Consider the following 57,671-nt stretch of genomic DNA (forward strand, 5'->3'; position numbering starts at 1 on the left):
GTCCGGCGATACCGCCACCCCCTCCGGGTTGTCGCCGACGGGGATGGGTTTGCCCACCGTGCGGTCCGTGGTGGCGTCGATCACCGACACCGAGTGCGAGCCGAAGTTGGTCACGTAGACGCGGCGCCCGTCCGGCGATACCGCTACCCCCTTCGGGAAACTGCCGACGTGGATGGGGCTGCCCACCGTGCGGTTCTTCGCGGTGTCGATCACCGACACCGAGGCCGAGATCCCGTTGACCACGTACAGCCGGCGCCCGTCCGGCGATACCGCCACCCCCTCCGGGTTGTCGCCGACGGGGATGGGTTTGCCCACCGTGCGGTCCGTGGTGGCGTCGATCACCGACACCGAGTCCGAGCTGTAGCTGGTCACGTAGACCCGACGCCCATCCGGCGACACCGTCATCTTTTCCGGGTTGTCGCCGACAGGGATGGGTTTGCCCACCGTGCGGTCCGTGTTGGGGTCGATCACCGACACCGAGCCCGAGCTGTAGCTGGTCACGTAGACCCGGCGCCCATTCGGGGACGCTGCCACTCCCTGCGGGGACTTGTCGACCGGCATCGAGAGCACGGAGGTAGATGCGCGGAGTTCAGGACTCGGGGAACGGCACTGTGTTACGTAGATGCCACCGCCCCCTGCGACCAAGGCCACTAGCACCGCTCCCGCAACGCGCCTGGCCCTTCGGTGCATGGATCGCGGCGGGTGGGGTGGCCGCCGGGCCTCGGTACCTTCATTTTTGTGCAGCAAAGCCCCCAGGGGCGTGTTGGTCGGTTCCTCCCGCTCGGCCTGCGGCGGGATCTCGGTCGGCGGGGGCGATTCCTGAGGGCGCGGCGGCTTCGAGGCGGGGGGCCCGGGCCGCTCGGGAGGTGGCATCTTCGGCGGGAGATCCGGTTGTTGCGAAGAGGACGGGTGAGGCTGGGCGGCGATGGCGGTGAGTTGCTGGGCTGCCTCGGCGCCGTCCGATCGGTCCGCGGGGTCCTTGGCCAGCAGCCCGAGGAGGACCGGGGTGAGCTCCGCTGCCCGGAGCGACAGGGTGGCAGGCTCGAACAGCAGGGCGCTCAGCGTGGTGACGGCGGTTTCGCGGTCGAAGGGTCCGGTCCCTTCGACCGCGAAGTACAGGGTGGCGCCGAGTGAAAACAGGTCGGAGGCTGGGGTGGGTGCTTCGCTGCGGGCCCGTTCCGGGGCCATGTATCGCGGAGTTCCGAGGATTTCCATGGGGCCGGTAAGACGCGTCTCTCCGGTATTCGGCTCTAGCGCTATGCCGTAGTCGGTCAGCAGCACCTGGCCGTCCCCCGGTGGATGGGAGAGCTGCGGGTCGTGGTGGGTCAGCAGGATGTTGGCCGGTTTGACGTCCCGGTGCAGGATGCCAAGCCGGTGGCCCTCCAGGAGGGCGTCCAGGACCGCCAGCCCGATCCGGGCGGCCTGGGCGGGCGGCAGCGGCCCCTGCTCGCGCACCACCGCCTCCAGGTCCATGGCGCCGGGGATGAACTCCATGACGATCCACGGCAGGCCGCCCGCCTCCACGATGTCGTACACGGTGACAACATTGGGGTGGTTGCGCAGCCGGGCGGCGTGCTGCGCTTCGCTGCGGGCCCTCGCGACTCGGGCGCCCACCTCCTGTTCGGGAAGGTCCGGCGGCAGGACGACCTCCTTGAGCGCGACCTCGCACTCCAGGTCCTGGTCGTAGGCCAGCCACACCCGTCCCATGCCGCCAGTGCCGAGTCGACGCAGGAGCCGGTAGCGCCCGGCGATCAATGGATCGGCGGCCTCGTGCGCTCCTGTCATGGCGCTCCCTTCCCAGACGGGCCACCAGGATCCTCGGCGCGCGTCGAAGGGCTCCTCTCCACGTATCGCACATCGCCCGAAGGTCAGCAAGTCGCCCGGAACGAGCGTGTTCCGACCATGAGGTGAGCACTCTCGGCTCGCGATCGATCACGGTACTGCTCTGCCCCACAGCCTGCTCGTACTTCCGCGCCGTCCCCGACGCCACGATCACAGACATCCAAAAAAGCGCTACGCGTCAACAAGGCTTCCAGCAGCTGCTCGACGCGGGGAGCCGACCGTCGCAAGCACCAACAACGCACTTGCCCCAGCGGGCCGCGCGCTTAGCGACGCCGGAGGCGCGGGCAACCCGCTGCTAATTGAGGTAGAGCGATTCAGCGACAGCGCTCCACCCCCTGGCGCGACGGTGTTCGCGGATCTCCTGCCAGGCCGCGACGACGATCACGAACCGGGACGCCACGCTTTGCCAATTCCTATTTTACAGGCGTTGAGGGTGACACAGCAGGGCAATATTCATGCTGAAGCCGTACTGGTCTCGATGAAGTCCATCGAGAGGATCGCCTGGGCCTGGGCCTGGGCCTGGGCCTGGGAGCGCAGGAAGTCGGCCCAGGTGACGGTGGTCCGTTGCGGGGCTGGGGCGATGCCCTCGTCTTGAGGATTTCCCGGACGGTGGAAGGCGTGACTTGGATGCCGAGGAGGGCGAGTTCGCCGTGGATGCGGCGGTATCCCCAGCCGGGGTTGTCGTTGGCGAAGCGGAGTACGAGGCGTGGATGCAGGGGCGGCCGGGGCGCTGGCCGGCGCTCGTAGGCGGGTGACGGAGTTTCAGCAGGCGCGGTGCCGGCGCAGCACGGTGTCTGGGCTGACCAGCAGCCGGAGTCGGCTCAGTGCCGCGCGCGGGAGCGGGGTGAGCAGTGTGGCGAGGGATGCGCGGTCCGCGGCGGAAACGGGGGCGCTTTCCGTCGAGTTGCCGTTGCAGGAGGCCGAGTTGGTGGCGGAGGGCCAGGATCTCGGCATCCTTCTCGCGGTCGGCCATCGGCAGCAACCGTAATGTTGCGAGGTCTGTGTCACGGCGAGGTAGGCGAGGGCGGACGAGCATGAGCAGCGATCGTGCCGGATGACGAACGGTCACGTTCTGGCTGAGCTGACCTGCGCGGATGCATTTACCAGCAAGCACAAAGCTGGGGAGAGTGGTGGGTCAAGGAGATGATCAGCCCGAGAGGCCCGGCTTCGTGTCAAGCGGGTCTCGCCACTGACACTGCAGCAGATACGCGCGATCTGAGAGAGCGTCAAGTCCGTTTCTTGCATCGGCCGCGTCCTGGCTGGGTTCGGATATTCGGTGTTCTGCCCGCCGCATGAGCACACAAGATGGTGCGCATGACTTTGGCCACCCCCATCCTGCATACCGCTCGCCTGAGACTGCGCCCCGTCACCGGCGCCGACACGGACCCCCTGTTCGCGCTGCACAGCAGCACCTACGTGATGCGCTACTGGGACTCCCCGCCGTGGATCGAACGGGCCCGCGCCGAGCGTTTCATCGCGATGTGCCGGACGATGGCCAACGAAGGCACCGGGGCGCGGGTGGCCATCGACCGTGCTTCTGACGGGGCCTTCGTCGGCTGGTGCGGTCTGACCGGATGGAACCCGGACTACCGCAGCGCGTCGTTGGGCTATGTCCTCGACGATGCGATGTGGGGCCACGGATATGCGACGGAGGCTGCACACGCATTGCTGCAGTGGGCATTCGACACGCTGGACCTGAATCGAGTTCAGGCCGAGACCGATACGCGCAACGTGGCATCTGCCCGGGTTCTGGAGAAGATTGGATTCGTGCGTGAAGGGACGTTGCGGGAAGACTGCGTGGTGAACGGTGAAGTGTCCGACTCGTGGGTGTTCGGGTTGATCAGGCGAGAGTGGCGGCCGTTGGCTGTGCCGATTACAGCCCGCGAAGTGCGGCGTTGAGTCTGTTTCTGGTGCAGGCCGCGTCCGGGGTGAGTGAGGAAGCCTTGACGGGTGAGACGTCCAACGCGGTTGCGTGCGCGGAGAACGGCAGCCATCAGGGCGAGTTGACGGACGGTTTGGTTGCGTGGCGCACACCTACCCGGCGGAGGCGTTAAAGCCCCCGACCTACCCTGCGCCGGTCACGGATCCTTGAACCGCCCGTACCTGCAGCTACCGCGGGCGCGCAGACTGCGTCGAGCCGAGCCGAGCCGAACCGCTCGTCGAGCGTGGTAAAGAACTCCCGCATCATGGCGGGTGCTCTGTCGTCCATGAGTTCATGTCCTCCGCACCGCCGGCAACTGCGTCAGGCCGTGTCTTAGATGTCCGCCTCGTGAGGCAGATTGGGATCTCTGGTCGTCCAGCGCCGTCGATGAGTAGTGTCGCAGTGTGATGAATCCCGAGCTGCGTGGCGATCTGCGACCGCCGAGTCTCAACGCCGATGAGAAGACGACGCTGTCGTCCTTCCTCAACTATCTGAGGGAAGCCATCGCAGCCAAGGCGTCGGGTGCATCCGACAAGGCAATCAGGACTGCGGGGGTGTCATCAGGGACCAGCATCCTCAGCCTCATCAAGCATCTGACCGCAGTTGAGCTCAATTGGTTTGCTTGGGCCTACGCTGGCGCTGACGTCGAGCGATGGGACGACGAGTCCCAACCTGCCGACGACGAGACTACTGAGAGCCTGCTAGCGGCTTACGATCAGGCGATCCGGCGGTGCAATGAGATCATCCACGCCTGTGATGACTTGGATCGGCCAGGCGCCCGTTCGCTCCGCGAGACGCCTCCGCCGACGATGCGCTGGGTCCTGGTGCACATGATTGAGGAGACTGCTCGGCACGCTGGCCATGCTGACATCCTCCGTGAGCAGATAGACGGTTCGGTCGGCCGGTGAGCCGACGCGGTAGGCAAGCTGGACCACGGCGTGCACGGCGTGCGGTCACAGCCATTCGTTGATCGCTGCGTCGAGGACAGTGGCCTCGAAGTGGACTGCAAGTTTGTCGACCGGGTGGCCGCCGGGCGGTTCCGCCCCAACCGGTTGATGCCACACTCGACCGCGTGCCGGGCCTTGTAGTCACTGGAGTCGAAGGCCGGAGACCGCCTGCCTCCCGTTCCTCGACGCCCTGCGGTTGCCAGCCTTGATCGGCCGGTTCGGGGATCGTGCGGCGGATCCCGCGGCGACGCAGATACGCGCGGTTGGCACGGGACGCATACGCCTTGTCCCCCGCACGCGCAGGGGACGGATACGGGGGGCGACCTTTCCCGAGCCGGGGGATCCGAATGCCTTCCAGGACGGTGGTGAACTGCGGGCTGTCTCCACGCTGCCCGGCCGAATGAGCCCCCCACAGGCCTGTCGTGGGGCCTGTGAGGCCCGGAAGGTCGTCGCTGCAGGTCAAGCGGCATAGCGGTATTCGTTGATGACGCTGCCAAGGACGCGGGTGCGCAGGAGTCTGCGGCCTTCGAGTGCGTGCACGGCGATGGGCTGCACCCACCTCTCCATGATTGAGTTCATCCGCGGCATCCGGATGCCGCTGAACACGACCTCAATTCCCGCCTCCTTGAGGAGCTCCCATACCGTGGAGGCGGCCACCTCCACTCCTGACACGAGCAGTTCGCCGTGCAGGCGCCTGTGTAGCCTCAGCTGGAGTTTTCTCGTGTCAGGCGCAGCACCAGGGCGTGAACCGAGTGCACGGTCCGCGGTCGTCCCGGGCGCTTGGGTCGGGAGGCGGCAGCATGGCGGCTTGTGAGTAGATCGTGATGCCATCGCAGTACCGTGTCGGGGCGCACCAGTAGCCGCAGATGACGCAGCGCATCCCTCGGGAGCCGGTGCAGCAGCGCTGCCGGGAACGCGTGATCGCCCGGGTCGAACTGCGGCCTGGCTTCGCCGAGTTGGTGCTCCAGCGCCGTGATCTGATGACGCAGGGCGAGGAATTCCGTGTCCTCGTCCCGGTCGCTCGTCGGTAGCAGGCGCAGCATGGCGAAGGCGTTCGTCACGCCCAGGTACGCCAGTCGCAGCAGCACGGTCGGTCATCATACCGCGGCCACTGCAGCTGCGTGAGAGGGCTGATTCGAGCGACCCCTGCCGGCGCCATGGCCAACCGCTCCCACCTGCACGGATGAGGTATAGACGGAGTCCGCGCCGCCCTGGCAGCCGCCCGAGGCCGCAGCCGCGCCTTGGCCTCCGGAAGAACTGACCCACTGTCCTGCGCCCCTCCACCGCCCCACGCCGCCCGCGCCCGAGTGCTGCGCGGGCGGCGTCATGGGAAGGACGGGCGATGCGGGAGCAGCCCTCACACGGCGCTGAGGTCCATCAGTGAGAAGAACGCGTCACCGCGGACGACCTCGAAGGGGTCCTCCAGCAGTGCGGCGAGGTCCGCGATATCGCTCGGGGTCCAGTCCCAGGCGTTGATCGCGGCGGCAACGAACATCGGCTTCGACGTGTCCCGCCCCTCGATGTGCCGGAGAAGCGCGTCGCGGAACTCCTTGCCCTTCCCCTGCGGGTAGAAGTTGCCGATCACCGGGATCCCGGCCGGCCGCACCTGCAGGTCGCCGGTCTCCCAGGACTGGATGACCCCGCGCACCGGCGTGTTCTTGCGGTACGACGCCATGACCCGCTCGTCGAACGGGATCCAGCCGTCGTTGGCGGCGTTGCGGGGGTTGTACGCGTAGGCCAGATCCATGCCGGTGCGGCGCAGGAAACGGCCGCTGAGCGCCGTGTACGCGTCCAGAGCCTCCTCGGGCCAGGACCCGGGGTAGGTGTAACCCGCCCCGGACGGACCGGAGATGAGCAGGTCATTGGCGGTCGCGGTCCGCTGGTAGTACGCGAGGAGCGCCGGTCCGATGTCGGCGAGCAGCGGGCTCACCGTCCAGTTGACGGGGACGGTGCCGCGTTTCGGGTCGTCCCAGATGTCCCGCATCCGGCGCTGGCAGTACTGGACGTTGTCGCCCTCGCCGACCGTCAGCGTCACGTACACGCGGTTGTGGAGCTCGGCCTTCGGGCGGGGCCTTACCCGGGCGGAGATCTTCGCCCGCGTGCCGGCGTGCACCGTTCCGTTCATGTAGAAGTCGGCGGGCACGACCTGGATGCCGTGCTGCGAGGCGCGGTCGACGCCGCCCCACTCGCCGGCCACGTCGTTGGAGAACCAGCCGGTGTACGGGGTGGTCGGCTTCACCTTGCCGAAGGTCTCGTCGAGGAGCTTGCCGGTGTCGCCCGACGGCGGCAGCCACAGCACCATGGCCTTGCTCGCCACCACGTAGTCCCGGAAGTACGGGAAGGGCTCGACGCGGGTGGGCGCGGTGTTGGTGGCGGTGACCAGGTACTGGTTCCACAGGTCGACGTCGACCGTCAGTTCCTTGGTGCCGGCGGGCGCGGTGAAGTGGTAGACGAAGTAGCCGCCGCCGTCGCTGAACCGGTTCGACTTGTCCCCGAGGGAGGAGTTGAGGCCGTCGAACAGGTACGGCTTCTCGGCGTCGGTGCCCGGCGTGAACGAGGCGATGTTCTTGCCGTCCGCCTTCACGGTGACCGAGGCGACCGAGGCGCCCCAGCCGTCGTCCCCGAAGGAGTCCTGGAACCGGAGGTAGACATCGTTGTCGCCACCGAGTTCCGGGCTGAGGTCGAGTGTGCGCACCTTGCGGTTGGAGATGTCGCGGATCCGCTCGGTCTCCCGTGCGACCTCGCGCCACTTGACCCCGTCCACGCCGACGGTCCGGCTCGGCGGCAGGCCTGCCAGCAGGGCGTGGCTGCAGTGCGGGAAGATGTGGTCGAGCTGCCAGCGGTAGGTGGCCAGGACGTCGTCGGCGTCGAAGCGGCCGCGCAGGTCGGTGACGGTCTTCAGGCCGTGGGCCTTCGCCTGTTCGGCAGTGGCGGCGACGGCGCCGTGGAGGCCGGCGAGCGTGGTGGCGACGTTGACCGAGTCGGGCACGTCGGGGTCGATGAGAACGGCGCCGCGCACCTCGTCGCGGTAGCGGCCGACCAGGTCCAGGGCGTCGGCGTGGTGGGTGGCCTTCGCGCCGGTGCCGGCGAGCCAGCGCAGGTCGACCTCGCCGCTGTCGAAGTTGAAGTAGAGGCGTGGGCTGCGCCGGTTGACGATGCCCTGGAGGGTCGTCAGCAGCAGTTGGTCGTTGCCGGTCAGCTTGCTGACGTCGGCGACGTCGAGCCGGGCGGCCCGGCCGAAGGACGGCAGGAGGCGGGCCGCGGCGCCGCGCTCGGTGGCCCCTGCCTGTTGCGGCAGGGAGATCCCGAGACTTCCGCCTGCCAGGACCGCGCCGCCCGCCTGCAGGAGATTTCTTCGTGACACCATCGACGATCACTGCTCCTCGAAAGCCTGACATCGTTGTAAACAGTCGGCGAAAGTAGGCCGGTCGAGGGCGTGTTGTCCATGGGTAGGCGCAAATTTCCGCCGCGGAGGCCCAACTTCGTTGCTACTGACCGGCAATGACGTCCCAGGTGTTGACGGCCTTGCGCCAACTGATCTACGTTGCGCGGCACTTGGCTTTCCATCGTTGTAACTCTGCCACCGGGAGCATGAGTTGAACAGACGCACCCTCCTCGCCGCCTCCCTCGCCACCGCGGCCACCGCCGCCGTCTCGGGTTGCGGCAGCGGGTCCGGCCGCGAGCCGGGCGAGCTCGAGGTCCTCTACCGCGTGGAGAAGACCTGGCCGCACCTGGAGAAGACGCTGAAGGCGGCCAAGCAGGAGTACGAGGCCGCGCACAAGGGTGTCACCGTCAAGCTGACACCGGTCCAGGGCAGCAGCGAGGACTACTACACAAAGCTCGCCCTCCTGAACCGCTCGCCCGGCTCCGCCCCCGACGTCTACTTCCACGACACCTTCCAGGTCAACGCCGACGTGGCCGCCAAGAAGCTGGCCCCGCTCGACTCCTACCTCGCCAAGTGGCCCGACTGGGAGGAGCAGTTCCCGAAGTCGCTGCGCCAGGCGGCGCAGGGCTTGGACGGCAAGACGTACGGCGTCCCGATCTCCACCGACAACCGCGGCCTCTGGTACAACAAGGACGTCTTCAAGTCCGCAGGCCTGCCCGTCGATTGGGCCCCCAAGACCTGGGACGACATCCTCGATGCGGCCCGCACCATCAAGCGCAAGGTGCGCGGCGTCACCCCGTTCTGCATGTACTCCGCGAAGATCCACGGCGAGGGCGCCACCATGCAGGGCTTCGAGATGCTCCTGTACGGCACCCCGGGCGGAACCCTCTTCGCACACGACAAGTGGGTGTCGCAGAGCAAGGGCATCACCGACTCCCTGAAGTTCATCGACACGATCTACCGCGAGGACCTCGGCCCGAAGAAGGCCGACGCCCTCAACCTCAAGCTCGCCGACAAGGCGCTCTTCGAGTGGTTTCCCGAGGGCAAGCTCGGCATCAGCCTGGACGGCGGCTGGATCTCCGGCTCCTGGAAGCCGACCGGACCGCACCCGTGGCCGGAATGGACCAAGACGATGGGCTGGGTCCCGATGCCCACGCAGGGCGGCGAGGCGCCGGGCGCGGTGAGCATGTCGGGCGGCTGGGTCATGGCGGTCAGCTCGTACAGCAAGCTCAAGCAGAAGGGCTTCGACTTCATCACGGTGGCGCTGAACAAGAAGAACGCCGCCATGTACTCCGAGGGCTCCGGCGACCTCGCCGTCCGCAAGGACGTGGCGTCCGACCCGGCGTACCTCAAGAGCGACCCCTCGATCGCGTTCTGGACCGGCCTCGCGAAGGTGACCCACTACCGGCCCGCCTATGAGCAGTACCCGAAGGTCTCCGCGCAGATCCAGGAGGCGATGGAGGCGGTCACCACCGGAAGCAGGTCCCCGGCGGACGCGGCGAAGCGATACGCCCAGGAAGTGAGCCGGATCGTCGGTGCAGACAACGTTGTCTCGACGTCATGACGCTGACCGCCTCCGCCCCGGCGACGCGCGCCCCTGCGAAGACGCCGTCGCCGGGCCGCCGCTCGCTGCGTTGGCTCCTGCCGCTCGCGCCGGCCCTGGTCCTGATCGCGATCTTCCTGGTGGGGCCGATCCTGTGGAGCGTCTGGATCGCCTTCACCAATGAGACCCTCACCGGGTCGGCCTCCGTGAACTCGCACTTCGTCGGCCTGGACAACTTCACCAGGCTCTTCGGCGACGACGCGTTCACCGGCTCGCTGGTACGCACCCTGGTCTTCGTCCTGTTCTCGGCCGTGCTCGGCCAGAACGTGCTCGGTCTGCTGATCGCCCTGGTGCTTCGCGGCAAGAACCGGGTCGTCAGAGGCGTGGTGAACGGCGTCGTCATCGCGGCCTGGGTGGTCCCCGAAGTCGTCGCCGCCGCCTGCTGGTTCTCGTTCCTCGATGAGAAGGGCACGCTCAACTCGGTGCTCGGCATACACCAGGAGTGGCTGGTCTCCGCGCCGATGCTCGCCGTGATCCTCGCCAACACCTGGCGCGGCACCGCGTTCTCCATGCTCGTCTACTCGGCGGCCCTGTCCGAGGTGCCCCGTGACGTGATGGAGGCCGCGAAGGTCGACGGCGCCTCCACCGGCCGCACCTTCTTCAGTGTCACCCTGCCGCTGATCCAGCGCTCCGTGCTCTCCAACCTGATGCTGACCACGCTGCAGACCCTCGCGAGCTTCGGCCTGATCTACGCGCTGACCGGCGGCGGCCCCGGCGAGGAGAGCCAGACGACGCCGCTGTACATGTACGAGCAGGCGTTCAAGTACTTCGAGGTCGGCTACGGCAGCGCCATCGCCCTGGTGATGCTCCTGTTCGGCGGCCTGCTGTCGCTGGTGTACCTGCGGCTGATCAAGGTGGAGGACTGATGACCCGCCGGGGCGCGCGCACCGCGTCGTACGCCGTGATCGTGCTGATCACGCTCTGCTTCCTCGGCCCGTTCGTGTGGGTGCTGCTCTCCTCCGTGCAGCCCGGCTCCTCACCGGCCGCCGAACTGTCCTTCTCCTTCTCGCTCACCAACTTCCGGGCCGTCCTGAACTGGGACACGGTGTACGGGCCGCTGCTCAACTCCGTGGTCATCTCCGGCTCCACGGCCCTGCTCACGGTCGTCGTCTCCGGGCTCGCCGCGTACCCGCTCTCCCGCTACCGGCTGCGCTACAAGCGGCACTTCATGCTCACGCTGCTGTTCTCCACGGGCCTGCCGCTCACCGCGATCATGGTCCCGGTCTACGCGATGTTCTTCCGCTTCCAGCTGTACGGATCCGTGGCGGCGATGGTGCTGTTCCTGACGGCCAGCGCGCTGCCGTTCGCCATCTGGATGATGAAGAACTTCATGGACGGGGTGCCGATCAGCCTGGAGGAGGCCGCCTGGGTGGACGGCGCGGGCTGGTTCCAGTCGCTGCGCCGTGTGGTGGCACCGCTGATGGCGCCGGGCGTCGCCGTGGTCGCGATCTTCGTGTTCGTCGGCCAGTGGGGCAACTTCTTCGTCCCGTTCGTGCTGCTCGACACCCCGGAGAAGCAGCCGGCCGCGGTCACCATCTACTCGTTCTTCTCTCAGTACGGTCAGGTGGCGTACGGGCAGCTGGCGGCGTTCTCCGTCATCTACACCACGCCGGCCGTCCTGCTCTACGTCCTCGTCAACAAGTACCTCTCCGGCTCGTTCAACATGGCCGGATCGGTGAAGGGATAGCACGGTGCGCATCATCGGTGTCGAGCCGACCGACCTGTTCGTCGGTCCCGCGGACAGCCCCCTGCAAGTCGTCCGCGTGGCGCTCGACGAGCCCGCCCCGGTCGTCGTCACCGGCCCGGGCGCGTACGGCGAGACCACGGCGGGGGAGCCGGGCAAGCCCGTGGAGATCGGGGTGCGCTGCGACGCCGCACCCGGCACCGTCGTCCCCCTCACGGTGACCGCCGGCGACCAGGTGGCCCACGCCGAACTGACCGTGGCCGAGCCGGGCTGGACGGTGTGGATGGTGCCGCACTTCCACTACGACCCGGTGTGGTGGAACACTCAGGCCGCGTACACCACCACCTGGGACGACGCGGGCGACACGGCGCAGCGGTTCCGGATCGGCTGGCAGTACACCGGCTTCGAACTGATGCGGCTGCATCTGCGGACGGCCCGCCGTGACCCCGACTACAAGTTCGTGCTGGCCGAGGTCGACTACCTCAAGCCGTACTGGGACGCCCACCCCGAGGACCGCGCCCTGCTGCGCTGGCTGCTCGCGGAAGGCCGCGTCGAGCTGATGGGCGGCACCTACAACGAGCCCAACACCAACCTCACCTCCGCCGAGTCGACCGTCCGCAACCTCGTGTACGGCATCGGCTTCCAGCGCGGCATCATGGGCGCCGACCCGCAGACCGCCTGGCAGTTGGACGTGTTCGGGCACGACCCGCAGTTCCCGGGCCTCGCCGCCGACGCCGGGCTCACCTCGTCGTCGTGGGCGCGCGGCCCGCACCACCAGTGGGGCCCGATGCTCACCGACCGCGACCGGGAACAGGACGGCTGGGGCGACCCGTCGACGATGCAGTTCCCCGCCGAGTTCGAGTGGCTCTCGCCCAGCGGCCGCGGCGTCCTCACCCACTACATGCCGGCGCACTACAGCGCGGGCTGGTGGATGGACTCCGCCACCAGCCTCGCCGATGCCGAGGACGCCGTCCTGGAGCTGTACCGGCTGATGAAGAACGTGGCCGCCACCCGTAACCTGCTCCTCCCGGTCGGCACCGACTACACCCCGCCCAACCACTGGGTCACCGAGATCCACCGGGACTTCGCCGCCCGCTACACCTGGCCGCGCTTCAAGTGCGCTTTGCCGAGCGAGTTCTTCGCAGCCGTACGCGGCGAGCTGACCGAACCCTCGCCGCAGACCCGGGACATGAACCCGGTCTACACGGGCAAGGACGTGTCGTTCATCGACACCAAGCAGGCGCAGCGCGCCGCCGAGTCGCTGCTCACGGAAGCCGAGACGTTCGCCACCCTCGCCTCCGTCGAGACGGGTGCCGACTACCCGCACGCCCGCATCGACAAGGCGTGGCGGCAGCTCGCGTACGGCGCCCACCACGACGCGATCACCGGCTCCGAGTCCGACCAGGTCTACCTGGACCTGCTCACCAGCTGGCGGGAGGCCTACGACACCGGGCGCGACGTCCTCGATGTCTCACTGCGCCGCCTCGGCCCCGCGGCCGAGGACACGGTGACCGTGTTCAACCCGTCGGCCTGGCCGCGCACCGACCTCGTCCGCATCCGGCTCAGCCACCCCGAACCCGGCGTCCACGGCTGGGAGTTGACGGACGGCACCCCCCTCGTCCTGGAACACGCGAGCCACCACGAGGACGGCTCGCTCGCCGAGGCCGACGTCGTCTTCCTCGCCGCAGACGTGCCGTCGCTCGGCTACCGCGCCTTCCGCCTCAGCCCCTCCCGTACGGCTTCGAACTGGACGCCGTCCGACGGAGCGACCCGCATCGCGAACTCGACGCACATCCTCGAAGTGGACCCGCAACGCGGTGGCTGCGTCTCCCGGCTGACCGTCGAAGGCCGAGAACTGCTCCAGGCCGGCCGCGTCGGCAACGAACTCCTGGTCTACGAGGAGTACCCGGCGCACCCCCGCTACCACGAGGGCCCCTGGCACCTGGTGCCGAACGGAGCCGTGATCGGCTCGGCGTCCGCGCCCGCCACATCCGTGCGGACCGAGACGAGCGCCCTCGGCGAGCGGATCACGGTGACCGGCACGGTCGGCCCGGTGCGGTACACGCAGACCCTCACCCTCTGGCACGGCGTCGACCGTCTCGACGGCGTCACGCACATCGACGCGTTCGACGGGGCCGACCGGCTGCTGCGGCTGCGCTGGCCGGTGCGGGTGCCCGGCGCCCTGCCGGTCAGCGAGGTCGCGAACGCCGTCATCGGGCGCGGTTTCGGCCTGATCGACGTCGACTCGGCGGAGCATCCCTGGACCCTCGACAACCCGGCCAACAACTGGTTCGCCCTGTCGTCCACCGCACGTGTCCGGCTCCCCGACGGGGCCCGTGCCATCGGCATCGCGGAGATCGTCACGCCCGACGGCGCCGGCGCCAAGGACCTCGCCGTCGCCCTGGTGAAGGCGGGCGTGACCAGCACCTGCTCGGCCGCGCCAGGCGCCCGCTACGGCGACCTCGCCGTGGACTCCAACCTCCCCGACGTACGCATCGCGCTCGGCGGCCCGGACGAAAACCCGTTCACCGCCGAGGTACTGACGGGGGAGTACGCCGACGCGTTCGCCGCGCAGCTCGCAACGACCGGCCGGGCCCGCCTGTGGGTCCCGGCCGACAGCCCGCTGGAGAAGGTGTGGGTACCGGGCGCCGACCTGCGCGCCGCACACGCGCTGCCGGTGCTCGTCGTGGCCGGCGAGGGCGCGGTGGACGACCTGGTCGCGGACCTGGACGACGCGACGATCGAGGTCGCGCACGGCGGCCCGCTCACCGAACCGCCGCTCGACGACTACACGGTCGCCCTCGTCAACCGGGGCGTTCCCGGCTTCGCGGTGGACTCCGGCGGCGCCCTGCACCTGTCGCTGATGCGTTCCTGCACCGGCTGGCCGTCCGGCGTCTGGATCGACCCGCCGCGCCGCACCCACCCGGACGGCTCCACGTTCCAGCAGCAGCACTGGACCCACTCCTTCGACTACACGCTCATGGCCGGACCGGGCGACTGGCGCGCGCAGAACGTGGTCCCGCGCGCCCACGACGTGAACCACCCGCTGCGCGCGGTACGCGGTGAGCGCGTGGGCCAACCGGAGAAGCGGTCGTTCCTCGCGGTGGAACCGGCGGGCCAGGTCGTCCTCAGCGCGCTCAAGCCCACGGGCAACGCCCTGGCGGAGGGGGAACTCCCGGGACCCGTATCGGGGTTGACGCTGCGGCTCTACGAGGCGAACGGCCGGCCGGTCCAGGCCCGTCTGGCCACAGACCTCCCGCTCACCGACGCCCGCAGCGCCACCCTGCTGGAGCGCCCGGAAGCACCCCTCGCCGGACTCACCGTCGACCTCGGCGGCATGGACATCGCGACGGTCGTCGCACCGCTCGCCGAGTGGCGTGGCGGGGTGGAGCCGGGGCGCGAGCCCGACCAGCCGGTGTTCACCCGCTACTGGCTGCACAACACCGGCCCGGCCCCGACCGGGAACCTGCCCGTGGCCGTCCATCTGCACCCGCAGGTGCTGCACGGAGCCGGCGACCTCACGGTCACGGTGGCCTCCGGTCTCACCGAGGAGTCGACCGCCGGAGAGGTCCAGCTGCTGCTCCCGGAAGGCTGGTCGGCGGACACGGCCACCGTGCCGTACGCCCTTGAACCGGGCGGCCACATCGCCCACCAGCTGCGCATCGCGCCACCGCCCTCCGCCGAGCCGGGAACGTACTGGCTGCGGGCGCGCACGACGTACGACGGACAGACCTTCGAGGATGTGACCCGCGTCCAGATCGGCGAGGCGCCGCCCGCCGAGCCGGTGGCGACCCTCCGGACGACGTCCCTGCGCCTGGCTCCGGGAGAGGCGGGCACGCTCGACGTCCACCTGGCATCGGACGCCCGCACGCCGGTCCACGTCCAGGCCCAGCTCATCAGCCCCTGGCAGACGTTCGACCTGTTCCCGGGGTGGAACACGGGTGCGGAGGTCCCGGCGCGGGGTGAGCACACGCTGAGCTTCCCGGTGTCCGTCCCCGCCGGCACCAGGCCCGGCCGCTGGTGGGCGGTCGTCAAACTGGCCGCCGCGGGCCATCTGCACTACACCGAGGCGGTCGAGATCGAGGTCGCCCCGTGACGCACACCCACGTCGCCGCCGTCGTCGGTGACCGGACCCTCACCGAGGCCGAGGTGGAGGCCAGAGTGGCCGCGCTCCGAAGCGGCCCCCTGGCCCCCCGCCTGCCCCGCCCCGGAACAGCGGACGCGCGCAACCTGCGCCGCTGGGTGGTCCAGGTCATGACCTACGAGGCGGTCGTCGAAGAGGAGGCGGCGAAGCTGAACCTCCCACGTCGACCACCGCCCGCCAAAGGTGAGTTGAGCCTGGTAGACGCCTTGCGGATGGGCGGCGTGACGGCGGCCGTCCTGACGTCGCTGCCGGTGGCCTTCGCGGTACGCGCCCGGGTCACCGCCGACGTCGCCGTGCCGGAGTCCGCCGTCCGCGACTACTACGCCCGCAACCGCGACCTGCACCCCGGCCCCTACGAAGCGGCGCGCCCCGCCATTGAGGACGAACTCCACCAGGCAGCCGCCGACCGTCACTTCACACTGTGGCTGGAACGCCGCCACGCCGAATCGGTGACCCTGATGCCCGGCTTCGAGCACCCCCGGCACGCGGACGCCACGCATCGTCACTAGACCCCGATGAGCAGGAGGTGTCTGTGGCGCAGCTCGACGAGCTGCTGCAGTGCGGTCTTCGGCCACACGATGACGGAACTGGAGCAGGCCGTCAGCGCGCGGCTTCCCGAGGAAGGGTGAGCCGGATGAGGCGGGAGGCCATGGACCTCGACACCTACGTCGCCCGTGCGCGCACCGGCCCCAGCTACATGTGGCCGATCCGGCATACGCCAGGCTGATGCTCGTGGTGCGCAAGGTGGCGCTGGCGGTGGAGGCGGTGTTCGCGCCGGAGCGGACGCATCTGCTGTCGCTGGGCAGCGCGCAGGGCAACAGTCATCTGCACTGGCACATCGCCGGGCTGCCGCCGGGTGTGCCCTACGAGCAGCAGAAGTACCACGCCCTGATGACGGAGAACGGGGTGCACGCACCCACCTCAGAGGAGAGCGCCGACATCGCGGACAGGTTGCGCCGGGCGATCGGCTGAGGGCCAGGCGACACGGAACCGCCCGGTCGGACCGGCAAGGCTGCCGGTCCGACCGGGCGGTTCGGGCCTTGCGGTACCTACTGGCCGCCGAGCCCGGTAGTGGCGACGGACTTCACGATCTGGCGCTGCGCCAGCATGAACACGACGACGAGCGGAATGGACGCCAGCATCGCAGAAGCGGCCAACTGCGCGTACTGCAGGCCGTAGGCGTCCTTCACCGTCGCGAGACCGACCGGCAGCGTCATCAGCGACTGCTTGCTTGTGCTGATGTACGGCCAGAGGAAGTTGTTCCACGTGCCGATGAAGACGAAGATCGACACGGCTGCGAGCACCGGCCGCGAGAGCGGCAGCACAATGCTGAGGAAGACACGGATACTGCTCGCGCCGTCGATCCGGGCGGCGTCCTCGAGTTCTCGCGGGATGCCGTCGAAGAACTTCTTCAGGATGTAGACCATCGGCGCCGCCACCACCTGGGGAAGGATCATCCCGGCGTAGGTGTCCAGGAGGTTGAGCGCGACCATCTCGCGGAACAGCGGGACGATCATGATCTGCGGCGGAATCATGATCGAGGCGATCGTCACGGCGAACAGCAGCTTGCGGCCGCGGAAGAGCGTACGGGAGAAACCGTAGGCAGCCAGCGCCGAGACAGTCACGGTGATCACGGTCACCGCCACCGCCACCACCAGGCTGTTCAGCGCCCACATCGGGATCTTCCCCGCGGCGAAGATCTTGCGGTAGGCCTCGCCGGTGAAGCCGTGCGCGGGTATCCAGCCGTCGCCGACCGTGGCCGCGTCGGGCTCGGACTTGAGCGAGACGGTGAGGGCCCAGGCGATCGGCGCCAGCCACATCACCGTCATCAGGATCAGTGCCGTCACGGCGGCCGCCCTGGCGCCCCGGCCGGAGCCCAGCACCTGCTGCGGTGCGGTGGAGCGGCGGGCCCGGCGGACCTTTCCCGGCGCTGCGGAGGGTGTGGGGCGCGGGCGGGTGAGGGTGTCCGTGATCATCGTCATGCCTCCCTGCGCGAGAAGAACTTCAGCTGGCCGATGGAGAGAACGAGCAACAGGGCGAAGAAGATGTACGACATGGCCGAGGCATAGCCGAGGCGGTAGCCGGTGAAGCCGGTCTCGAAGATGTACTCCAGGACGGGGCGGGTGGAGCCGTTCGGGCCGCCCCTGGTCAGCAGGAAGATCTGGTCGAAGACCTTCAGCGAGCCGAGGATCTGCAGGACCGCGATGAGCGCGGTGGTGCGGTGGAGCTGGGGCAGGGTGATCGACCACAGGCGTCGCCACGCGCCGGCGCCGTCGATGGCGGCCGCCTCGTAGAGCTGGTCGGGGACGGCCTGCAGGGCCGCCAGGTACAGCAGGAAGTTGAAGCCGACGGTCCACCAGACGGTGATCAGCACCACCGACCACATCGCGTACTTCTCCTCGAGGAGCCAGCCGATGCCGTCCAGGCCGACCGCCTTGAGCACGGTGTTGAGCATGCCGATGTCCGGCTGGAACAGCATCAGCCCGACCTGCCACACCACCGCGCTGGTCAGCAGGTACGGGGTGAAGAACGCGAGCCGCCACAGCCACTGGCCGGGCAGTCCGGTGTGCACGAGCAGCGCCATCCCCAGCGCGAACACCACCAGGGGGACCGTCGACAGCAGGGTGAACACCACGGTGTTGCCCATGGTGTCCCACATCACCGGATCGGTCAGGGCCTCGGCGTAGTTGTCCAGACCGGAGAACGTGGAATCGCCGCTTCCGGTGAGGCTGGCGTCGGTGAAGCTCATCCACAGACCCCAGGCGAACGGCACCACCAGGAAGATCGCGAAGAGCAGCATGAACGGGGTGACGAAGAGCGGGCCGGCGCTGCGCCGCCGGGGCCTGCCGACAGGGGAGGGCCGGAAGGGGCGGAAGGAAGGTGCACTCATGACATCGTTGTCCTCTGAGCGGGTTCGGGCCGGATCGGGTTCGGGCCGGATCGGGTTCGGGCCGGATCGGGTTCGGGCCGGATCGGGTTCGGGCCGGATCGGGTTCGGGCCGGATCGGGATCGGGCCGGGTCGGGATCAGGCCGGGTTCGGCTTGCCGAGAAAGAAGTTGATCGCGCTGACCATGTCGTCGACGGCCTGCGCGGCCGTTCCCGTACCGATGAGCGCCGGCTGCATCGCCTGGCACATCTGGCCCTGCGCGTCGCTGCCCGCTCCCATGAACCAGGCCGACGGTTCGAGCGCGGTCGCCTCGGCCGCCGCGGCGTAGTCGGCCTGCGGTTCGAGGCTGCGGTACTTCCGCGACTCGACGACCGGCAGATAGGCCGGGATGTGCCCGGCACCGGCCCAGGTGAGGCTGGCCTTCAGCAGCTCCGCCACCAGCCGGTGCGTGGTGCGCCGCCGCTGCGGATCGGGATCGTTCTGGTGCGGCAGGACGAACGCGTGGCTGTCCGCCCAGGAGGCGGGGCGGTCGTAGAGCTGGGGGAAGGGCGCGGCGCCGAGGTCGATTCCCTTGACCTGGCTGAAGGAGAGGACGTCCCACTCACCGGAGAAGATCATCGGCGCGGAGCGGCTGGAGAAGGAGCCGACGGCGATGCCGACGTCCATGTGCTTGCAGTCCGGAGCCGTGAGCTTCTGCATGAAGCCCACGATCTCGACAGCGGTGTCCCGGTCGATCCCGATCCGCCGGCCGGTGAGGTCGAACTCGGCACCGGTCTGCCGGTAGAGCGACCAGAACATCCGCCAGCTCTGGGCCATGTCGCCGACGTGGCCGAAGACCGGACCCATCCCGCCCTTGGTGACGTCGCGAAGGCGCTCTGCGGCGTCCAGGTAGCCCGCCGGGGACTTGAGCGGCACGAGGTGGCCCTCGCTGTCGACGAGGTCGGCCTTGGCCATGACCTCCCGGTCGAAGAACACCACGAACGGGTGGGTGTCGAGCGGGATCGCGTACGGCACTCCGTCGTGGTGGCCGCGCCGGAACACATCCGCGTTGAGCTGGGCGGCCGTGACACCGAACTCTGCAAGGGTGTCCATGTCCCAGGCGTCGAGCAGCCCGCCCGGCGCGTAACCCGCCAGGCGTGACATATGCATGACGGCCAGATCCGGGGCGCGGCCGCCGGCCGACGACATGGCCAGCTTGGTGTAGTACGACGAGCCGCCCTCCAGGACGATGCTCTCGGCGTCCAGGCCCGGCACACGCCGCTCGACCTGCGCCACCATCGTCTTCATCAGGCCGCCGTCACCGCCCGTGAACGGATTCCAGTACTGGATGCCGCCGGTCGACGACGCGGCTTCGGAGATCGATCCGCACGCGGACAGCGCCGGAGCCAGCGCGGCGGCCGAGGCCCCGTACAGGCCGCCGCGCAGCAGGTTCCTCCGGGAGAGGGCCACTACTCCACCCCCTCGGCAGCCGACTCGCAAGCGGCCGGACGCTGCTGCGCCGCGCGCACCCGCGTCACGTCGAGCTTGACGGACCGGTCGAACCGGTAGATGCCGTTCTCCTCCTGGAACACGTCGGTGAGCTGGGTGTAGCAGTAGCCGAACATGTCCGGGTCGTCGAGGAGCACGCCGGTCAGCCCGGCGAAGCGGTGGTGGAACTCCTCCTCGTCGCGGGGCCGTTCGCCGTATCCCCAGGAGGTGTTCCGGCTGCCGTCGTCGGGAGCGGCCTCGTCAGGATTCCACCAGATGCCGCCGAACTCGCTGCAGAAGTACGGCTGTCCGCGGTACGCCACCGACCACTCGGTGTCGCCCGGCTCGTCCTGCGGGTTGATGAACGGCTCGTTCTTGTCCAGGCCCGCCATCAACTGCCGGAAGGCGTCAGGGTCCTGTTCGTAGCAGTGCGAGTCGTAGATGTCCGTCTCGGGGACGCGGTGGGAGTAGCCGGAGGTGTCCAGCACGGGACGTGAGGTGTCGGCGGCCTTCGTGGCGAGGAACAGGGCGCGGGTGGCGTCGTCGAGCGTGGTGCGGCGGTCGTGCAGTTCCTGCCGGGTCTCGTTGAGGGGGCACCAGCCGATGATCGAGGGGTGGGAGTGGTCCCGCTCGACGGCCTCCAGCCACTGGGCGGCGAAGCCGATCGTCTGCTGGTGGGTGTCGCCGGCCGACGCCCCGGTGCCCGCTCCCCAGTCGCCGAACTCGGCCCACACCAGGTAGCCCAGGCGGTCCGCGTGGTGGAGGAAGCGCTCCTCGAAGACCTTCTGGTGCAGGCGGGCCCCGTTGAAACCTGCGGCGAGCGACAGCTCGATGTCGCGGACCAGCGCCGCGTCGTTGGTAGCCGTCATCAAGCCGTCGGGGTACCAGCCCTGGTCGAGGACGAGGCGCTGGAAGACAGGATGGCCGTTGAGCAGTACCTGCTTTCCCTCGATCGTGACCGACCGCAGGCCCGCGGTGCACCGGGCGCTGTCCACCACCGTGCCGTCGCCGTCCACCACCTCCAGGTGGATCTCGTACAGATGCGGATCCTCCGGCGACCAGCACCTGCGCCGCTCTTCGGGGACGGCCAGGACCAGGCGCGGTGCGAGATCGAGGTGGGCCGCGACCGAGCCCTCGGCCACAGTGCCCTGCTCGTCGGTCAGCCGGGCGCGGATGTGATGGCCCTTGCGGTTGCCGGACAGGGGCAGTTCGAGGTGGAAGCAGCCGGCGGCGAGGTCGGGGGTGATGCGGGGCCGCCCGAGGTGGGTGTCGGCCACCGGCTCCAGCCAGACCGTCTGCCAGATGCCGGTGGTGCGTGTGTACAGGCAGGTGTAGTTGTTGTACCGGTCGGACTGCTTGCCGCGGGCCTGCGGTCCCTGCCGGGTGTCCCTGGCGCGTACGACGATCACGGCGTCCTCGCCCGCGCGCGCCACGCCCGCGAGGTCGGCGCTGAATGAGGTGAACCCGCCGCTGTGCCGGGCCACTTCGCGGCCGTTGACCCAGACCGTGGCGTCGTGATCGACGGCTCCGAAGTGCAGCACGGGGCGCCGGCCCTGCCAGTCCTCGGGGATCCGCACCGTGCGGCGGTACCAGACGGCGGCGTGGAAGTCGGTGTCGCCGATCCCGGACAGCTCCGACTCCGGGCAGAACGGAACGATGATCGTGCCGGGCAGCTCGGCACGGACGAGCCCGCGCTCCAGGCCGCTGTCGCCGGGGTCGAAGGCGAACTGCCAGGTGCCGTTGAGATTCAGCCACTCGTCGCGGGCGAAGCTGGGGCGAGGGTACTCGGGGCGGGGGATGTCGGCGTTCTGGGGATCGATGTGGGGGCGCTCTTCAGACAGAGTTGACATCGTTGTCTCCTGGGACGGCCTCAGCGATGGCGCTCATCACAGCACAGGACTTACATCGTTAAAAAGACTTGCGGGCCAGGTAGTTGAACGAACTCGCCGAGCGGCCCCGCACGCGTGGCCCGCTGCCGCACGCTCCGCGGCCGTCGGGGCGGCAACGCTGCAGTTCAGGAGAGAACAACTGCAGACAACAACTGCGCTCGTCAACTCCTGCGCCGCGAGACGTCCGGCCGCAGCGCTGTGCACGACAGCGGAGTGCGTGACGGCCGTGCACGGGGACTGGTCCTACGCCGGGCTGTGTCGCTCGGGAGGCCATCGCTGCAGATCAAGCGGCGTATCGGTGCTCGTTGACGAATCCGCCGAGGACGCGTGTGTGCAGGAGCCTGTGCCTGTGCCTGTGGGTGCCGACAACCTTTCTCACCCCTACGCGACCTGCATGTATGCATGGATCAGTCCGCCGAGCCGGTCATGCCGGATGGTGTGGGTCTGCTCGTCTGCAGCGGGTGGTGCGGGTGTGTGGAGACGGTCGGTGCGACGTGGGGCGGGGGCGATGCCGGCCTGGTTGAGGATGTTCCACATGGTGGAGGCGGCCGTCTTGTGGCCGAGGCGGGTGAGTTCGCCGTGGATGCGCCGATGGCCCCATCCTGGGTTCTCGGCCGCCACGCATAAGACCAGGGCTTTGACTGCGGGGCTCGTGGGCGGGTGTCCGGGTCGGCGATGCTGGCTGTAGTCCCACTTCTTCGCGACGAGTTTGCGGTGCCAGGCCGGCAGCGTGGCTGGGGTCATGGGGGAGACCTGGGGCCAGCGGTGGCGCGGTGTCAGGTGCGAGAGTGCGGCGAACTGCAGGCGGTCGGTTGGTTCGTAGCGTAGGCGTGGGACATGTCGGCGCAGGACCGCGTTTTCGTGGCGCAGCACCAGCAACTTCGCGTCCTTCGTGTCGTCACGCCGCAGCAGCAATGCGGGCAGCGACAGCAGGCGGCGGGTGATGGCGTGCACCGTGGACAGGAACACGACGCATGTTCCCAGACGCGGCAGAGCCGCTGCTCAGAGTCCTGTGCTCCCGGTTCATTGCGGTGACGGGATTCAAAGCGGGACGACGACTCGTGTTTTTGAGCGTCACAGGGTCCCCACCTCTTGCCCTCTTTCCTCAAATTAACCTCAGGTGAATCTCGGAAGACGAGAAAGCGTATCGGGCATTACGTGTCATATGAACCCGAACTGAGAAGTAGATCTGTGAAGAAGCCTTGAAGGGGATCCCGCCTATGCTTACATTCTCTTCACGGAAGGCCGGACGGGATTCGGCCTCTAGAGGCAGGGGGGAACCCGAGTGTCATCTAGTAATTCTCGAAGACGGTCCCGACTCATTGCGAGCGGGGTTTTCGTCGCAGCCTTGACTGCAGGCACCATCACGGCTCCGCAGCTCACGGGAGGAACCAGTGCTGCTGCTGAAGCGTGCCAGACGAAGGTATCGACTTACCTCATAAACGCCGACGGCGACAAGCTGCAGAAGTACGTCGACTGGAATCCGTCGAATGCCACCGATTCGGCCCTCCTCAATACCGGCAAGTCGGCATCGCTGAAGAGCGATAGCTATTACTTCGCGGGTGGACACGGCGTGATCTACGAGGTCACAGCGGCCGGGGTGCTCAAGTCCTACCAGGACCGGAGCGACAGCGGAGGAAGCGTACTCACTCCGGTCAAGACGTACAACGAGAACTGGACAGCGCGTCACAACCGCGATTGGTCCAATGGCGATCTCATCTTCTCCATCCATGGCGGCGGCAAGCTGGATGTATTCCAGCAGAGTTCACCGCTCACCGGTGACGGCGAACTCAAGCTCGATGCGTTCCCACTGACCGTCAGTAACCCGGCAGTCGTCGCGTTCACCAACGCCGACGACGTCTGGGCAGTTGGTTCGACTACCTACACCCTCACGGACGGGGTGATCCGTGCCTGGGCTTACACAGCGAGCCCGCACCCCAGCTTTCCCGCCCAGGGAACGGTCGTGGCGACCACCGACACCACGCAGAGGCAAGGCTGGGGAGTCGGCCCGGGAACTGTGCGGACTGCCATGAGCGACGGCACCGTGCAGGCGTATGCAGGAACTCCGAATCTCACCGTCACGAACAGTGAGTACGGTGTGGGGCTTTTCGGTGAAGTCCTCGCAGATACCGCTACGTGCCTTGCGGACGCAGGTGACGAAAAGCCCACCTTGGGCGCCGCGGGAGATGACCCTGACGCACCTGCCGCTGTGGCCGAGGAGCCCGGCGAGCCCCCGGCCCCGGGTGCCCCGGAAGTACTCAAAGGCAAGTTCACCCTCGGAAACGGCACACCGGCCGCTGGATTGACTGTCAAGGTCGAAGCCACCGACGCGGTCCCGGAGGATGGCGCTGAGGCCGACCTACCGTCGCTCGGTACCGCCGTGACGGCCGCAGACGGCAGTTGGTCACTGACCCTGCCCAAGACGCTGCCTGCCGAAGTCCAGCAAGCCGCGACCGAGAACGGCGGACTCGTCAACGCGATGGCGACCGTCACGGGCCAGACGTCGACCGGCGTCCCCATGGGAGGTATCACACACCTCACGGCGGCGCCGGCCACCGCGACCGCCTCAGCGCGGAGCCTCGCCGTGGCTGACGACGAAACCGCCGAGCCAGCGCAGCTTCTGCCCCTGGGGACATCCTCCGACAGCAGCGAAGTGTCCAGCCTGAGCGAGGCACAGGACCCAGCGGTCAACGTCAAAATGGCTGCGGGTTACGCCAAGAGCTGGGCCGTGAAGCGGGAAGCAGAGCCTACCGACACACTCGGCGACAGCCCGCTTCCCAAGTGGCAGAACGCTACGGGTGATTTGCCGACCGGCTACAACCCCTACATCGTCAACGGGCAGGACACCAAGGGCTTGGTCGTGCGACCGATGGACGGCGGATGCGACCGCACAAAGTCCAAGGTCATCGACAAGAAGATCTACTACACCACCGTGGGCGAGGGTCACGCCTTTTGGGACGCCAAGGCGTCGGTCGACTACGACAGCAAGCTGTCCTCCACTGTGGACGTCGCAGCGAAGACCGGCGGCAACTGGACCATCACCGGAAGTGTGAGCCTGGGCTCTTCCATGAGCGTCACCACCGGATACACGGCCAAGGGCCCGTACTTCGGGAAGCAATGGAGGGTGCCGATCAAGTACACCAAGTACAAGGAGACTTGGAAGTGCGGAGGCAACAACACCTTCACGCGGTACGTCATCAAGCCCGGTAAGTACACGATCCCGGCGGGTGGCGCCACCGGGAAGTACGGCAAGGACGTCAGCTCCAAGGACGGAAGCGGATACTGGGACGCCCCTAAGTCTCACCGCGCCTATGTCACGCGAGGCTCCTACTTCCAGCTGAGCAAGAATCGCAGCATCAAGTTTTCCGGCGCCGTCAGCGCTTACGGCGTCTCCCTGGGCGGGTCCACGGGCTACGATCGCGATCACAAGCAGCGCATCACCGCCGGAAACAAGTCCAGCTACAAGCATTACATATGGGGGAAGAATGGCAGCCCCTCGGGCAAGCCGGGCGTCTTCTATTCCGACTAGAGCGGCCACGCTCCTGGCGTGCGCGCTTCTCGTCAGTTGCTCCGCCTCTCCGTCCGGTGGACAGGCGCTGGACGCAGAGGGGGCGCAGTCCAGTGGGACAGTCGGCAACACGCACGCCAAGGTAGGGCAAACCTGGTACTTCGCCCTTCCCGTGCCGCACAACGTAAGCGGCAAGAGCATTGAGATCACAGGCGCGAGTGTCATTGACCCGCCCGAAGGGCTCAAGGTACTTGGTTACGCGGCCTACAACGTCAATGACACTGAGGGGCTGCCCCTCCTAGCCCTGGACGGCGAGTCGGATACGCCGGACTTTGCCCGCCTCAGGGACTACGTGAAGTCCGGGGTCAAGGTCTCACCGAAGAAGCAGAGTGACATATTCTTCCAAGCCAAGATTCGGATCACCTCACCGCCCAGGAAGAATATTAAGCATTGCCAGTTCCATTACCGCCAAGGAGGTCAAGAGTTCACCCAAATCCTTGACTGCGAAATGGAACTGAAGGTGAGCTAGCCTCGAAGATGCGACACGTCCCCCCTCAGCCGTCCAGGTTAGAGGGGGGTATGTGTGTAGCGGGCAGTGATGCCTAATGCGGACTGTCAAGCCGCGCGTGCGGTGGGTGGCAGGGTTTCGTAGGTCTGTCCATCGCGGATGAGGGCCCGAAGGGCGTTGACGCGGCGGCGGGCCAGGGCGAGGACTGCCTGGATGTGGCGTTTACCTTCGGCGCGATTGCGTTCGTAAAATCGGAGGGAGTCCTCGCAGTGAAACTCTTTCATCCTGTCTCTCAAGGGGGAAATGGCCTGGTGGGCGGGGGCGTGACAGGGCAGGGCCCCTCGTCGTTGGCGTGGTCTCCTGGCTCATCCACGCTCGAAGGTGTGAACTACGCCCGCCGTGGCGTAAGTTGAGCTGCTTTAAGCGGCGCGCCTGTCGAAAAGTCCATCCGTGCAGTTCAGGCGGCATGTTGGTATACGCGGAGGACTCCGCCGAGTCGGTCTCTTCGGCGTATGTCGAGGTGGGAGATCTGTGCAGGGGTGAGCGGTTCGGGGACGGCACGCAGGGGTGTTTCCTGTTCTATCGCTTGGCGAGGCCGGTGGAGGTTGTAGTGCAGTTCGAACTGGCGGAGCGCGTGGTGCAGGTGGTGCTCGTTCCAGATGGGGGCTCGGTCTTCGGGCCGGGACACTGCTCAAACGGGTCCGAGTCGCCGTTCCAAGACGGTGATCCGATGGCGCGGAGGGCAAGAATCTCCACGTCCTTGTCGCGGTCGCTCAGTGGCAGCAGCCGCAGCGAAGGCGTTGGAGATGGCCAGATAGGCGAAACGGAGCAGCACGAGACCTGATCATGCCGCAGCTTTCGGGTATGGCCGCGAGCAGAGTGACCTGTGCGGATGGGGTTTCCGGCAGGCGCAGTGTCGAGGTGTCAACCCACTGCGGTGCGAAGGGAGTTCGACTGGTCACCGGCCGATGAGGTACGCGTTTTCCATGTCGGTCGTGGCCGACTCGGTGTGCCGCACGCGCAGCGCCGACAGGTTCAGGCCGGGAACGCCCCACGGGTCGGCGGCCCCCAGGGCCAGGCCGGTGAACACTCCCCATTCGATCTGGTTCGGGTCGTCGTCCAGGTCGATGAAGGCGTTCAGCTCGTCGTTGTTGTCGAGGTCCTTCTGTGTCATGCCGAGAGCGGCGAGGACCGCTGCGGGGTCTCCGGAGACGACGAACGGCTCGTCATCGGTCCATCCGGCAGCGTGGAACATCGTCCCGTCGGGCAGCCATACGAGGTCTTCGGTGCGTGTGGCTGCGCAGTGGGTCTCGACGCGTCCCACGATCCGTGCGTCGGGGAAGCGTTCGCGCAGGTCCGTTGCTTCGTCAAGGTTGTCGTCGCCGTCGGAGACGAACGCCGGGTCGCAGACGGTCAGCACATTGCCCCAAGCGCCGGCATGGACGATGTCCAGGTCCGCGAGCGTGCTGAAGACCGGTGGGTTGGCGGCCGAGCGCGGGCCGAGGTCTTCCAGCACCCCATCCACGCTCGACAAGGACGCGGCGAAGGCGGCGGCCAGGCCCGGATCATGTACCGGGAACCCGGCCGTGTCCGAGGTGAACGGCGGTACCGGAGAGGGCCGTTGGCCCGGCAGGGGCTCTCGCGGTGGCGTAGCTTGTCGACTCTGATGATGTTGGAGGGCAGCCGGAATACGGCGGAAACCGAGAGCATGTGACCGAGGTGAAACGAGGCCGGTGTCCCAGTCGCTGCCGCCTACGGCGCCGCCATCCGGTAGTAAATACTTGAGATGCCCGCACCCGTCGTCGCTGACGCCCTCAGGCCTACTCGGTGACCTTCAATCGATCACTCGGGAAGGTACGCCCTTCACGTCCGCCCCGAGCCCGATCCACAGGTCCTGAGTGTTGCTCGCCCGGTCCGGTGAGCACCCCGCACCGGCGCAGGTCCTCGACATGCTGATCCGTGACGTACGACGGCACGCGGGAGGCCGGCCCCAGGACGACCAGGTGCTCCTCGCGCTGCGCCGCTCAGCGCTCTGACCGCCTCCCCGCATCCGGGAGAGGGCCTTCGGCCCTGGCTCCCCCCGCTCAGGGGGTACACGATGAGGCATGGACACCAAAGCCTGGCTCATCCTCGCCACAGTCGTCGTGCTGCTCACCATGGGCATCGCCGCAGTTCTCCTGGTGCGAGTGATCCGGGCGAAGAGGCTGCTCCTCGACGCGGGAATCCCGCTCCGCAACAAGGCGCTGGTCTGGGCCGCCGTGATCTATACGGTGTCACCGGTCGACCTGCTGCCGGACCCCGTCTACCTCGACGACATCGGCTTCCTGCTGCTGGCCCTACGCTCCCTGCACGTCGCGGCGCGAACCGGATACCCGCTGGTGGCAGGTCAACCTGTGGTGCGACACCTGGCAGGTCGCCGAGCAGATGGCCATCAACCACCTGGGGCAGCTGCTGGTCGCGGCCGAGGAGAGCGGGGACGTCGCCGCCTGGTGGTGGATCCGAAAGGGCGAATCTTGGCGGCTGCGCGTCCTCCCCGCCGACAGCCGTGACGCGACTGCTGTCCTGGGCGGCTGACCAGCACGCTCACCGAACGGGCCGCGATCCGGCACGCCGAAGGCGTCATCCACGAGTCCGGGACCCGCCGCTTCGGCGGACCGGAAGCCATGCGGGCCGCCCACGACCTGTTCCACGCCGACAGCCGCCACATCCTGGCCCGCCTCGCTCACGAGAGCGACGATCACCGCCGCGAGCTAGGCGTCCGGCTGGACACCCGGATGATGCTCGCCGCCGGACAGGACCCTTACGAACAGGGCGACATCCGGGCCCGGATCGCCGAGCACCGCGGCGACGGCGCGAGCGAGTCGTCCCGAGCCACCCTCGCCGCGGTGCAGATGCTCATCACCGCCCGGCATCGAGGTCCGTCAAGACGAACCCGCCGCCCACTTCGGCCTCTGGATTGCCACCATGAACAGCGGCCTCAGCTTCGGCCGGCTGTCCGTCGGTTCCTCCGCACGCACCCTCGGATTGGCGGACGCCGCCCTGCGGTGGGCCGGGGCAGGCCCGCACGACGGCGGCACCCTCGCCTAGGTGACCGCCCGCCCGGCCAGCGAGGACGCCAACGAGCTCGGCCCCGCGAGCAGCGAGGCGATGACCGGACGCCTCGTCTGAAGCTGTGAATCAGCATTCATCGGGACCTCCTAGTTTCACCAATAAATCCTGGTCTTATTGAGGGAGGTCGACAAGATACGCAGGACATCGGAACAGAAGGAACACTTGGGCCTACGCGGATGAGGGTTACCGTGGTCTTGTGGCTTGCGATCAGGCAGCGTCGGCCGACGCGGTCGGCAGCGCCATCGACTCCGTCAGTGTCCTGAGCGAGGACTCACGACGGCGCATGTTCACCGTTATCCGCCGTGCCGGCCACGACGTCACCCGTGACGAGGCCGCCGTGAGCGTCGGCATCTGCCGCAAGCTCGCCGCCTTCCACCTCGACAAGCTCGTCGACGCCTGCCTGCTGGGCGCCCGCTACGAAACGCCCGGCGTGATCCGCAAGGTCGGCAGGCGGCCAAAGGTGTACGAGCCCACCGCAGCGCAGATCACCGTGACCATCCCAGAACGGCGCCACGAACTCCTGGCGGTCCTTCTCATGGACGCCGTTCTGACCGAGGAGGCCGACGAGAACGCCGAGCAGGCGGGCATGCGGACCGCGGAGCAGCACGGCGGGCAGCTGGGCGCAGTCGGACGGGAGGAGACCCGCCCAGGGCGCCTGGGACGCGAGCGTGGGCTGACCCTGTGCGGGGGGCTGCTGGAGGAGTACGGCTACGAACCCGTCCGGGAAGCCCTCACCCGGCTCCGGCTGCGCAACTGCCCGTTCCATCCGCTCGCCGCGAAAGCCCCCGACCTGGTGTGCGCCATGAACCAAGCCTTCCTCAGCGGCAGCCTCACCGGTCTTGAGGTCAACGGAGTCAAGGCCGTCCTGACCCCCGAGCCCGGCGAGGCTGTGCCCGAACGACCCCGATCGTGATGAGCAGATGCCCCAGAATCACTGACACGGCAACGGCCGCCCGCCCCCGCGGGCCACCGACCCGATGCACAACTGTGCCCGCAGCGAAAGGATCGAATGGGGCAGGGAATCGCCCGCGATCTAATGCGGGGCACACCCAACATCGGTGCTCGACGTGTCGTCGAGCTGGGGGAAACGCCCGTTCTGGCGTTCCAATCGGAGCATCGCCATGTTGCCCAAACGCATTTTGAAATCTTCTTCCTCTTCCACGGCACCAGCGGCGCAGTCCACTTCCATCGCCACGCCCATGACGACCGCCGCCGACTTCGGTCTGCTGCTCATCAGGCTCACCATCGGGCTGCTGATGGCCGGACACGGGGCTCAGAAAGTCTTCGGACTCTTCGGAGGCCAGGGCCTGACGGAGACGGGCAAGGGATTCGCGGCCCTGGGCTTCCACCCGGGAAAGCTCTTCGCCTTCATCGGGGGCATGTCCGAGCTCCTCGGCGGCCTCGGTCTGGCCCTCGGCCTGCTGACGCCGCTGGCGGCCGCCGCCCTGATCGGCGTCATGATCAACGCCATGGCCACGGTCACCGGCGCCCACGGCCTGTGGGACACGAACGGCGGCGTGGAATACAACGTCTGCATCGCCGTCGTCGCCCTGGCCGTCGCCGCCATCGGGCCGGGCAGGCTGGCCGCCGACCGCCCCTTCCGCTGGGGCAAGGGCGGCTGGAAAGAGGCCGCTTTCGCCCTCGGCCTGGGCGGCATCGCCGCCGCGATCACGCTCAGTCTGTAGAACCAAGGCGGCCCCCTGCGAAGGCTCGCCCCGCGCAACGGCGTGCTGGCTGTTTCTGGGCCTCGGGCGGTCGTTGGCCCCGGGATCGGTGCGGCCGATGCCGGTTGTAGTGATTTTGGTACTCGGCGAGGACGTGTCGGGCGTGAGCCTCGTTCATGATCAGAACGTGGTCCAGGGCTTCTCGGCAGATCGTGCCGATCACCCGCTCGCAGTGGGCGTTCATCCGAGGCGCTCGGGGCGCGCTGAGCGTGGCCAACGCGACTGAACACGCGCCGGGAGCAGGGCGGTGACCCCTTGGCCAGGCCCGGCCTCGGCAACCACATCCAGCTCGCCCTCCTCGTCCATGACGAGGGCGCCCGCTGACACCCGCCGGCCCCCGTCCGCCCGGCCGGTCCGACTCTGGCCAGGTGGCCGGCAGGCGTGAACTTTCGGCCGATGCCCGCGCCGCCCGACGTCTCTAGCGTCGACGTCATGCCCCACGAACTCGGACCACGCCACCGCCTCCTCCTGGCGGCCGCCCTGTTCCTGCTCGCCCCCCTGGTGGGCGAGTTCCTCCTCGGCAACCAGCCGGTCACCGCGCTGCCCGCACTCGTCCTCCTGGCCCCGATGTACGGCGGCGGCGCCCTGCTGATCCGCGAGGTGACCCGACGCGCGGGGCGCGGCTGGCGGACGATGATCCTGCTCGGCGCGGCCTACGCCATGCTCGAGGAGGGCCCGATCGACCAGATGCTGTGGAACCCGCACTACGGCGGCTTCGACATGGGACTCGCCTACGCCGGAACCCATGTCCCGGTGCTCGGCGTCAGCGTGGAAATGGTCCAGGACGTGCTCTCGATGCACACGGTCTGGAGCATCTGTGTGCCGATCGCGATCATCGAGACGTTCAGCCGCGACCGTACGCGTCCCTGGCTCGGCCCGGCCGGACTCGGGGTCACGGGCGTCGTGTTCGCCGCCGGGTCGCTGTTCCTGGCCTTCGCCCAGGCCGAGTCCGAGCACTTCATGGCGTCACCGGCCCGGTTCGGCGGCGCGGCGGTCGTCATCGGCGCGCTGGTGGCGGCGGCGTTCGCGTTGCGCCCCCACTCGGCCTCTGCGACCGGGCGCACCGCTCCGACGCCGTGGGTGGTGGGCGCCACGGCGTTCGCCGCGTCCAGCCTCTACTGGGGCCGCGAGTTCCTGCCGGACGGGGTGCCGGCCTGGGGCACGGTCGGCGCATGGTGCGTCCTCGTCGCCGCGGTCGTGGCACTGTGTGCGTACTGGTCGCGCGGCCGGGGCTGGGGCGCGCGGCACCGCCTCGCCCTTGCGGGCGGCTTGCTGCTCACCTACGTGTGGGTGGGGTTCGGGCACGCGCGCGACATGGGCGTCCCGTACGCGACGTCTCTGCTCGGCAATGTCGTCCTCGGTGTGGGCGCGATCGTTCTTCTGGTGGGGGCGGCGGCCGTGGTGCGCGGCCGCGAGAGCGCGCACCACGGACCTGGAACCCGTACAGCGCTGATCACTGCGAGAAATGAGTGAGTTGAGACGCGAGACATCATTCTGGGCATGTCGGTTTCCCCCGACGGTTACATCGAGGGACCGGACCGCGACATCAGCCGGCACCGGGTCGACGAGGAGCTGCACCGGTACTTCGAACAAGGCCACCAAGAAGGCGCCGGCGCCTCAGTCGAGTACCCCGAGCTCGGTGTCGGGCCGGCAGTGCGGGCAAGCGTCGACGCCCTCGGCCACCGCTCGCAACGCTTGGTCTCGCTCTACGCCGCGGCTCCGTTTGCCCGCCATGTGGCGCCGCATCACCGAACAGGCTCCTGAGCTGCATGGACGACATCTTCGGCAGGCGCAGGCGCAGGCGCAGGACCAGGCAGTAGGCGACGAACAGCAGCTGCGCCGGGTCCTCAGCCTCATCGGCTCTGAGGCGCTTCGCGGCTTCTCGTGGCGCCTGAAAATGCTCAGCCCAACCCGGCCGTGGTGGGTGGAACAGGTGCGAGGGGCCCTGTCTGGCAGGCCACTCCCGGGCACAACACGGCCTGCCGCATCAACAATCGGTCCGGCAGACTGCAGTCCGACTGCGTCGGCCAGTCCCGACGGATGCGGCTGCGGCGCCGCGCCACCCTGTGCGGAGGGCGGCGCGGCGAACCTCGGTCGTCAGCGTCTCAGGTGCCGACGACCACCCGGTGGTCTGCGGTGAACGGCTTGCCCGCGACGAGTTCGGACTCCTGACCGTCGGGGCCGACCGGGAGTTCACCGATCAACGTGACGCGGTGCAGACGGCGCTCGACGTTCAGGTGCTCGATGTCGCGCGGGGCGAGGTGGGCGGTGGCCCGGTTGTCCCAGAAGGCGACACTGCCGGGCTCCCAGCGGAAGCGGACGGTGTACTCGGGGCGAGTGATCTCTTCGTAGAGCAGATTGAGGATGGCGCGGCTCTCGCTCGGGGACACGTCCACGATGTGGCTGGTGAATCCGGGGTTGACGAAGAGCGCGCGCTCCCCGGTCTCGGGGTGGACGCGGACCACCGGGTGGACGGCGACCAGCAGGTTGTCGTTCACGCGGCGGGCGTAGGCGCTGTCGCCTGTGGGCTTCTCGGCCCCGCCGTAGCGGTGCTCGGCGCGCAGCGTGTCGACGAAGGCACGTACCGGGGCGGACAGGCCTTCGTACGCGGCGACCAGGTTGGTCCACTGGGTGTCGCCGCCGAACTCGGGGACGGTCTCGGCGCGCAGGATCGATCCGGCGGGCGGGTTGACGGAAGCGGTGACATCGGTGTGCCAGCCGGAGAAGTAGCTGTAGCGGCGCTTCTTCGTGGCCTCGCGGAACCCCTTGCCGTAGCGCTCCTCGTAGCGGCGCGGGTCGATGGTGAAGATCTCTGGGTGGTCCTCCGGCGGGGTGTCGTCGTGCGGGTGGGCATAGGTCAGTTCGCCGAACTGCCGGGCGAAGGCGATCTGAGAGGCGTGGTCGAGGTCCTGGCCGCGGAAGAAGACGACCTTCCAGCGGTGCAGCGCCTCCTTGATGACGGCCAGGTCGCCGTCGGAGAGGGGCTTGGAGAGGTCGACGCCGGAGATGTCGGCGCCGGTGTGGCCGGAGGCGGGGCGTGCGGTCGCGGTAGAGGTCGTCGGCTTCGACGAGATGGTCGAGGTCATAATGGTTAGCCCTTCTGTGCTGCGGCGAGCGCCGCGTTGAAGTCGTTGGCGACGGAGGGGTCGAACTGCTCGGAGAGGTCGACCTTCTGCGGAATCCGGCCGATCTCGGTGTAGAGGTCGGCGTGCTTCTTCTGGGACTCGACGACGACGCCGTCGTCGATGGGGACGTAGGCGGTCGTGCCGGTGGTCTGGAAGACCTGCTTGCCCAGGGGCGTCTGCTTGCGAATCTCGACGTAGCAGGCGTCGACCCACGCGTCCGGGTGGGAGCGGACCTACGCGTTCCCTTCACCCGAGGTGCGGTGAAGTCCAGCGGCGCCTCGCGCTTGGTCGGGTCGGCGTCGACCGTCCCGGACTCGAGAACGTTGCCGGCCCACTGTCGATGTGGAACAGCACCTTGTACGGCAGGTTCTTCACCTGCCGCCCCCGTCATCGGGCAGGGCGAGGGCGGTGTTGTACGTGGTGTCGTCACCGGTGACGGCCCTGCTGTGGGTGCCGTTCACCGACACCGGGACATCACCGGCGAGCGTGATCCGCTGCACGCGGCGGGGGAGAGTGCCGTAGTCGGCCACCGCGTAGTGCTGCGTGGCGCGGTTGTCCCAGAAGGCGACGTCGCCAGGGGTCCAGCGCCACCGTACGGTGTTCTCCAGCTCTGTCACGTACGACTGGAACAGCCGCAGCAACTCGCGCGAGTCCTCCGCGGACCAGCCCACGAACCGGCGCGCGAAACCGCCGAGCACCAGCACCCGTTCACCGCTCTCGGGGTGCACACGTACCACGGGGTGCTCGGTCTCGTACGCGACCGACGTGAAGACGGCACGGTGGCGCTTGGCCGCCTCGGTGTCGTCCGCCGGCTTGTAGGCCGCGTAGTCGTACTGGTTGGAGTGCACCACCCACAGCTGGTCGGCGAGCGCACGCAGCTCCTCCGGCAGATTTGCGTACGCCGTGGCCGTGTTGGCCCACACGGTGTCGCCGCCGAAGGGCGGGATGGTCACCGCGCGCAGGATGGATCCCAGCGGCGGGCGCTGCACGAATGTGACGTCCGTGTGCCAATGGTTGGCCCGGGACGTGGTCTTTCCGTAGTCCAGGTCGAGAACGGCCGGGGCACCCTCCAGGGCGGGGACGGTCGGGTGCGCGGTGGTGGGGGTGCCGAAGCCGCGGGCGAAGCGCTCATGGCTCGCCTCGTCGAGGTCCTGACCGCGGAAGAAGACGACCTTGTGCTCCAGGAGGGCGGCGCGAATTGCCGCGACGGTGTCGTCCGGCAGGTCGGAGGCGAGGTCGACGCCGTGAATCTCGGCGCCGATGTTCCCGGCGACCTTGACGATGTCGAGGACGGTCTGGGCGGGTGCAGACATGGCAGGGCAGCTCCAATGGGCGCATACGCAGATGCGCTGACCGGTGAAGGTGTACCGAGGCGTACGAGGAAGGCAGCCCCCTACGGGGCGGGGAAGGGAAACAGCAACCAGGAGACGGACAACGCGCCGGTGGCGCTCGGCTCAGCGCGCGTGGCCGGCGGGCCGACTACAGCCCAGTCCGGCGAAGTGGTGGGCGCGGAAGGCGTTGACCGTCTCCCGTCCGGCGGCGTCACGCGCCGTGGCCCTCCCTGTCGCATCCATAGGGCGATTCTCCGCGCTGCCTGACGGGGCGACAATAATTTGCGACGCCGTGGAAGAAACGGACTTCGGGTGCGGCGGGCCGCGCCGGTCCGGGGATCTGCCCGCCACTGCGAGAGCACGGGCCGTCGCGGGCGAGCGGCATGTCGCGACCAGGCGCCGGCACAGCTCGCCGGCGCTACGCGGAGCGCGCTGTGCGCAGCTCCATCGGCCTGCGGTACACCGCGTCGAGCACGACCGATCCGGCCGCGACCGCCAGCACGTGCGGCCCGAAACTGCTGGGGACGACTGCCCGTTCGGGATCGGCGCACAGATGCGAGTGTGCGGCAATCTCCTCGTACAGGTCCGGCAGCAGCTCGGGGAAGGTCAGCGCCGTGCGCTCGACGACCACCAGCAGTTCCGGATTGAGGACATCGAGCAGCAGTGCTGCCGCACGCCCGACGGTGCGCAGCCTCTCGCGCAGCACCCGCAGCGCTTCGTGGTGGCCTTGGCGGGCCCGGTCGAGGAGCAGAGCGAAGTCCGGCGCGGGGATGGCCCCGGTTTCGAAGGCACGCTCGGCCACGGCAAGTTCCGAGACCGCGGTCTGCAGACAGCCGGTACGACCACACCCGCAGGCCTGACCGATGTGGCCCAGCGGCAGATGGGCCACATCGCCCGCCCCGGACCTGCGCCCGCGCAGCACGCTGCCACCGGCCGCGATCGCGGCGTCCACCACATTGCCGACGAAGAGCTGTACCAGGTCCGAGCGCCCTGCCCCCGCGCCGAAGAGCAACTCGGCCTGCGCCAGCGCCCGCGCGTGCCCGTCCACATGCACCGGCAACCTGGTCGTGGCGCCAAGCACGCGCCGAACCGGCACATCCCGCCAACCGAGGGGCGCATGCTCGATCACCGTTCCCTGCTCGGAGTCGACCCAACCACCGGTCACGACGCCGAGGCCGAGCACCGAGCGCCCCGCCGCGTGCCGTCCGAGGAAGCCGGGCAGGAGCCTGCCGATCTCCTCAAGCACCTGCCGCGGCCCGCCCGGATGCGGCAGCCGCCGCTGCGCCGTGACCCGGCCCAGCAGATCCACCACGGCGAAGGTCATGTGTTCGAGGGCGATGTGCACCCCGCAGGCGACGTGGTGGCCGGGGTCGATCGCCACCGGCACCTGCGGCCGCCCGGCGCGCGGCGGGCTGACACGCGGCGGCAGTTCGCGCAGCAGCCCGAGCCCGATCAGCTCCGCCGTGTGGCGCGACACCGCGGCCGGGCTGAGCCGGGTTCTGGCCACGAGTTCCGTACGCGCCGCGGGTCCGTAGCGCAGCAGCGTACGCAGCAGGGCGCCCGGGCCGCCGCCCTCGACGGACAGCGGTTCCGGTCGCGCGGGCAGAGCAACCAGCAGCGGCGGCCGGGCATGATCGGAGATGGCGGTCATGGCTCCCTCGCTCAACGGTAGGACGGCAGAGAGCCGCGGAGCGAGGCACGCTCAGCGGCGGTGGGAGTCCGTACAGCACGGGAGTGGGAACGGAGAGACCATGCGCCGATGCTCGCAATTCCGTCCCTGGCGGTCAACGGTGCTCCGTTACGGGCGTACGGCAGTCCTGTGAATCCGGTCGGCCGTCCAGAGCCTGCGGCGTGATGGCAGCCGGTCTTCGAGGTCGTTCGTGCGCCGCTTGACGCACACCTACTTCCTCACTGGCGTCACCGGCGAGTTCTCCTCCGTCGCCGCAGTTGGCGGTTCGAGTCCTCGCCTTCGGCGCAGGAGATCAGGCGAAGTTGGGCGGAGTCGGCATCTCCGTTCCATCCCTGTCCATGATGCGGTCAGTGGTTTGACCGGGTAACGGCGTTCCGGCTACGTTCCGGGCCATGCAGCGATCCGCACACCTGACGACTCGAGGTCATGTCGACCTGAAGCGTGTGTGCTCCGCGGCGTGTCACCGGGCCTGAACGCCGTGCCCGCGCGGGCCTGCCACCAGGGACCTCTCCCTGCCCGGCTCTTCGCGGGGCGCCCTTCCACCGGGAGAAGCGACATTCTGCCGACCGTGAGTCGGGCAGGTTCTGTCCTCATGGCTCCGTAGAGGAGCACGCACCCGCATCGCCCGCTGCCACCGAGCCTGGAAGACATCCGTGAAGAGTCTCTCTGCGCCTGCCCGTCGTGGTCCCACGTCGCTGCGTCGCTCGGACATCCCCGCCGTTGCACCGGCCCGTCGTGTCTCCGGCGCCGGGTCCGTTCTGAGCGCCATTCTCGACCACGGCCCGGTCGCCCGTTCCACCGTCGCCCGGCTCACCGGCCTGTCACCCGCATCCGTGACCGGACACACCGGCCGGCTTGCGGCCCGTGGTCTCATCCGCGAGAGTGCGCAGGTCACCGGGCCGAAGGGATTGGGGCGCCCCCACATACCGTTGGAGATCGACACCAGCCGCTATCTGGTGGCCGGCGCACATATCGCGGTCGCCCACTCGACCGTCTCCCTCATGGACCTGCGCGGCCGGATCCTGGCTGTGGACCGCCGGCCGCACCGAGGCACCGAACCGCAGCGGATCCTCGGTGACCTGGCAGCTCGTCTTCCCCGGCTGCTGGCGGCCCATGCGGATGGGCGGACGGTGTTCGGTTTGGGGGTGGCCACCGGACACCGGGTGGACCCGGAGGCCGGACTGGTCATCGAGCATCCACAACTCGGCTGGCGCAATGTGCCAGTACGTGATGTTCTCGCTGCGGCGACCGGACTGCAGGTCCAAGTGGACAGTCATGCAAGGGCGTTGGCGCGCGCCGAGCAGATGCTGGGGGAGGCCACCACCCGGGCCAGCGCGGTGCTCCTGTTCGTCGGTGCGGTCGTGGACGCGGCGTTCGCCACTGCGGGGGCCATACACCTCGGACCGCGCTCGGGGGCGGGCAGTGTGGCTCACCTGCCGCTCGGGTCGGCCGGCTCCGGCGGCGCGGAGCCGTGCCCGTGCGGGCGGACCGGGTGCTTGCAGTCCGAGGTGTCGGAGCACGCCATGGTGCGGCGTGCGGCCGAACAGGGTCTGCCGGCCGGATCGTTCACGGAGCTGCTGGATCAGGCGCTGGCCGGTGAGGCGCGGGCGGTGGCGCTCTTCCGCCGACGGGCGCGGCTCGTCGGCAGAGCAGCGGCACTGCTCCTGGACATGTTCGACCCCGAGGTCCTGGTGGTCGTCGAGCCTGGTGCGGGCCGACTGCCACAGTGCCTCGCCGATCTGCGGGCGGAAGTGGCCGAGCGCTCCTGGGTCTGCGACGACCCCGAACGAGCCGTGGTGCCCAGCAGTTTCACCGGATCGGTGTTGGCCACCGCCGGTGGCGCGGTGGCACTGGGGGTGCTGTACGCGGACCCGCTGGGTTCGTGGCCCGCGCTACCCGCCGTCTCCTGAGCAGTATTTTCTGGTCTCGACTTAATTCAGAATGTTGCATTATTGACCGACTCCTGGACCGAACGGGAAGATGGATTCATGACCGGCCGACAGCGGATTCCCCAGCGCCTACCCTCAGTGGCATGCCGCTGCTGGGTGGCTGTGCCGGTCGGCATCTTCGCCCAGCGTTCCTGTTGCCGCCCCTGTCCGGGCCGCCGATAAACAGCGACTGATTTACACGAGTGCTCCGCATCGCAGTGCGTACCTCTCTACGTACCTCTCTACGTACCTCTACGCCTGCGCGCCTCGTCTCCTCGGCCTGCCCGTTCCGGCTTTGCCGTTCGCGTGCCGACTCCATTTTTTCGACATTCCATCTCGGGAGAGAAGTTGACTGTCGCCGTGTCTTCGCATTCCGCGACATCCTCCGCTACGGGTATTGCGCCGGGGCGGTTCAAAGAGGCATTTCGCAGGTATCCCGCCGGTGTCGTCGTCGTCACCGCGGACGCCGGCCTCGGGCCGGTCGGCTTCACCGCCACCTCACTCACCTCTTTGTCGCTCGATCCGCCGCTGGTCTCCTTCGCCATCGGGACCGCCACTTCCTCCTGGCCTCATGTCGAGAGGTCCGCCACCGCTGTGGTCAACTTCCTCGGCGCCGACCAGAAGGCACTGGCCACCACGTTCGCCACCAGCGGCATCGACCGGTTCGCGGCGCCGACCAACTGGCGGCGACTGCCGCAGGGTCAGCCGGTCCTCGACGATGTCGCCGGCTGGATGCGGCTTGACATCGAGCAGCTCGTCCCGGCGGGCGACCACCGGATCGTCATCGCCCGGGTCGTGGACTCCTGGCTCGGCGAGGGGCGCAGCCCACTCCTGTTCCACGACGGTTCCTACCTCGCCGTCTGAGCATTCCCTCCAGCTGCCCATCGATCAGGAATCCGCCATGTCACGCAATTTCGCGCATACATCCGTCGGGCGCAGGTCATTCATCGCCCTCGCCGGCGGGACGATACTCAGCCTCGCGGCCTGCGCTCCGCAGACCAGAACAGCCGCCGAGGCGAAACCTGCCGGAAAGTTGCCTACGGGGTCACCACCGACCGGTACCAAGCTGTCGATCGCGGTCCATTCCACACAACTTCAGCTGGGACCTGCCGGGCTGAACAAGGAATTGAAGTTCACTGTCTCGCAGTGGCCCAATCTGAGCGCCGGGCCCGACGTCATCCAGGGATTCCGCGCCCATTCCATCGATCTGGCGACCAATGCCGGAATCCCGCCGATCCAGGCCCACGCCATCGGTGTCGATGCGAAGATCGTCGCGGTACAGGTGCGGAAGAACCCCTCCTACGTCTTCGCCACCGCCGCGGGTTCCGACATCAGGACGGTCGAGGACTTCCGCGGCAAGAAGATCGGCTTCTCCCAGGGCCAGGCGCAGGGTGTCGTCGTACTGCGGGCACTGAAGAAGGCAGGGCTGCGCAACAGCGATGTCGAGCTCGTCGCACTGCCCAGCACTCAGTTCCTGACCGCTCTGCAGTCCAAGCAGGTCGATGTGGCCCCACTCGGCGAGCCGACTCTCACCAAGTACCTCGGCCAGTACGGCAAGGACGGCGCCCGCGGTGTGAAGGCCGATGTCGTGGACCTGCTGACCGTGCTGTGGGCGCCGACCGAGGTGCTGGACGATCCGGCGAAGGTCGCGGCCGTCCGCAACTTCATCCCGCTGTGGTCCCGCGGACTGGTGTGGGCGTGGGAGAACACCGACGAATGGATCGACACGTACTACGTGAAGGACCAGGGCGTCTCCAAGGAGGACGGCAAGCGCATCGTCGCCTCCCTCCGCAAGCCGCAGTTCCCGGTGAGCTGGGACAAGGCGATCGAGTGGGAGCAGGAGACCACCGATCTGCTGGCCGATGGCGGTTTCGTGCCCGAGCAGGACGCCTCCGAGCTGTTCGACCGCCGCTTCGAGGGGCTGGCGGCGAAGGCCGTACCGGCCACGTACCGGGTGGCGTCATGACGGAGATGCTGTCGAACGCACGGCTGGAGAGCCCGGTGGCAACGACCGCCGAAGCGACGAGTCGTCTCAAGCCGGCAAAAGGCACGGTCCCGCAAGCCGCCCGTGGTACCCGCAGGCGGCTGGGCCCAGGCCGGTCCGTGCCCTTCGGCCGGCTGATCGGCCCGGCACTGCTGATCGCCGTGTGGTGGGCGGCCTCGGCCTTCGGCTATCTCGACCCCCGGATCCTGTCCGGACCCGGGACCGTGCTGTCCACCGCGGCGGACCTGGTCTCCACCGGCCGGCTCCAGGACAACGTGCTCGTCTCGCTGCAGCGCGCCGGGCTCGGCCTGTTCTTCGGTGTGGCAGCAGGGGTGATCCTGGCCGTGGCGGCGGGGCTGAACCGCACGGGGGAGTACCTCCTCGACGGCACGCTCCAGGTCAAGCGGGCCATTCCGTCCCTGGCGATGCTCCCGCTGCTCATCCTCTGGCTGGGCATCGGCGAGCAGATGAAGGTCACCGTGATCGCGCTCGGCGTCGCGGTGAACATGTACATCAACACCTACGCGTCGCTGACCGGCATCGACAGCAGGTATGTGGAGCTTGCCGAGGGACTTGACCTGAGCCGATGGCAGTTCGTCCGCAAGGTCGTCGTCCCGGGCTCGCTGCCGGGCTTCTTCGTCGGCCTGCGCCTCGGCGTCACAGCGTCCTGGCTCGGCCTGATCGTGGTCGAGCAGATCAACGCCACCCAGGGCATCGGCTACATGATGTTCCAGGCCCAGCAGTACGCCCAGTCCGACGTGATCATCGTGGGGCTGGTGGCCTACGGGATCTTCGGCTTCGCCTCGGACGCGGCGGTACGCGCGATCGAGAGGAGGGTCCTGTCATGGCGACGCACCCTGGCGGGCTGACCGAGATCCGGCCCGGGACCGGATCGGGGAGCGAGGACCACGGCGGCGACCGGCCCGCGGTACGGACGACCGGCCTGGTGCGGAAGTTCGGAGACCGGATCGTACTGAAGGAACTCGATCTCACCCTGGCACCGGGCGAGTTCACGGCACTCCTCGGCCGCAGCGGCTCGGGCAAGTCCACGCTGCTGCGGGCCGTCGCCCGCCTCGACCATACGGTGGAAGGCTCCGGCGAACTCGTCGTCCCCGAGCGGGTCTCGCTCTCCTTCCAGGACTCCAGACTGCTGCCCTGGCTCCGGGTACTGGACAACGTCGTCCTGGGGCTGCGCGGTCCCGGGTCCCAAGAGCGCGGTCTGACAGCCCTGGCCGAGGTCGGCCTGGAGGGCCGCGAGCGCTCCTGGCCGCATGAACTGTCCGGCGGTGAGCAGCAGCGCGCCGCGCTCGCCCGCGCCCTGGTCCGCGATCCCGAACTGCTCCTGGCCGACGAGCCGTTCGGCGCTCTGGACGCCCTCACGCGGATCAAGATGCACGGACTGTTGCGCGAGCTGTACGAGCGACACCGCCCCGCCGTGCTGCTGGTCACCCATGACGTCGACGAGGCCGTGGAACTCGCCGACCGGGTGCTGGTCCTGGATGACGGCCGCATCTCCGTGGACCTCGCCGTCGACCTGCCCACCCCGCGGTCCCCGCGCGAACCCCGCTTCCAGGAATACCGCGACACGCTGCTCGCCGCCCTCGGTGTGGCGCAGCACCGGCCCACCACCTCTTGAGGAGACGACGCCCCATGGCACGCAAAACCGAAGACCGGACGGAAGCGCAGGCGGAAGCCGAGAGCAGGCCGCACACGGGACGCGAGTCCGGCCGCAAGCCGCTGCACCTGAACGCGTTCCTGATGTCCACCGGTCACCACGAGGCCTCCTGGCGGCTTCCCGAGAGCCCGGCAGAGGCGAACTCGGACATCGAGCACTACAAGAACCTGGCCCGGATCGCCGAACGCGGCAAGCTGGACTCGCTGTTCCTGGCCGACAGCCCCGTCCTGATGGGTGACCCCGGCCGTCGGCCGGCGGCCAAGCTGGAGCCCACCGTCCTGCTCACCGCGCTGGCGGGGGCCACCCGGCACATCGGCCTCATCGCCACCGCCTCCACCAGCTACAACGAGCCGTACAACCTGGCCCGCCGGTTCGCCTCGCTGGACCATGTCTCGGGCGGCCGGGCCGGCTGGAACATCGTCACCACCGCGGGCGCCGACGCGGCCCGCAACTTCGGCCTCGACGACACGCCCCTGCACGCGGACCGCTACCGGCGGGCCGGGGAGTTCGTCGAGGTCTCCACCAAGCTGTGGGACAGCTGGGCGGACGACGCGGTGATCGCCGACAAGGAGAGCGGCGTACATGCCCTGGCCGAGCGGGTCCGTCGCATCGACCACACCGGCGAGTTCTTCCGGGTCGACGGACCCCTGAACGTACAACGTCCGCCACAGGGCTACCCGTTGCTCGTCCAGGCAGGTTCCAGTGAGGACGGCAAGGACTTCGCCGCCCGGTACGCGGAAGCAGTGTTCACCGCGCAGCAGACCCTGGAGGAGGGCATCACCTTCTACAAGGACGTCAAGCAGCGCGCACGGACACTCGGCCGCAATCCGGACGGCATCAAGATCCTCCCCGGCATTGTCCCCGTGATCGGCGACACCGAGGCGCAGGCGCTGGAGCTGGACGCCGAGCTCGACCGGCTGATCGTTCCCGAGTACGCAAAGCGGCAGCTCGCCCAGCGGTTGAAGATCGCCCCCGACGATCTGGACCTCGATGCGGAACTCCCCGACAACATTCCCACCGAGGAGGAGATCGAGGGCGCCAAGAGCCGTTACACGCTCATCGTGGAGCTGGCGAGGCGCGAGCGGCTGACCGTGCGTCAGCTCATCGGGCGGCTCGGCGGCGGTCGCGGCCACCGCACCTTCGCCGGTACGGCGGAGCAGGTCGCGGACACCATCGAGCACTGGTACGACAGCGGTGCGGCGGACGGCTTCAACATCATGCCCGCCGTGCTCCCGTCCGGCCTGGAGGTCTTCGTGGACCGGGTGGTGCCGATCCTCCAGGAACGGGGCCTGTTCCGCACCGAGTACACCGGCTCCACACTGCGTGAGCGCTACGGGCTCCCGCGCCCCGCCAACCGGCTGTTCGACACCGTCGACGCCGGCGAGGGGCACACCGGCATCGCCCTGGCGGCGGCCCGGTGACGGACTGTCCATCCCAGGAAACCAGTACGCCCCAGCAGCCGTCGGCCCGGTGGGCCCGGCGGCTGCTGGGGTACTGCCTGCGCCACCGCGCCGACCTCCTGCTCGCCTTCGGCGCCGCCGCCGTGGCTGCCGTCGCCACCGCCACACTGCCCCTCGTCCTGCGCCATGTGGTGGACGGGGTGGCGGCGGGCACCACCGCTTCGCTCGCCCCCTGGACCATCCTGCTCGCCGGACTCGGCGCCGTCCGCTTCGCGGCGGCTTTCACCCGCCGCTACCGCTCCGGCAGGCTCTCCCTCGGCGTGCAGTACGACCTCCGTAACGACGCCTTCGCGGCTCTGCTGCGCCTCGGCGGCGCACAGCAGGACGATCTGCGCACCGGGCAGGTGGTGAGCCGGTCCATCTCCGACATCACACTGATCCAGACCCTGCTGCAGTTCCTGCCCAACCTCACGGGCAACGCCCTGATGTTCCTCTTCTCTCTGGCCTTCATGGCGTTGCTGTCCCCGCCGCTGACCGTGGTGGCGCTGATCGTCGGCCCGGTGCTCTGGCTGATCGCCCTGCGCAGCCGCCGCGACCTCTTCCCCGCCAACTGGCACGCCCAGATGGAGGCCGCCGAGGTCGCCTCGAGAGTCGAGGCGACCGTGACCGGCGTCCGCGTGGTGAAGGGCTTCGGCCAGGAGGGGCGGGAACTGACCGGCCTTGAGGAACGAGCCCGCCGGCTGTTCTCCTCCCGGCTGCGGGTGGTCCGCTTCACCAGCCGCTACAACCCGGCCCTCCAGGCGGTCCCAGCCCTCGGCCAGGTCGCCGTACTGGCCCTCGGTGGCTGGATGGCCCTGCACGGCCGGATCTCGCTGGGCACCTTCCTTGCCTTCACCACCTATCTCGGCTCCTTCGTCACGCCCGTACGCCAGGTGGCGACCCTGCTCACCGTCTGGCAACAGGCACGGGCCGGGGCCGAACGGATCCTGGAGGTCGTCGACGAGGCCCCGCTGATCACCGACGCGCCAGGCGCGCAGGAACTGCCCGACCGCCCTGCGGCACTGTCCTGGCAGAACGTCACCTTCGGATACGGGGACGGCGAACCGTTGCTGCACGGCTTCACCCTCGATGTGCGCCCCGGCGAGACGGTCGCCCTGATCGGTCCGGCCGGCTCCGGGAAGTCGACCGCCGCGGCTCTGCTGCCCCGCTTCTACGACGTGCCATCCGGTTCGGTACGGGTGGGAGGCGTCGACGTACGCGACCTCACTCTGGAGTCGCTGCGTTCCCGCATCGGCTTCGTCTTCGAAGAGAGCCTGCTGCTCTCGGACACGGTGCGGGCGAACATCGCCTACGGCGTCCCGGACGCCACCGATGAGCAGATACGGGCCGCCGCCGCGATCGCCAGGGCCGACGAGTTCATCGAACGGATGCCTGACGGGTACGACACCGTCGTCGGCGAACAGGGCCTCACGCTCTCCGGCGGTCAGCGGCAGCGGCTGGCACTCGCCCGAGCGCTGGTCGGCGACCCTGCCGTGCTCGTCCTCGACGACGCCACATCGGCCATCGACGCCCGAGTGGAAGCCGAGATCCACGCCAGGCTGCGCGAGGCGACCCACTGCCGCACCACCCTCATCGTCGCGCACCGCAGATCGACCCTGGAGCTCGCCGACCGGATCGCCGTCCTGGACGGCGGAAGGATCACGGACACCGGCACGCTGGACGAACTCCTTCACCGGTCGACCCTGTTCCGCAACCTGCTCTCGACCGTTGCGGCGACGGATGCGGCCGAGGCGGCGGAAGCGGCACTCGCCGCACCACCGCCCGGCGAGGTCACCTCCCACCTGTGGCAGCGGCCCGCTCACTCCGGCCGCGACAGCGACGAAGGCGCAGCGGTCCGGGCCGCCCAGGCCCTGGCCGAGGCGGCGGCCACCTCGGGTCCCGGACGCGGTGGACCCGGTGGCGGAGTGCTCAGCTCCGCGCCACCCAGCCCCGAACTGATCGCCGCTCTCGCCCGACTTCCGCTGCCTGCGGCCGACCCGAGGGTGCCCACCGAGGAGGCCGTGGCCGCCGACCCGGCCTTCCACCTCGGCATCCTGCTACGGCCGTTCCGTCTCCCGCTTCTCCTCGGCCTGCTCCTGGTCGCCCTGGACGCGGTCGCACAGATCGCGGTGCCCGTCCTTGTACGCCACGGAGTGGACCACGGCGTCGCCCGGCACGCCGGAGACACCCTGCTGGCCGCAGCCGCGGCAGCCGGTCTCGTCGTCGCCGGGAACTGGCTGATCGGAGTGGCCCAAGTCCGTACGACGGGACGCACCGGTGAACGGCTTCTTTACACCCTCCGCGTGAAGACCTTCGCGCAACTCCAGCGCCTCGGCCTCGACTACTACGAGCGCGAGCTCGGCGGCCGCATCATGACCCGGATGACCACCGATGTGGACGCCCTGTCGAACTTCCTGCAGACCGGACTGATCACCGCCGTCGTCAGCCTGCTGACCATCCTCGGTGTCCTTCTCACCCTGCTGATCATCGACGCGGGCCTCGCCGTGGTTCTGCTCGCCGTCCTGCCCCTGCTGGCCGGCGCCACCGCCCTCTTCCGGCACTACTCGGTGCCTGCCTACCGGGACGCCAGGGAACGTATCAGCGCCGTCAACGCCTGCCTCCAGGAGAACGTCACCGCCATCCGCGTCACCCAGGCCTTCCGCCGCGAGCAGCGAAACGCCTGCGACTTCGCCCGACTGGCCTGGGCCTTCAGGGACTCACGGCTGCGCGCCCAGCGCTACATGGGCACGTTCTTCCCGTTCGTGGAGTTCCTGGGCACCCTGTCGACCGCGGCCGTGCTGGTCGTCGGAGCCGGTCAGGTCCGCTCGGGAGAGCTGAGCGGGGGCACCCTGATCGCCTTCCTGCTCTACGTCGAGCTGTTCTTCTCGCCGATCCAGCAGCTCTCCCAGGTGTTCGACGGCTACCAGCAGGCCGTCGTCGGCCTCGGCAGGCTACGGGCGCTGATGCAGACACCGGCCGGAACCCCACCCGCTGAACACCCCCTGCCGGTGCAGAAGTTGCGCGGGGAGATCGAGTTCGACGGAGTGTCCTTCGGCTACCCGGGCGGTGGTGGCCGGGAAGTACTGCACGGACTCTGCCTGCGCATCACACCGGGCGAGACCGTTGCCCTGGTCGGCGCCACCGGCGCGGGCAAGTCGACCGTCGTCAAGCTGCTCGCCCGGTTCTACGACCCGACAGCGGGCACGGTCCGGGTGGACGGCCACGATCTGCGCGACCTCGACCTGACCGGTCTGCGCCGAAGGCTGGGGGTGGTGCCGCAGGAGCCGCACCTGTTCAGCGGTACGGTCCGGGACGCCATCGCCTACGGGCGGCCGGAAGCGAACGACGCCGAGGTGGAGGCCGCGGCCCGCGCCGTCGGCGCCCACGAGATGGTCGCGGGGCTGCCGCTGGGCTACCTGCAGCACGTGGGGGAGCGGGGCCGCAATCTGTCCGCCGGGCAACGCCAGCTCCTGGCGCTTGCCCGGGCCGAACTCGTCGACCCGGACGTTCTGTTGCTCGACGAGGCCACCGCCTCGCTCGACCTGGCCACGGAACGCAGGGTCGCCGCGGCCACCGAGGCCCTGGCCCGTCGGCGTACGACCGTCGTGGTCGCCCACCGTCTGACCACCGCCGCCTGCGCCGACCGGGTGGTGGTCCTCGACGCGGGTGCCGTCGTGGAAGACGGCACCCATGCCGGACTCCTCGCCGCGCGGGGCCCGTACCACCAACTGTGGCAGGCCTTCCAGCAGGGCGGGCACCCCGCCTCGGTGGATCACCTGAAGATCAATGAACTCGTCAAGGAGAACGCACGATGACGGAGTACCGCAATCTCGGACGCACCGGCGTCAAGGTGAGCCCGCTGTGCCTGGGCACCATGATGTTCGGAGCACGGGGCAACACGGACCATGTCGACAGCGTCCGGATCATCCACCAAGCCCTGGACTCGGGCATCAACTTCGTCGATACCGCGGACGTCTACTCCGCGGGCGAGTCCGAGAGCATCGTCGGCAAGGCCCTGTCCGGCGGGCGGCGTGACAACGTCGTGCTCGCCACCAAGTTCCACGGAAGCCTCGGCAGCGACCCCAACGAGCAGGGAAACAGCCGCCGTTGGATCATCCGTGAGGTGGAGAACAGCCTGCGGCGGCTGGGCACCGACTGGATCGACCTCTACCAGGTGCACCGCCCCGAGCCCGACACCGACTTCGACGAGACGCTCGGCGCGCTCTCCCACCTGGTACAGCAGGGCAAGATCCGCTACATCGGCACCTCCACCTTCGAACCCTCCTCCATCGTCGAGGGCCAGTGGCTCGCTGAGCGCCGGGGCCGGGAACGCGTCGTGGCCGAGCAGCCCCCGTACTCCCTACTGGCGCGCGGTATCGAACGCGAGGTCCTGCCCGTGGCACAGCGCTACGGTCTCGCCGTGCTGTCCTGGAGCCCCCTCGCGGGCGGCTGGCTCTCAGGGCGCTACCGCAAGGGCGCCGGGCAGCCCGCGTCCAGCCGTGCCGAACGCCAGGCGGCCCGCTTCGACATCACCTCACCGGAGAACGCAGCCAAGCTGGCGGCCACCGAGGCCCTCGTACTGCTGGCCGAGGAAGTCGGCCTCACCCTCGTGCAGCTGGCCCTGGCTTTCGTCCTGGAACACCCCGCGATCACCTCGGCGATCATCGGGCCGCGTACCTTCGAACAGCTGGAGAGCCAACTGGGCGCGGACAAGATCCGGCTGAGCCAGGAGGTACTCGACCGGATCGACGAGATCGTCCCACCCGGCTCCAACCTCTCGGCCCGCGACGGCGGTTACACCCCGCCCTCGCTCACCGACTCCGCGCTGCGCCGCCGTTCACCGAACTGACGCAGCACCGGCGAGGCACAGCCCGTCGGCGACCTTCGTGATCGGCTGCGGCATACGCTTCCGGACCCGCACCGGTGAGATGGGATGGCCGTCGTCCTTGTCAGGGCGTGGCCTGCGCCGTGGTGTGGTCCAGCCCCAGCCCCAGGCGCAGTGCGTCGCGCTCCGGGCGGATGCTCGCAACGGAGAGCAGGCCGGCGAGGACCATGACGAGGGCGGCGACGAGGAAGGCGGTCGTATATCCGGAGGCCGTGGTGTCCGCAGCGTCGATGAGGCGGCCGGTGAGGGAGGGCGCGACGAGACCGGGGAGGGTGCCGGTGGCGGCGACGATGCCGAAGACGGCGCCGCGTTGGGCGGTGGGGACGACTTCGGCCGTGGTCATGTAGTGCAGAGGGATGGCTACGGCGACGGTGCCGAAGGCGAGCGCGATGAGCAGCAGGCGAGGCAGGGTTGAGTTGATGAGCGGGAAGGCGGCCATGGCGGCGCCGGCTACGCAGACCGCGATGCCCTGTGTCGCGCCGCTGGACCAACGGCTGGTGACGCCACGGGTCTTGAGCGCGTCCATGAGCGGGGAGACGGTCAGCAGCAGGACGAGGCTGAGGGCGGAGACGGCGCTGATGGTGGTGGCGGCCGTGCCGGGGCTCATGTCGAGTTCGGTGCGGAGGTAGGAAGGCAGCCAGGCCTGGCTGAGGGACAGGGCCCAGGCGGCGCCGAAGGCGCTGGAGATGCTGCCCAGGACCGTGCCGGTCAGTAGAAGCCTGCGGTAGGGGAGGCGCGTGATGCTGGGCGACGCCGCTTTCCCCGAGGCCCTGGGACGTGCGTCGTCGAAGGGGCCGTCGCGACCGACGCGCCACCAGACCAGGGCCCAGGTCGAGCTGGCGACGGCGAGCGCGGCGTACGCGGAGCGCCAGCCGTGTTGGCTGATGAGCCAGGTCAGGGCGGGCGCGGAGACGAGGGTTCCCAGGGCCGCGCCGCCGATCTGCAGGGCGGAGGGCAGGCCGCGCCGATGCGCGGGAAACCACTTGTAGAGGGCGTGCATGGACATCGAGGCGGCTGGCCCTTCGGCGGCGCCGAGGAGGAGGCGTCCGGCGATGAGCGTGGGGACGGAGGCCAGGAGGAGGACGGGCAGTTGGGCGACGGTCCACGTCAGCGTCATGACGAGCAGGAGGGTCCGGCTGGAAATGCGGGAGGAGAGCAGCCCGACGACGAGTCCGGAGAGGCTGAACAGCAGGGAGAAGGAGCTGGAGATCAGTCCGTACGTGCTGTGGCTGATGTCCAGCTCGTCCATGATCGGGATGGCGGCGAGCCCGAGGACGGCCTTGTCGGCGAAGTTGATGACCATGAAGGCGACGATCATGGCGGTGATCAGCCAGGCTCGACGCCGGTCGTACGGGGGAGCGTCGGCCGTCTCGACACTGCGAAGTGTGCCGGGTGGCGCGGGTGGTTGGGGTGCCATGGGTGACTCCTGCGGGCGTGGGTGAAGCAGGGGTACGGGCGAGGGAAGGCGAGTTGGTGTGGTGACCGGACGGAGGCCCGCCGCGGGCCTGGCCGACCGTCCGGTCGCGCCGGTCCGCGGCCGGCGGTCCGCCTCGAGGGCGTCAAGTGCCGAGAGCGGTACGGGGCTTGGTCAGACAAGCGCCTTGGCTATGGCGTTCTTGTGGATCTCGGTGGTGCCGGTGACGATCCGGAACATGCGCAGCGTGCGGAAGGTCTGCTCGACCTCGTGGCCGCGCGTCAGGCCCGTCTTGCCGTGGATCTGTACGGCCTGGTCGGCGACGCGGAAGCACGCCTCGGAGGTGAACAGCTTGCACATGTTGGCCTCGACCGCGATGTTCTCGCCGCGGTCGGCGCGTGCCGCGGTCGCCAGCACCATGGAGCGGGCGGCGTAGAGGTCGGTGGCCATGTCGGCGAGCTTGTGCTGGAGGGCCTGGAGCGCGAGCAGTGGCTGCCCGAAGGCGACCCGGCTCTTGGAGTACGCCACGGACAGGTCCCAGGCCCGGCGGGCGGCGCCGATCAGGGAGGGGCAGTGCAGCAGCCGGTTCAGGGTGATGCGGCCGATGCCGATCCGCAGGCCCTGGCCGATCTCGCCGAGCAGGTTGTCGGCCGGGATCCGGCAGTCCTCGAAGACGAGATCGCCCTCCATCTGCTGCCCGGACATGGGGACGTCACCCTCCAGGACCCGGCAGCCGGGGGAGTCGAGGTCGACGAGGAACGCGCTGTACGCCTCCTCATCTCCTGCCATGCGGGCGACGACGATGGCGAAGTCGGCGAAGGGGGCGGCGGAGGAGAAGACCTTGTGCCCGTTGAGGACGTAGGTGTCGCCGTCCGGTGTCGCGGTCGTGGTCATCCGTCGTACGTCGGAGCCCGCGTCCTGCTCGGTGATGGAGAAGCAACAGGCCCGCTCACCGCGGATGACGGGCATCAGATAGCGCTGCATCTGCTGCTCGGTTGCGTACTGCACGATCGCGCCGACGCGCAGCGGTCCTCCCATGTCGCCGAGGACCGAGTGGGACAACGCGGCCCCGGAGGCCGTCAGTTCCTCCTTCAGTGCGCACAGCTCGGTGAAGTTCAGGCCCTGGCCGCCGAGTTCGGGCGGCAGGCTGATGCCATAGAAGCCGAGTTCGGCACTGCGCTTCCAGACGTGTTCCAGCGTGGCACGGTCGAGTTTGCTTTCGGCGGTGATGCCGCGGTCCCGCTCGTACGGGATGAGCTCGTCGCACAGATAGGTGCGCAGCCGCTCGACGAGTTCCTTCAGGCGCGGGTTGTCGTCGTAGGAGGGTTCGAGGGTGTAGGGCATGGTGCGGTTTCCCGTTCTCGGTTGCAGAGGGCTTGTCGGTGTCAGTGGACGCGGCGCTCGGCGCCCGCCCAGTACCGCTCGCGGATCGCGCGGCGGTCGATCTTGCCGTTGGGGTTGTGAGGCAGGGCGTCGACGACGTCGACGGATCGGGGCTTCTTCATCCGGGCGAGGTGCTCGGCGCAGAAGGCGATCAGCTCGGTCTTGTCGAGGACGGTCCCTTCGTGCGGCACGACGACGGCGTGGACGGCCTCGCCCCACTGCTCGTCCGGAACCCCGACGACGGCGGCCTCGTAGATGTCGGGGTGCTGGTGGAGGACGGATTCGACCTCGACGGCGTAGATGTTGAACCCGCCGGAGATGATCATGTCCTTCTTGCGGTCGACGATGAAGACGTACCCGTCGGACCTGCGGCGGGCGAGATCGCCGGTGTGGAACCAGCCGTCGCGGAACGTCTGTGCCGTGAGGGCGGGTTCGTTGTAGTAACCGGGCACGACGTCGGGTCCGCGGACCGCGATCTCGCCGATCTCCCCGTCGGCGACGGGGCGGCCGTTGTCGTCGACGATCCGCACCTCGGCCTCGGCGAGCGGCCGCCCGCACGACAGCAGCAGTTCCTCGTCCTCGCCCTCGATCGCCCGCCGATGGTCCTCGGTGGACAGGAACAGCACTCCAGAAGTGGTCTCCCCGCAGCCGAACCCCTGCGAGAGCACCGGGCCGAAGAGATCCCAGGCCGCCCGGATCCGGACCGGTGACATGGGGGCCGCGCCGTAGATGAGCTGGCGCAGGCTGGAGACGTCGTAGTCGCGGGCGCCCGGCAGCGCGAGGACCGTGTTGACCATCGTGGGTACGACGAAGGCGTGCGTGGCGTGTTCGCGCTGGACGGTGGCGAGGAACTCCTCGGCGTCCCAGCGCGGCAGCACGATCGCGCAGCCACCGGCGAAGAAGATGCCCATCAGCGGCATGCCCGAGGCGTGGGTGACGGGACCGGCCAGGATCTGCCGGTCACCGGGGCCGACCCGGGTGCCCTCACTCATCACCGACTTGCGCAGCAGCGCGAGACGATTGCCGTACGTCTGGACCGCCGCCTTGAGCTTGCCGGTGGAACCGGACGTGAAGTGCAGCACGGCGATGTCGGTCTCGGCGCACTCCACGTCGACGGGCTCGGCCGCGGTGGCGGCGAGTATCTCGGCGTAGCCGGGGCCCAGCTCGCTCGGGCCGTCGTAGCCCACGACCGTCCGCACTCCGGTGCCGGGGACCGCCTCGCGCGCCGTCTCCACATGGGCCGCGTCGGTGAGCAGGACGCGGGCGTCCGACTCCGTGAGCAGGTGCGCGACTTCCGCGGTGCCGAGCCGGGCGTTGATCGGCGCGCGGGTCAGACCGGCCTTGTACAGGGCGACTTCGGTGACGACGAGTTCGGCGCGGTTGGCGGCAAGGGTCGCCACCCGCTCTCCCGGGCCGAGACCGAGCCCACGCAGCGCGGTGGCGAGGCGGTCGCTGTGGTCGTCGAGTTCCGCGTACGACAGCCGGACGGGCCCGCAGACCAGGGCTTCGGCGTCGGGTTGGTGGCCGGCGGTCCGGCGTATGTACCGCCCGAGGTTCATCGCATCTCCAGAGTTTCCGAACAATGTGTCCGGTAGCAAGCTTGGCGTCCGGCAACGTAAAGGCAGCGTTAGGGTCAGGTCAATGGTCCGGAGAGAAGGAAGCGAAGTGGATATGAACCCCGCGGGAGACCGCCGCGTCCGCAGGACGCGGGCCGCACTGCGCCAGGCCCTGGTCGAACTGGTCCTGGACAGGGGGTTCCAGGCGATCACCGTCGAGCAGATCACCGAGCGGGCCGATGTCGGGCGCGCCACCTTCTACGCGCACTACCGCGACAAGGAAGACCTGCTGGTCGGCATCGTCCGGGACCTTGCTGAGGACCGTGAGCGCCTCCTGCCGGCGGTCCAGCAGGCGCACGCCGAGGGCTTCACCGGCCTGCCGGTGAAGTACATCTTCGAGCACGCCGAACAGGAGAAGCCCGTCTACCGCGTCGTCCTTCGGGGCGAGGGCGACGGGCGGGCGCTGCGCGAGTTCACCGACCTCATCTGCGCGCACGCCGAGTCCGCCTTCCGCACGCGGACCGAACAGCTCGCGGTCACGCCCAGGATTCCCCTCGACATCGTCGCCAGGGCCTGGACCGGCGAACTCATGGGCCTGTTGACCTGGTGGGTCGAGAACGACACCGGCTACAGCGCTGCCGAGGTCACCGCTCACCTGCGCGACCTGTCCGTCTACGGCCGCGTATGGGCCACCGGCCTGACCCCCTCCGACGCCCCCGGGGCGCTCGACCTCGCCCCCTGAGGCGCGACACCCGCTCCCTCCCCGGCACCCCTGTCCGAGTTACAAGACACCGTGTACGGTATCGAGCTCAGTGACGTACGACAGCGCATGGTGGAAAGAGCGGAGCGGACGCATGACAGGCATGCCCACACTGGCCGACCTCGTCTGGGCACGGGGATACACCGATCCGGCCTGGACTCGTCGGCACACAACGTCAGGCCGGGAGCTCGTTCCCAGCCGCAGTGTCTGGCGCGGCGCCGGCACGGCTTCGGCCCTGCCCACCGCGCCGCCCGGCGCCCTGGACGGCCTCACCTTCACCGGACCGCACGGGCAGCCGCTCACCCTCCCCGAACTGCTCGCCGCCGCCGAGACCGACGCCCTGCTCGTCATGCACCGAGGGACACTCGTCCACGAGCAGTACCTGCACGGATACGAGCCCCACGTCCCGCACTTCAACGCCTCGGCCGCCAAGTCCTACCTCGGCCTCGCCGCCGCGGTCCTCGCCCACGAGGGGCAACTCGACCGCGGCGCGCAGGTGGCGAAGTACGTCCCCGAACTCGCCGGCACCGCCTTCGGCGACGCACAGGTCGACCACCTGCTCCACATGGGCACCCGCATGAGCTACGCGGGCCGCCCCTACGACAAGGCACTCGAAGCCCAGCGCTACTTCGCCGTCCTCGCCCCCCAGCTGCGCCCCTACGGCTACACCGGTCCCGCCACCATCCGCGAACACCTCGCCACCGCCCGCGCGACCGGCGAACCCGGCACCGAGTTCCGCTACGAGAACGGGAACGTCGAAGCCCTCGCCGAGGTCCTGCGCCGCATCACCGGTACGACCACATCGGCGCTGCTGTCCGAGATGATCTGGTCCCGCATCGGCGCCGAGGAGGACGCCTATTACCTCCTCGACGCGGACGGCAACGAGGCCGCGTGCGGGGGGTTCAGTGCCACCGCCCGCGATCTGGCGAGGTTCGGTGAGATGATCCGCTGCGGCGGTGCGATCGGGGACCGTCAGATCGTCCCTGAGCCCGTCGCTTCCACGATCGCCTCCGGTGTCCCGGACGGCTGTTCCCGCCGCGTCCGCTTCCCCGCCGCGCCCCCCGAGGCGCCCGCCACCCTCTCGTACCACGACCTGTGGTGGATCCCGAACGACCCCTACGGCTCCTTCATGGCCAGCGGCATCCACGGCCAGCGCCTGTTCATCTCTCCCGCCCTCGACCTGGTCATCGTCCACTACGCCTCCCAGATCGTTTCACCGGCGGTCCCGCAAGTCCCGCTCGTCCAGGCATTCCTCGGGATCGGCGCCCACCTCTGCGCCTGAGCAGCAGCAGCGGCCGGACGGACGTTGATATCCCTCAGTGGTCATCTGCAAATCACGGCCGTTGGGTGCCGCGTGTGGTGGGCGCGGGTGTGCCGAGGCGGGCGCGGAGGGCTCGGACCGTGGCCCAATCCGGTCCCCGAGAGCAACAACTCCTGATGGGCTGTCAGTGGCGGCTGCTCTCCTGGTGGGTCCGTGCGCGCAGGGCCGCACCGGACTGGAGGGGAGCAGCTGAGTGGTGCACGTGAAGGAGGACTTACGCGCGGACGGCACGAAGGTCCGGGCGCACTCGCGATGGGCGGCCGGCGCGCGGAGGGAGATGACAGGCCGCGGCCCCGTCCGACACCGACCGTCTCGGATCCGATCCCGTGGGACCGGGGCAACTGAGCGAGCGCACCCCACAATGTGAGCAGGGTCCGGTCCGGCACGCACTCCGCGCGCCGGACCCTCTTCGTAGGTGCGGTCTGGTTCTGTATGTGCGGTCTGGAGGGTTCGGTAGCGGGTTCACTCGGACCCGCCACCCACAGCACCTCTGGACGCGTCGATGGCCCGTCAGGGCTGCGTCAGCCCCCTCAACTGCGCAGATAGCAGTGGGTGACCGCTCGAGATGCCGGGGGTGACGAGGCCTGTTTCGCTGGTGTGGCCCGCTCTTCCTCGTCACCTAAGGAGTGATCATGAGCGCTGCAGGCGAGTCCGGTCGTGCCCAGCAGATGCGTGCCAAGGCTCAGGACCTGGAACAGGCCGCGGAACGTGCCACTGACCCGCAGGAGCGTCAGCGTCTGAAGGACAAGGCCCGCCAGCTCAAGGAGCAGAGCGAGCATGCAGGCGGTACGGGCAAGCCGGACATCGACCCGACGATGTAGTCCCGGTAGTTCCGAGCACAGACACCGGCCGGTGGCCGGCCTCCGTGGCTTTCTGGCACGCGAGAGGCCCCCGGCCGGTCACTGCTGTCCCCGCTCGGTCGCCCGCGGTCCCGGCAGCGGTCCTCATACTGTTCGGCCCCGGCGGCCAGCACGCTTCGTTGAGGGGCAGAACGGACGAAACGGCTGGTCATCTCCGGTGCGGAGCGAGCAGAGTACGTACGCCGTGGCTGGTGAGGATCAAGCCGTCGTGGTGGCCGAGGTCGATGGCGAGTGCCAGTTCTTCGTCGGTGGGCCAGTTGGCTGCCAGAAGGCCCAGTTGCACCTGATGACTGACGTACACATCGGGAAGCGTGTGGATCATCCGCTCCGCCGATGTGAAGACGGGCACGGTGCGAGGCTGTCCTGGATTATCGATCACGGGGAGGCTCAGCCGGCCTTCTTCCGGTGCGTTGTCGGCGGCGGTGAAGTCGGCCGGCTCGGGAACCAGAATGTCGCAGCCGGCGAGCGCGTCCAGGGCCGCCTGATCATCATGCGCGGTGTTGAGGTCGCGCAGCGCGTCCTGGGCGGCCGCCACAAACAATTCCTTGGGGATGTCGTCGTCGCGCATCGCCCCGTCCCCTCGTGGCTCCGGTGGAACCGCCCGGCGCGGATGGCCGGGCGGGGCTTTCCCCCACTTTGACCGGTACCCGGGGGTGATCCGGCCATTCGGTATCTCGGGGCACGGCGTTGCTCGGCTGACTGCATCGCCCGGGCCAGCGGTCGCGGCCCGAACGGCGGAGCCGACGGCCGCCGCGATGAGCAGCGGCAAGAAGGCGGCTGCCAGCACGAGGCGCAGGCGAAGAGCGCCCTGCGCGGTGCTCGGTTCGGTGCCGGTCCGGGGTGCGGGTTTGCCGAAGAGTCCGGAAGGCGAACGCGGCACGGGCTCCTCCGCCTGGGAGGAATGTCTGCCGCTCATGATCCGACCTCCCTCGGCGCCGGCCAGTGACGTATGACCTGCACCGCGAGGTCGACCCTCTCGGTCTCGCAAGGTGCCCGCTCGGCGGATGCAGCGTGGGCGGTCGGCCTGTCCTCACTCCGTTTCCTCAGGTACTGGTAGCGGTTGGCGCCAAGGAGTGGATGTGTCGATCTTCGGTGCGGCCCCGCGTATCGATTCCGCTGTGGCCTCGGCTTCTGGTTCGGTCCGTACGGAGACGGCGAGGAGGCAGAAAGGCGCGGAGGCCCAGAGTTCGACGCACACCACGGGGCCGCGAGGCCTCACGGCCACGAAATCCTCCCCGCCTTGATGGCCCCGCGTGCCGACGCAGACAGCTCCAGGGATGCAAGTGCCACGCCGAGGGGTGCCGCGTAGCGCCCGCCACCAAGCGGGTTCGAGCGTGACCCGGCGCACTGCCGACAGAGGCACACGCACGTTGCCCCGCCGGGCGGCGATCTTTTCCCACCACGTCAGGCGGACGACCAGTTGATCACCGGCGACGCGTATGCGCGCCATCGCACACCTCTTGTCCGTCCCCGCCTGTGCTTGTCTCGTCCGTCCCGCGCCTGTGCGCTTCGGCCGTGTCAGTTGTGCCGGCGCTTGAGGGAGTCCCGTGCGCCCCGCGCACGGTCGTGGACCTCGCGCATGGCCTTCTCGCCCTCGGCCTTGAACTGATCGCCCTTACCCTCGGCCTCCTTACGGCGATCGCCAGTGATCTTGCCCGTCATCTCCTTGGCCTTGCCTTTGATCTTGTCCATGCCGCCC

General features: G+C 68.9%; 45 protein-coding genes and 4 pseudogenes (1 of these 49 cut by a window edge). 28 read left to right on the forward strand and 21 right to left on the reverse strand.

The window, feature by feature from the left end; translation table 11 throughout:
• Positions 1–1,785 (reverse strand): serine/threonine-protein kinase (locus tag AC07EJ_RS40720; RefSeq protein ID WP_478886137.1); only part of this gene is annotated, 1,785 nt, incomplete at its 3' end.
• Positions 1,786–2,604: 819 nt separating this feature from the next.
• A complete protein-coding gene (locus AC07EJ_RS40725; protein WP_478886138.1) occupies positions 2,605–2,796 on the reverse strand; it encodes a hypothetical protein in 192 nt (63 codons plus the stop codon).
• Positions 2,797–3,156: 360 nt separating this feature from the next.
• Between AC07EJ_RS40725 and AC07EJ_RS40730 the strand changes: the two genes are divergently transcribed.
• Both AC07EJ_RS40730 and AC07EJ_RS40735 read left to right on the forward strand, forming a co-directional pair.
• Entirely contained in the window at positions 3,157–3,741 is a 585-nt protein-coding gene (locus AC07EJ_RS40730; RefSeq protein ID WP_389487380.1) for a GNAT family N-acetyltransferase, read from the forward strand.
• Positions 3,742–4,170: 429 nt separating this feature from the next.
• The gene (locus AC07EJ_RS40735) at positions 4,171–4,671 is read left to right on the forward strand and encodes a DinB family protein (protein ID WP_389487382.1); all 501 of its coding nucleotides are present in this window, start codon (positions 4,171–4,173) and stop codon (positions 4,669–4,671) included.
• A gap of 648 nt (positions 4,672–5,319) precedes the next feature.
• Here the strand turns inward: AC07EJ_RS40735 and AC07EJ_RS40740 are convergent.
• A pseudogene (locus AC07EJ_RS40740) lies at positions 5,320–5,798 on the reverse strand (hypothetical protein); the annotation flags it as partial.
• A 269-nt stretch (positions 5,799–6,067) separates the two neighbouring features.
• Complete coding sequence (locus tag AC07EJ_RS40745) at positions 6,068–8,077, reverse strand: GxGYxYP domain-containing protein (protein WP_478886139.1); 2,010 nt, start codon at positions 8,075–8,077, stop codon at positions 6,068–6,070.
• Positions 8,078–8,306: 229 nt separating this feature from the next.
• Between AC07EJ_RS40745 and AC07EJ_RS40750 the strand changes: the two genes are divergently transcribed.
• The 6 genes from AC07EJ_RS40750 to AC07EJ_RS40775 all read left to right on the forward strand — a co-directional run bounded on the left by AC07EJ_RS40750 (position 8,307) and on the right by AC07EJ_RS40775 (position 16,498).
• Positions 8,307–9,659: an extracellular solute-binding protein gene (locus AC07EJ_RS40750; RefSeq protein ID WP_389487386.1), complete on the forward strand. Its 1,353-nt coding sequence runs from the start codon at positions 8,307–8,309 to the stop codon at positions 9,657–9,659.
• Entirely contained in the window at positions 9,656–10,564 is a 909-nt protein-coding gene (locus AC07EJ_RS40755) for a carbohydrate ABC transporter permease (RefSeq protein WP_389487387.1), read from the forward strand. The genes AC07EJ_RS40750 and AC07EJ_RS40755 overlap by 4 nt, the downstream gene beginning before the upstream one ends.
• Entirely contained in the window at positions 10,564–11,385 is an 822-nt protein-coding gene (locus AC07EJ_RS40760; RefSeq protein ID WP_389487389.1) for a carbohydrate ABC transporter permease, read from the forward strand. The genes AC07EJ_RS40755 and AC07EJ_RS40760 overlap by 1 nt, the downstream gene beginning before the upstream one ends.
• Before the next feature lie 4 nt (positions 11,386–11,389).
• Positions 11,390–15,478, forward strand: coding sequence for a glycoside hydrolase family 38 N-terminal domain-containing protein (locus tag AC07EJ_RS40765; protein ID WP_478886140.1), 4,089 nt, complete (start codon positions 11,390–11,392; stop codon positions 15,476–15,478).
• Positions 15,475–16,035, forward strand: coding sequence for a DUF7158 domain-containing protein (locus tag AC07EJ_RS40770; RefSeq protein WP_478886141.1), 561 nt, complete (start codon positions 15,475–15,477; stop codon positions 16,033–16,035). The genes AC07EJ_RS40765 and AC07EJ_RS40770 overlap by 4 nt, the downstream gene beginning before the upstream one ends.
• A 217-nt stretch (positions 16,036–16,252) precedes the next feature.
• Complete coding sequence (locus AC07EJ_RS40775; protein WP_393587851.1) at positions 16,253–16,498, forward strand: hypothetical protein; 246 nt, start codon at positions 16,253–16,255, stop codon at positions 16,496–16,498.
• A 77-nt stretch (positions 16,499–16,575) separates the two neighbouring features.
• Here AC07EJ_RS40775 and AC07EJ_RS40780 read toward each other — a convergent pair whose 3' ends face one another.
• From AC07EJ_RS40780 to AC07EJ_RS40800, 5 genes are all read right to left on the reverse strand, one after another.
• Positions 16,576–17,508, reverse strand: a complete 933-nt coding sequence (locus AC07EJ_RS40780; RefSeq protein ID WP_389491584.1) for a carbohydrate ABC transporter permease — start codon at positions 17,506–17,508, stop codon at positions 16,576–16,578.
• Positions 17,505–18,416, reverse strand: a complete 912-nt coding sequence (locus AC07EJ_RS40785) for a carbohydrate ABC transporter permease (RefSeq protein WP_389491583.1) — start codon at positions 18,414–18,416, stop codon at positions 17,505–17,507. The genes AC07EJ_RS40780 and AC07EJ_RS40785 overlap by 4 nt, the downstream gene beginning before the upstream one ends.
• A 136-nt stretch (positions 18,417–18,552) precedes the next feature.
• A complete protein-coding gene (locus tag AC07EJ_RS40790) occupies positions 18,553–19,863 on the reverse strand; it encodes an extracellular solute-binding protein (RefSeq protein WP_389491581.1) in 1,311 nt (436 codons plus the stop codon).
• Complete coding sequence (locus tag AC07EJ_RS40795) at positions 19,863–21,731, reverse strand: glycoside hydrolase family 2 protein (protein ID WP_389491579.1); 1,869 nt, start codon at positions 21,729–21,731, stop codon at positions 19,863–19,865. Before AC07EJ_RS40795 ends, AC07EJ_RS40790 begins: the two co-directional genes overlap by 1 nt.
• 420 nt (positions 21,732–22,151) lie before the next feature.
• Positions 22,152–22,739 (reverse strand): hypothetical protein, encoded by a 588-nt coding sequence (locus tag AC07EJ_RS40800; protein WP_389491578.1) that lies wholly within the window; start codon positions 22,737–22,739, stop codon positions 22,152–22,154.
• Positions 22,740–23,118: 379 nt separating this feature from the next.
• Between AC07EJ_RS40800 and AC07EJ_RS40805 the strand changes: the two genes are divergently transcribed.
• The gene (locus AC07EJ_RS40805) at positions 23,119–25,299 is read left to right on the forward strand and encodes a hypothetical protein (protein ID WP_389491577.1); all 2,181 of its coding nucleotides are present in this window, start codon (positions 23,119–23,121) and stop codon (positions 25,297–25,299) included.
• Between the two features lie 151 nt (positions 25,300–25,450).
• The gene (locus tag AC07EJ_RS40810; RefSeq protein WP_389491575.1) at positions 25,451–25,807 is read left to right on the forward strand and encodes a hypothetical protein; all 357 of its coding nucleotides are present in this window, start codon (positions 25,451–25,453) and stop codon (positions 25,805–25,807) included.
• Positions 25,808–25,893: 86 nt separating this feature from the next.
• On the opposite strand, the pseudogene AC07EJ_RS40815 reads toward AC07EJ_RS40810, so the two are convergent.
• Positions 25,894–26,052 (reverse strand): annotated as a pseudogene (locus AC07EJ_RS40815) (IS110 family transposase); the annotation flags it as partial.
• A 692-nt stretch (positions 26,053–26,744) separates the two neighbouring features.
• Positions 26,745–27,476, reverse strand: coding sequence for a DUF6333 family protein (locus AC07EJ_RS40820; protein WP_389490654.1), 732 nt, complete (start codon positions 27,474–27,476; stop codon positions 26,745–26,747).
• A 208-nt stretch (positions 27,477–27,684) separates the two neighbouring features.
• Between AC07EJ_RS40820 and AC07EJ_RS40825 the strand changes: the two genes are divergently transcribed.
• The 6 genes and pseudogenes from AC07EJ_RS40825 (at position 27,685) to AC07EJ_RS40850 (ending at position 30,582) form a co-directional block, all read left to right on the forward strand.
• Complete coding sequence (locus AC07EJ_RS40825; protein WP_389490598.1) at positions 27,685–27,822, forward strand: hypothetical protein; 138 nt, start codon at positions 27,685–27,687, stop codon at positions 27,820–27,822.
• Positions 27,823–27,891: 69 nt separating this feature from the next.
• Positions 27,892–28,335, forward strand: coding sequence for a YkvA family protein (locus AC07EJ_RS40830; RefSeq protein ID WP_389490600.1), 444 nt, complete (start codon positions 27,892–27,894; stop codon positions 28,333–28,335).
• A gap of 72 nt (positions 28,336–28,407) precedes the next feature.
• Positions 28,408–28,740: pseudogene (locus tag AC07EJ_RS40835) on the forward strand (thiopeptide-type bacteriocin biosynthesis protein); the annotation flags it as partial.
• A gap of 10 nt (positions 28,741–28,750) precedes the next feature.
• Complete coding sequence (locus AC07EJ_RS40840) at positions 28,751–28,873, forward strand: hypothetical protein (RefSeq protein ID WP_389490602.1); 123 nt, start codon at positions 28,751–28,753, stop codon at positions 28,871–28,873.
• 220 nt (positions 28,874–29,093) lie between these two features.
• Positions 29,094–29,810, forward strand: coding sequence for a helix-turn-helix transcriptional regulator (locus AC07EJ_RS40845; RefSeq protein ID WP_478886142.1), 717 nt, complete (start codon positions 29,094–29,096; stop codon positions 29,808–29,810).
• Between the two features lie 286 nt (positions 29,811–30,096).
• The gene (locus AC07EJ_RS40850; protein WP_389490607.1) at positions 30,097–30,582 is read left to right on the forward strand and encodes a DoxX family protein; all 486 of its coding nucleotides are present in this window, start codon (positions 30,097–30,099) and stop codon (positions 30,580–30,582) included.
• Here the strand turns inward: AC07EJ_RS40850 and AC07EJ_RS40855 are convergent.
• Positions 30,572–30,826: pseudogene (locus AC07EJ_RS40855) on the reverse strand (integrase core domain-containing protein); the annotation flags it as partial. The gene AC07EJ_RS40850 and the pseudogene AC07EJ_RS40855 sit on opposite strands and share 11 nt — an antisense overlap.
• Positions 30,827–31,053: 227 nt before the next feature.
• Here AC07EJ_RS40855 and AC07EJ_RS40860 point away from each other — a divergent pair.
• Positions 31,054–32,094, forward strand: a complete 1,041-nt coding sequence (locus tag AC07EJ_RS40860) for a hypothetical protein (protein WP_478886143.1) — start codon at positions 31,054–31,056, stop codon at positions 32,092–32,094.
• Between the two features lie 144 nt (positions 32,095–32,238).
• On the opposite strand, the gene AC07EJ_RS40865 is transcribed toward AC07EJ_RS40860, so the two are convergent.
• The 4 genes from AC07EJ_RS40865 to AC07EJ_RS40880 all read right to left on the reverse strand — a co-directional run bounded on the left by AC07EJ_RS40865 (position 32,239) and on the right by AC07EJ_RS40880 (position 36,728).
• A complete protein-coding gene (locus AC07EJ_RS40865; RefSeq protein WP_389490611.1) occupies positions 32,239–32,478 on the reverse strand; it encodes a DUF6233 domain-containing protein in 240 nt (79 codons plus the stop codon).
• A gap of 248 nt (positions 32,479–32,726) precedes the next feature.
• Positions 32,727–33,707: a TauD/TfdA dioxygenase family protein gene (locus tag AC07EJ_RS40870; RefSeq protein WP_389490613.1), complete on the reverse strand. Its 981-nt coding sequence runs from the start codon at positions 33,705–33,707 to the stop codon at positions 32,727–32,729.
• Between the two features lie 410 nt (positions 33,708–34,117).
• On the reverse strand, positions 34,118–35,059 hold the full coding sequence (locus AC07EJ_RS40875) for a TauD/TfdA dioxygenase family protein (RefSeq protein WP_478886144.1): 942 nt from the start codon (positions 35,057–35,059) through the stop codon (positions 34,118–34,120).
• A 436-nt stretch (positions 35,060–35,495) separates the two neighbouring features.
• On the reverse strand, positions 35,496–36,728 hold the full coding sequence (locus AC07EJ_RS40880) for an ROK family transcriptional regulator (RefSeq protein WP_393587876.1): 1,233 nt from the start codon (positions 36,726–36,728) through the stop codon (positions 35,496–35,498).
• A gap of 692 nt (positions 36,729–37,420) precedes the next feature.
• Between AC07EJ_RS40880 and AC07EJ_RS40885 the strand changes: the two genes are divergently transcribed.
• The 8 genes from AC07EJ_RS40885 to AC07EJ_RS40920 all read left to right on the forward strand — a co-directional run bounded on the left by AC07EJ_RS40885 (position 37,421) and on the right by AC07EJ_RS40920 (position 48,642).
• On the forward strand, positions 37,421–38,677 hold the full coding sequence (locus AC07EJ_RS40885) for an ROK family transcriptional regulator (protein ID WP_389490621.1): 1,257 nt from the start codon (positions 37,421–37,423) through the stop codon (positions 38,675–38,677).
• A 378-nt stretch (positions 38,678–39,055) separates the two neighbouring features.
• Positions 39,056–39,559, forward strand: a complete 504-nt coding sequence (locus AC07EJ_RS40890; RefSeq protein WP_478886145.1) for a flavin reductase family protein — start codon at positions 39,056–39,058, stop codon at positions 39,557–39,559.
• Between the two features lie 37 nt (positions 39,560–39,596).
• Positions 39,597–40,661, forward strand: a complete 1,065-nt coding sequence (locus tag AC07EJ_RS40895) for an ABC transporter substrate-binding protein (protein WP_478886146.1) — start codon at positions 39,597–39,599, stop codon at positions 40,659–40,661.
• Positions 40,658–41,548, forward strand: coding sequence for an ABC transporter permease (locus tag AC07EJ_RS40900; RefSeq protein ID WP_393587878.1), 891 nt, complete (start codon positions 40,658–40,660; stop codon positions 41,546–41,548). Before AC07EJ_RS40895 ends, AC07EJ_RS40900 begins: the two co-directional genes overlap by 4 nt.
• On the forward strand, positions 41,524–42,315 hold the full coding sequence (locus AC07EJ_RS40905; protein WP_478886147.1) for an ABC transporter ATP-binding protein: 792 nt from the start codon (positions 41,524–41,526) through the stop codon (positions 42,313–42,315). Before AC07EJ_RS40900 ends, AC07EJ_RS40905 begins: the two co-directional genes overlap by 25 nt.
• A 122-nt stretch (positions 42,316–42,437) precedes the next feature.
• Positions 42,438–43,775, forward strand: coding sequence for an LLM class flavin-dependent oxidoreductase (locus AC07EJ_RS40910; RefSeq protein ID WP_389490656.1), 1,338 nt, complete (start codon positions 42,438–42,440; stop codon positions 43,773–43,775).
• Entirely contained in the window at positions 43,772–47,608 is a 3,837-nt protein-coding gene (locus AC07EJ_RS40915) for an ABC transporter ATP-binding protein (protein ID WP_478886148.1), read from the forward strand. The genes AC07EJ_RS40910 and AC07EJ_RS40915 overlap by 4 nt, the downstream gene beginning before the upstream one ends.
• Positions 47,605–48,642 (forward strand): aldo/keto reductase, encoded by a 1,038-nt coding sequence (locus AC07EJ_RS40920; RefSeq protein WP_478886149.1) that lies wholly within the window; start codon positions 47,605–47,607, stop codon positions 48,640–48,642. The genes AC07EJ_RS40915 and AC07EJ_RS40920 overlap by 4 nt, the downstream gene beginning before the upstream one ends.
• Before the next feature lie 100 nt (positions 48,643–48,742).
• On the opposite strand, the gene AC07EJ_RS40925 is transcribed toward AC07EJ_RS40920, so the two are convergent.
• The 3 genes from AC07EJ_RS40925 to AC07EJ_RS40935 form a co-directional block, all read right to left on the reverse strand.
• Entirely contained in the window at positions 48,743–50,095 is a 1,353-nt protein-coding gene (locus AC07EJ_RS40925) for an MFS transporter (protein ID WP_393587886.1), read from the reverse strand.
• A 171-nt stretch (positions 50,096–50,266) separates the two neighbouring features.
• Positions 50,267–51,436, reverse strand: a complete 1,170-nt coding sequence (locus AC07EJ_RS40930) for an acyl-CoA dehydrogenase family protein (protein WP_478886150.1) — start codon at positions 51,434–51,436, stop codon at positions 50,267–50,269.
• Between the two features lie 41 nt (positions 51,437–51,477).
• A complete protein-coding gene (locus AC07EJ_RS40935; RefSeq protein ID WP_389490642.1) occupies positions 51,478–53,034 on the reverse strand; it encodes an acyl-CoA synthetase in 1,557 nt (518 codons plus the stop codon).
• 112 nt (positions 53,035–53,146) lie between these two features.
• Here AC07EJ_RS40935 and AC07EJ_RS40940 point away from each other — a divergent pair, with 112 nt between their 5' ends.
• The 3 genes from AC07EJ_RS40940 to AC07EJ_RS40950 all read left to right on the forward strand — a co-directional run bounded on the left by AC07EJ_RS40940 (position 53,147) and on the right by AC07EJ_RS40950 (position 55,933).
• Positions 53,147–53,773, forward strand: coding sequence for a TetR/AcrR family transcriptional regulator (locus tag AC07EJ_RS40940; protein ID WP_389490658.1), 627 nt, complete (start codon positions 53,147–53,149; stop codon positions 53,771–53,773).
• A 112-nt stretch (positions 53,774–53,885) separates the two neighbouring features.
• Positions 53,886–55,073 carry a serine hydrolase domain-containing protein gene (locus AC07EJ_RS40945; protein ID WP_389490644.1) on the forward strand — a complete coding sequence of 396 codons (1,188 nt, stop codon included), beginning with the start codon at positions 53,886–53,888 and terminating at the stop codon, positions 55,071–55,073.
• 671 nt (positions 55,074–55,744) lie between these two features.
• Positions 55,745–55,933, forward strand: coding sequence for a DUF6381 family protein (locus AC07EJ_RS40950; protein ID WP_266681474.1), 189 nt, complete (start codon positions 55,745–55,747; stop codon positions 55,931–55,933).
• A gap of 187 nt (positions 55,934–56,120) precedes the next feature.
• Here the strand turns inward: AC07EJ_RS40950 and AC07EJ_RS40955 are convergent, their stop codons facing one another.
• Complete coding sequence (locus AC07EJ_RS40955; protein WP_389490647.1) at positions 56,121–56,540, reverse strand: SseB family protein; 420 nt, start codon at positions 56,538–56,540, stop codon at positions 56,121–56,123.
• Positions 56,541–57,490: 950 nt separating this feature from the next.
• A protein-coding gene (locus AC07EJ_RS40960) for a CsbD family protein (protein ID WP_478886151.1) crosses the window boundary here: on the reverse strand, positions 57,491–57,671 show its 3' portion. Its footprint extends 11 nt past the window's final position; the window shows 181 of its 192 coding nt (coding positions 12–192); its start codon lies off the right edge, out of view; its stop codon occupies positions 57,491–57,493.

The sequence above is a fragment of the Streptomyces sp. NPDC045026 genome (assembly GCF_056432625.1).

Bases quoted from the DNA above. Each gene is read 5' to 3' on its own strand.
- AC07EJ_RS40725 (WP_478886138.1), bottom strand. From the start codon at position 2,796: ATGCCGAGATCCTGGCCCTCCGCCACCAACTCGGCCTCCTGCAACGGC.
- AC07EJ_RS40730 (WP_389487380.1), top strand. From the start codon at position 3,157: ATGACTTTGGCCACCCCCATCCTGCATACCGCTCGCCTGAGACTGCGC.
- AC07EJ_RS40735 (WP_389487382.1), top strand. From the start codon at position 4,171: ATGAATCCCGAGCTGCGTGGCGATCTGCGACCGCCGAGTCTCAACGCC.
- AC07EJ_RS40745 (WP_478886139.1), bottom strand. From the start codon at position 8,077: ATGGTGTCACGAAGAAATCTCCTGCAGGCGGGCGGCGCGGTCCTGGCA.
- AC07EJ_RS40755 (WP_389487387.1), top strand. From the start codon at position 9,656: ATGACGCTGACCGCCTCCGCCCCGGCGACGCGCGCCCCTGCGAAGACG.
- AC07EJ_RS40760 (WP_389487389.1), top strand. From the start codon at position 10,564: ATGACCCGCCGGGGCGCGCGCACCGCGTCGTACGCCGTGATCGTGCTG.
- AC07EJ_RS40775 (WP_393587851.1), top strand. From the start codon at position 16,253: ATGCTCGTGGTGCGCAAGGTGGCGCTGGCGGTGGAGGCGGTGTTCGCG.
- AC07EJ_RS40780 (WP_389491584.1), bottom strand. From the start codon at position 17,508: ATGACGATGATCACGGACACCCTCACCCGCCCGCGCCCCACACCCTCC.
- AC07EJ_RS40785 (WP_389491583.1), bottom strand. From the start codon at position 18,416: ATGAGTGCACCTTCCTTCCGCCCCTTCCGGCCCTCCCCTGTCGGCAGG.
- AC07EJ_RS40795 (WP_389491579.1), bottom strand. From the start codon at position 21,731: ATGTCAACTCTGTCTGAAGAGCGCCCCCACATCGATCCCCAGAACGCC.
- AC07EJ_RS40830 (WP_389490600.1), top strand. From the start codon at position 27,892: ATGGACACCAAAGCCTGGCTCATCCTCGCCACAGTCGTCGTGCTGCTC.
- AC07EJ_RS40840 (WP_389490602.1), top strand. From the start codon at position 28,751: ATGAACAGCGGCCTCAGCTTCGGCCGGCTGTCCGTCGGTTCCTCCGCA.
- AC07EJ_RS40850 (WP_389490607.1), top strand. From the start codon at position 30,097: ATGACGACCGCCGCCGACTTCGGTCTGCTGCTCATCAGGCTCACCATC.
- AC07EJ_RS40860 (WP_478886143.1), top strand. From the start codon at position 31,054: ATGCCCCACGAACTCGGACCACGCCACCGCCTCCTCCTGGCGGCCGCC.
- AC07EJ_RS40865 (WP_389490611.1), bottom strand. From the start codon at position 32,478: ATGAGGCTGAGGACCCGGCGCAGCTGCTGTTCGTCGCCTACTGCCTGG.
- AC07EJ_RS40870 (WP_389490613.1), bottom strand. From the start codon at position 33,707: ATGACCTCGACCATCTCGTCGAAGCCGACGACCTCTACCGCGACCGCA.
- AC07EJ_RS40875 (WP_478886144.1), bottom strand. From the start codon at position 35,059: ATGTCTGCACCCGCCCAGACCGTCCTCGACATCGTCAAGGTCGCCGGG.
- AC07EJ_RS40880 (WP_393587876.1), bottom strand. From the start codon at position 36,728: ATGACCGCCATCTCCGATCATGCCCGGCCGCCGCTGCTGGTTGCTCTG.
- AC07EJ_RS40895 (WP_478886146.1), top strand. From the start codon at position 39,597: ATGTCACGCAATTTCGCGCATACATCCGTCGGGCGCAGGTCATTCATC.
- AC07EJ_RS40900 (WP_393587878.1), top strand. From the start codon at position 40,658: ATGACGGAGATGCTGTCGAACGCACGGCTGGAGAGCCCGGTGGCAACG.
- AC07EJ_RS40905 (WP_478886147.1), top strand. From the start codon at position 41,524: ATGGCGACGCACCCTGGCGGGCTGACCGAGATCCGGCCCGGGACCGGA.
- AC07EJ_RS40910 (WP_389490656.1), top strand. From the start codon at position 42,438: ATGTCCACCGGTCACCACGAGGCCTCCTGGCGGCTTCCCGAGAGCCCG.
- AC07EJ_RS40920 (WP_478886149.1), top strand. From the start codon at position 47,605: ATGACGGAGTACCGCAATCTCGGACGCACCGGCGTCAAGGTGAGCCCG.
- AC07EJ_RS40925 (WP_393587886.1), bottom strand. From the start codon at position 50,095: ATGGCACCCCAACCACCCGCGCCACCCGGCACACTTCGCAGTGTCGAG.
- AC07EJ_RS40930 (WP_478886150.1), bottom strand. From the start codon at position 51,436: ATGCCCTACACCCTCGAACCCTCCTACGACGACAACCCGCGCCTGAAG.
- AC07EJ_RS40935 (WP_389490642.1), bottom strand. From the start codon at position 53,034: ATGAACCTCGGGCGGTACATACGCCGGACCGCCGGCCACCAACCCGAC.
- AC07EJ_RS40940 (WP_389490658.1), top strand. From the start codon at position 53,147: ATGAACCCCGCGGGAGACCGCCGCGTCCGCAGGACGCGGGCCGCACTG.
- AC07EJ_RS40945 (WP_389490644.1), top strand. From the start codon at position 53,886: ATGACAGGCATGCCCACACTGGCCGACCTCGTCTGGGCACGGGGATAC.
- AC07EJ_RS40950 (WP_266681474.1), top strand. From the start codon at position 55,745: ATGAGCGCTGCAGGCGAGTCCGGTCGTGCCCAGCAGATGCGTGCCAAG.
- AC07EJ_RS40955 (WP_389490647.1), bottom strand. From the start codon at position 56,540: ATGCGCGACGACGACATCCCCAAGGAATTGTTTGTGGCGGCCGCCCAG.